Source organism: Methylobacterium sp. Leaf466 (assembly GCF_001425565.1).
Classification (GTDB): Bacteria; Pseudomonadota; Alphaproteobacteria; order Rhizobiales; family Beijerinckiaceae; genus Methylobacterium.
Map to the genome: position 1 here is coordinate 1 of NZ_LMRC01000016.1, position 44,539 is coordinate 44,539.

31 protein-coding genes are annotated in these 44,539 nt (G+C 71.6%); 17 read left to right on the plus strand and 14 right to left on the minus strand.

Annotation, left to right across the window (positions count from 1 at the left end):
- The 4 genes from ASG59_RS08655 to ASG59_RS08670 all read right to left on the minus strand — a co-directional run.
- Positions 1-1,194 (minus strand): calcium-binding protein (locus tag ASG59_RS08655; RefSeq protein WP_162245437.1); only part of this gene is annotated, 1,194 nt, incomplete at its 3' end.
- Positions 1,170-4,490 carry a M10 family metallopeptidase gene (locus ASG59_RS08660; protein ID WP_162245438.1) on the minus strand — a complete coding sequence of 1,107 codons (3,321 nt, stop codon included), beginning with the start codon at positions 4,488-4,490 and terminating at the stop codon, positions 1,170-1,172. The genes ASG59_RS08655 and ASG59_RS08660, both read right to left, overlap by 25 nt.
- A gap of 581 nt (positions 4,491-5,071) precedes the next feature.
- Positions 5,072-6,823 carry an HWE histidine kinase domain-containing protein gene (locus tag ASG59_RS08665; protein WP_056408270.1) on the minus strand — a complete coding sequence of 584 codons (1,752 nt, stop codon included), beginning with the start codon at positions 6,821-6,823 and terminating at the stop codon, positions 5,072-5,074.
- Positions 6,824-6,933: 110 nt separating this feature from the next.
- Complete coding sequence (locus ASG59_RS08670; protein WP_156399172.1) at positions 6,934-9,936, minus strand: PAS domain S-box protein; 3,003 nt, start codon at positions 9,934-9,936, stop codon at positions 6,934-6,936.
- A gap of 408 nt (positions 9,937-10,344) precedes the next feature.
- Between ASG59_RS08670 and ASG59_RS08675 the strand changes: the two genes are divergently transcribed.
- Positions 10,345-16,320, plus strand: a complete 5,976-nt coding sequence (locus ASG59_RS08675) for a DUF3320 domain-containing protein (RefSeq protein ID WP_056408277.1) — start codon at positions 10,345-10,347, stop codon at positions 16,318-16,320.
- 181 nt (positions 16,321-16,501) lie between these two features.
- Positions 16,502-17,146, plus strand: coding sequence for a DUF2147 domain-containing protein (locus ASG59_RS08680; RefSeq protein ID WP_056287158.1), 645 nt, complete (start codon positions 16,502-16,504; stop codon positions 17,144-17,146).
- Positions 17,147-17,258: 112 nt separating this feature from the next.
- On the opposite strand, the gene ASG59_RS08685 is transcribed toward ASG59_RS08680, so the two are convergent.
- Together ASG59_RS08685 and ASG59_RS08690 are read right to left on the minus strand one after the other, a co-directional pair.
- The gene (locus ASG59_RS08685) at positions 17,259-18,485 is read right to left on the minus strand and encodes a serine hydrolase domain-containing protein (RefSeq protein WP_055882048.1); all 1,227 of its coding nucleotides are present in this window, start codon (positions 18,483-18,485) and stop codon (positions 17,259-17,261) included.
- A gap of 52 nt (positions 18,486-18,537) precedes the next feature.
- A complete protein-coding gene (locus tag ASG59_RS08690; RefSeq protein ID WP_056408279.1) occupies positions 18,538-19,032 on the minus strand; it encodes a DUF427 domain-containing protein in 495 nt (164 codons plus the stop codon).
- A gap of 152 nt (positions 19,033-19,184) precedes the next feature.
- Here ASG59_RS08690 and otsB point away from each other — a divergent pair, with 152 nt between their 5' ends.
- From otsB to ASG59_RS08705, 3 genes are all read left to right on the plus strand, one after another.
- Positions 19,185-19,931: a trehalose-phosphatase gene (otsB, locus tag ASG59_RS08695; RefSeq protein ID WP_055882040.1), complete on the plus strand. Its 747-nt coding sequence runs from the start codon at positions 19,185-19,187 to the stop codon at positions 19,929-19,931.
- Between the two features lie 65 nt (positions 19,932-19,996).
- On the plus strand, positions 19,997-20,995 hold the full coding sequence (locus ASG59_RS08700; RefSeq protein WP_055882108.1) for a glucokinase: 999 nt from the start codon (positions 19,997-19,999) through the stop codon (positions 20,993-20,995).
- Positions 20,996-21,108: 113 nt separating this feature from the next.
- Positions 21,109-23,148: an EAL domain-containing protein gene (locus ASG59_RS08705; RefSeq protein ID WP_056408281.1), complete on the plus strand. Its 2,040-nt coding sequence runs from the start codon at positions 21,109-21,111 to the stop codon at positions 23,146-23,148.
- A gap of 112 nt (positions 23,149-23,260) precedes the next feature.
- Here the strand turns inward: ASG59_RS08705 and purD are convergent, their stop codons facing one another.
- The gene (gene purD / locus ASG59_RS08710) at positions 23,261-24,544 is read right to left on the minus strand and encodes a phosphoribosylamine--glycine ligase (RefSeq protein ID WP_056408286.1); all 1,284 of its coding nucleotides are present in this window, start codon (positions 24,542-24,544) and stop codon (positions 23,261-23,263) included.
- 261 nt (positions 24,545-24,805) lie between these two features.
- Here purD and ASG59_RS20425 point away from each other — a divergent pair, with 261 nt between their 5' ends.
- Positions 24,806-24,943, plus strand: a complete 138-nt coding sequence (locus ASG59_RS20425) for a hypothetical protein (protein WP_156387570.1) — start codon at positions 24,806-24,808, stop codon at positions 24,941-24,943.
- 164 nt (positions 24,944-25,107) lie between these two features.
- Here the strand turns inward: ASG59_RS20425 and ASG59_RS08715 are convergent, their stop codons facing one another.
- Positions 25,108-25,452, minus strand: a complete 345-nt coding sequence (locus tag ASG59_RS08715; RefSeq protein ID WP_055882030.1) for a hypothetical protein — start codon at positions 25,450-25,452, stop codon at positions 25,108-25,110.
- 290 nt (positions 25,453-25,742) lie between these two features.
- A complete protein-coding gene (locus ASG59_RS08720) occupies positions 25,743-27,128 on the minus strand; it encodes a class I adenylate-forming enzyme family protein (RefSeq protein ID WP_244475677.1) in 1,386 nt (461 codons plus the stop codon).
- A 350-nt stretch (positions 27,129-27,478) separates the two neighbouring features.
- Here ASG59_RS08720 and ASG59_RS08725 point away from each other — a divergent pair, with 350 nt between their 5' ends.
- Positions 27,479-28,261 (plus strand): invasion associated locus B family protein, encoded by a 783-nt coding sequence (locus ASG59_RS08725; RefSeq protein WP_056287142.1) that lies wholly within the window; start codon positions 27,479-27,481, stop codon positions 28,259-28,261.
- 183 nt (positions 28,262-28,444) lie between these two features.
- Here the strand turns inward: ASG59_RS08725 and hspQ are convergent, their stop codons facing one another.
- Both hspQ and ASG59_RS08735 read right to left on the minus strand, forming a co-directional pair.
- Positions 28,445-28,783 carry a heat shock protein HspQ gene (gene hspQ, locus ASG59_RS08730; protein WP_055882102.1) on the minus strand — a complete coding sequence of 113 codons (339 nt, stop codon included), beginning with the start codon at positions 28,781-28,783 and terminating at the stop codon, positions 28,445-28,447.
- An 82-nt stretch (positions 28,784-28,865) separates the two neighbouring features.
- Positions 28,866-29,918, minus strand: coding sequence for a CoA ester lyase (locus ASG59_RS08735; protein WP_055882025.1), 1,053 nt, complete (start codon positions 29,916-29,918; stop codon positions 28,866-28,868).
- Between the two features lie 213 nt (positions 29,919-30,131).
- Here ASG59_RS08735 and ASG59_RS08740 point away from each other — a divergent pair, with 213 nt between their 5' ends.
- Complete coding sequence (locus tag ASG59_RS08740; protein ID WP_082528695.1) at positions 30,132-31,403, plus strand: patatin-like phospholipase family protein; 1,272 nt, start codon at positions 30,132-30,134, stop codon at positions 31,401-31,403.
- Here ASG59_RS08740 and ASG59_RS08745 read toward each other — a convergent pair whose 3' ends face one another.
- Entirely contained in the window at positions 31,404-32,615 is a 1,212-nt protein-coding gene (locus tag ASG59_RS08745; protein WP_056408288.1) for an FAD-dependent monooxygenase, read from the minus strand.
- Positions 32,616-32,894: 279 nt separating this feature from the next.
- Here ASG59_RS08745 and ASG59_RS08750 point away from each other — a divergent pair, with 279 nt between their 5' ends.
- The 4 genes from ASG59_RS08750 to ASG59_RS19830 all read left to right on the plus strand — a co-directional run bounded on the left by ASG59_RS08750 (position 32,895) and on the right by ASG59_RS19830 (position 36,295).
- Entirely contained in the window at positions 32,895-34,286 is a 1,392-nt protein-coding gene (locus tag ASG59_RS08750; protein WP_056408290.1) for a GntP family permease, read from the plus strand.
- Between the two features lie 103 nt (positions 34,287-34,389).
- Positions 34,390-35,364, plus strand: a complete 975-nt coding sequence (locus ASG59_RS08755; protein WP_056408293.1) for a quinone oxidoreductase — start codon at positions 34,390-34,392, stop codon at positions 35,362-35,364.
- A 32-nt stretch (positions 35,365-35,396) separates the two neighbouring features.
- Complete coding sequence (gene pncA, locus ASG59_RS08760; protein ID WP_056408295.1) at positions 35,397-36,029, plus strand: bifunctional nicotinamidase/pyrazinamidase; 633 nt, start codon at positions 35,397-35,399, stop codon at positions 36,027-36,029.
- Between the two features lie 80 nt (positions 36,030-36,109).
- Complete coding sequence (locus ASG59_RS19830) at positions 36,110-36,295, plus strand: DUF3606 domain-containing protein (RefSeq protein WP_082494710.1); 186 nt, start codon at positions 36,110-36,112, stop codon at positions 36,293-36,295.
- Between the two features lie 77 nt (positions 36,296-36,372).
- On the opposite strand, the gene rimO is transcribed toward ASG59_RS19830, so the two are convergent.
- On the minus strand, positions 36,373-37,713 hold the full coding sequence (gene rimO, locus ASG59_RS08765; RefSeq protein ID WP_056408298.1) for a 30S ribosomal protein S12 methylthiotransferase RimO: 1,341 nt from the start codon (positions 37,711-37,713) through the stop codon (positions 36,373-36,375).
- 312 nt (positions 37,714-38,025) lie between these two features.
- On the opposite strand from rimO, the gene pabB reads away from it, so the two are divergent.
- Genes pabB through ASG59_RS08785 form a run of 4 tightly spaced genes read left to right on the plus strand, consistent with a single transcriptional unit; the run spans position 38,026 to position 41,347 of the window.
- The gene (pabB, locus tag ASG59_RS08770; RefSeq protein ID WP_200945951.1) at positions 38,026-39,429 is read left to right on the plus strand and encodes an aminodeoxychorismate synthase component I; all 1,404 of its coding nucleotides are present in this window, start codon (positions 38,026-38,028) and stop codon (positions 39,427-39,429) included.
- On the plus strand, positions 39,426-40,025 hold the full coding sequence (locus tag ASG59_RS08775) for an aminodeoxychorismate/anthranilate synthase component II (RefSeq protein WP_055882006.1): 600 nt from the start codon (positions 39,426-39,428) through the stop codon (positions 40,023-40,025). The genes pabB and ASG59_RS08775 overlap by 4 nt, the downstream gene beginning before the upstream one ends.
- A gap of 3 nt (positions 40,026-40,028) precedes the next feature.
- Complete coding sequence (locus ASG59_RS08780; protein ID WP_056408301.1) at positions 40,029-40,874, plus strand: aminotransferase class IV; 846 nt, start codon at positions 40,029-40,031, stop codon at positions 40,872-40,874.
- Between the two features lie 29 nt (positions 40,875-40,903).
- The gene (locus tag ASG59_RS08785; RefSeq protein WP_244475678.1) at positions 40,904-41,347 is read left to right on the plus strand and encodes a DoxX family protein; all 444 of its coding nucleotides are present in this window, start codon (positions 40,904-40,906) and stop codon (positions 41,345-41,347) included.
- 192 nt (positions 41,348-41,539) lie between these two features.
- Here the strand turns inward: ASG59_RS08785 and mazG are convergent, their stop codons facing one another.
- Positions 41,540-42,418, minus strand: a complete 879-nt coding sequence (mazG, locus tag ASG59_RS08790) for a nucleoside triphosphate pyrophosphohydrolase (protein ID WP_056408303.1) — start codon at positions 42,416-42,418, stop codon at positions 41,540-41,542.
- An 810-nt stretch (positions 42,419-43,228) separates the two neighbouring features.
- On the opposite strand from mazG, the gene ASG59_RS08795 reads away from it, so the two are divergent.
- Positions 43,229-44,326 carry a replication protein RepA gene (locus ASG59_RS08795; protein WP_056408306.1) on the plus strand — a complete coding sequence of 366 codons (1,098 nt, stop codon included), beginning with the start codon at positions 43,229-43,231 and terminating at the stop codon, positions 44,324-44,326.
- Positions 44,327-44,539 lie beyond the last annotated feature (213 nt).

A 44,539-nucleotide genomic window follows, 5' to 3' on the forward strand; every position in this document is an offset into this window, starting at 1 on the left:
ATGGCCAAAGGCGCATAGACGATGGGAGTCGCCACGTGCGGTGAGGGTGAGACCGAAGTGCTCGACGCCCGCGAAGGCGGCGCCGTAGTTGGAGTTGTAGATGTTGAAAGCCCCGCCGTAGCCCGCCGCGAGCGAACCGCCGCTCGCCACGCCGCCGCCGACGCCGTAGCCGTTGTCGAAGGCCGACCAGTCCAGGATCAGCGTGTCGACGCCCGCCCCCATCCCGATGGTGTCGTTGCCRCCCGCGACCGTCACCCAATCGCTGCCGTCGCCGGTGGCGAGCGTGTCGTTGAGATCGAAGGCCAGCGTCGTGATCCGGTCMGCCSCCGCCCCGGTGGTCAGGTCGAGGGCCTCGATGCCCGCCACCGTGCCGGTGCCCAGGTAGCTCGCCTGCGTGCCCGCCCGGGTCAGGTCCAGCACCATCGCCTGTGCCGYCGTCATCGCCGACTTGTCGGACCGCCACCGGTCGGACGTCCCGGCACCGCCGTCGACGAYGTCGATGCCCTTGCCGGTGTCGAGGATGTCGTTGCCCGCGTTGCCCCGGGCGGTGTCGTTGCCGTCGCCCGTGACGATGGCGTCGCCCCGCGCCGTCAGCGTCAGGTCGAAGCGCTCGACGCCCGCGAAGGTGGCGCCGTAGTTCGAGTTGTAGACGCYGAAAGCGCCGCCGTAGCCGGCCACCAGCGAGCCGCCGACGGCCACGCCGCCGCCGACGCCGTAGCCGTTGTCGAAGGCCGACCAGTCCAGGATCAGCGTGTCGACCGTGCCCGCCGCGTTGCCGCCCAGGTCGATCCAGTCGTTGCCGCCCGCGATCCTGACGCTGTCGGCGCCGCCGTTGGTGGCGATCTGGTCGTTGTCGTCGCTGGCACGGGTGGTGATCACGTCGTTGCCGGCCCCCGACCTGAAGGGGTCGGCGCTGCCGTTGCCGAGGGTCTCGATGTCGCGCACCGTGGCCGTCTTGCCGTCGAYGACGTAGGTGCCCTGCAGGCCGACGAGCCTCAGGTCGAGGACGAGGGCCGCGGTCATGCCSGACTTGTCGGCCGACCAGGTATCGATCCCGGCCCCGCCGTCGACGGTGTCGGCGCCCTTGCCGGTGAACAGGTCGTCGGCGCCGCCGTTGCCGCGCACGATGTCGTCGCCGTCCCCGGTGGTGACCGCGTCCGCCACCGCCGTCAGCGCCAGGTCGAACCGCTCCACGCCGGTGAAGGTGGCGGCGTAGTTCGAGTTGTAGACGCTGAARGCCCCGCCGTAGCCCGCCGCCAGCGTCCCGCCCGTGATCCCGCCCCCGACCCCGTAGCCGTTGGCGTACGACGACCAGTCCAGGACCAGCGTGTCGAGGCCGGTCCGCCGTAGCCCGCCGCCAGCGTCCCGCCCGTGATCCCGCCCCCGACCCCGTAGCCGTTGGCGTACGACGACCAGTCCAGGACCAGCGTGTCGAGGCCGGCATCGGCGGTCAGCGTGTCCGAGCCGGTGCCGCCGTTGAGCCGGTCGTTGCCGGCGCCGCCGATGAGCGTATCGTTGGCGCTGCCGCCGGTGAGGTCGAAGCGCTCCACGCCGGTGAAGGAGGCCGAATAGAAGTACTCGGTCGAGCCGTGGTTCACCACGGTGACGGTGTGGGAATAGCTTTTGTAGGCCCCGTCGCCGCTGTCCCGGAAAATGGCGCTGGACGCCCGCGACCAGTCCATGACCAGCAGGTCGCCCGTGCCGGCACCGCCGTCGAAAGAGGCGCCGTAGGAGGTCGCGAGGTCGACCATCAGGGTGTCGTCGCCGCCCTTGCCCGCGAAATGCGTCGCGGTGCGCGCGAACGCCGGATCGGTGGAGGCCACGCCCGCGGCGTTGACCACCGTTCCGCGCACGTCGAGCAGGTCGTTGCCGTCGCCGGCCAGGAGGTCGATCGCCTCGATCGACGTCAGCCTGGTGCCGTTCGAGAGGGTGAGGGTGCCCCCGCCCTGAAGCTGCTGGAGGACGACGGTGTTGTTGCCGCTGCCCGAGAGGGCGACCAGCGCGCGATCGAAGCCCTCGCCGCCGTCGATGTCGTCGACCCCGCCGCCGCCGTTCAGGGTGTCGTCGCCGCGGTTGCCGATCAGGATGTCGTTCAGCCCGCCGCCGTTCAGGGCATCGTTGCCGGTGCCGCCGCTGAGGTGGAAGCGTTCGATCTCCTTGAAATACAGGGTCTGCCCGAAGGAGCCGAGGACATACCGCTCGGCCTGGCCGAAGGCGGTGGAATCGCTGGTGCCGAGCCCGACGTAGGTGATCGCGCTCGTGGCGGCCGACCAGTTCATCATCAGGAGGTCGGTGCCCGAGCCCCCGTCGACATGGTCCGCGTTGCCGTCGAGGTCGCTGATGGTGACGGTGTCGTCGCCGCCGTGGCCGAAGACGGTGTCGGCCCCGGTCCCCGGCGTGAGCACGTCGTTGCCGTCGGCGAAGGGATCGTCGTCGGAGGCCTTGGCCGTGCCGGCCTCGACCCGGTACAGGCGGACGTTGTCGATCAGGGTGCCGTGGGCGTCGCCGGTGCCGACCTCCTTGAAGGTGAGCCGGTTCTTGTCGGTCCCGGTCCCGGCGCCGCCGGTGAGGTCGATGTAGTAGACCAGGGTGGCCGTCCCCGGGTCGATGTAGTCCGTGGTGGCTGCGCCGATGGTCCAGTTGAGCTTCTGCGCCCCCCAGTAGACCTCGAGGCGCGCGTTCGCCGCCGTGCCGATCTTGCGGGCGTCGAAGGCGAGACGATAGAGCGCGCCGTCCTCGGCGCCCGCGATCGTCTGGGTGATCATGGCGTTCGTGTTGGCCTGGTTGCCCTCGAGGTCGACACCGTAGCGTCCCTCGGACGGCGTCCCGGCCGCGCCGCCGGTGAAGAGCTCGATCCCCGGTCCGGCCAGGCGCTGCCAGCCGTCGAGCGGAGCGTAATAGCCGTAGCCGTTGGCATCCATGGTCGGATCGGCGACCACCTCGAAGCCGCCGTTGACCACGAGGTTGCTGTCGCCGCCGTAGAGGACGTCGTCGCCGCCCGAGTCGGTGATGGTGTCGTTCCCGAGGCCGCCGCGCGCCACGTCGGTCCCGGCACCGAGGAAGACGGTGTCGTTGCCCTTGCCGGCGTCGATCGCGCTGCCCGACAGGGCGCCATAGCCCACGAGCCGGTCGTCGAGGCCGCTGCCGATCAGGTTCTCGATGGAGATCAGCCTGTCGCCGGCCGCATGACCGCCCGTGGGCGCGCGGTATTGCGCATCGCCCGGGAGCAGGGTGGCGCGGCTGAGGTCGACGTCGACGCCGACGTCCGAGGAGCGGTAGCTCGCGGTGTCCGCGCCTTCGCCGCCGTCGAGGGTATCGCCGCCGGCGCCGCCCTCGAGGACGTTGTCGGCGGCGTTGCCGGTGAGCGCGTCGGCACCGGCGCCGCCGACGGCATTCTCGATCAGGGATCGGACATCGCCGTCGTAGAGCAGCGCATTGGCGATGTTGCCGCGGGCGAAGTTGAGGGGGGCTCCGTCGTCGGCGATCCCGAGGTAGGCGCGCTGGGTGTTGCGGGCGGCCTCGCTGAGGGTCGTCCAGGCGCCGGGCCGCAGGTCGACGACGAGGGCCTGCGCGTAGTTCGAGAAGTCGTAGGTGTCGGTGCCGCCGCCGTCCCAGATCGTCTGGAAGATCATGTTCCGGGCCGGATCGGCGTCGTCGATCGGCACCCCGTCGATCGACATCCGGCCCGAGGTGAGGCTCCAGGTGTAGCGCGAGTCGCCTGCGTTGGTCGTGAAATCGGCGCCGTAGAGATACTGGAGCGCGGCGATGTCGTCCTGCATCAGGCCGATCGGATAGTCGGCGTCGTTGTACTTCGATCTCCCCTCCGGCCAGGTGTTGTAGGTCATGATCGAGTATTCTTGGCTGTCGTGATCGGTCGGCAGCTCGGGGAAGACTTCTGCGTGGGTGGTCTGGGCGGCGTGGCCGTGCTTCAGCCCGAGCGCATGCCCGATCTCGTGCGCGATGCCGGCGGCGTAGCCGAAGCTGCCGGGCGTGGGCGCGTTGTAGCTCGTCTTGTTGAACCAGGTGTCGCCGAAGGCGTAGGCCGGAAACCTGTCCGGATCGGGCGGGGTCGCCTCGGCCGAATTGTTCGATCCGCCCGGAACGTGGAGGGCGTCGCCCGTCCCGCTGTCGAGCGTATCCACCATCGCGAAGCGCAGGTTGGCGTTGGTGTCGGTCGTGAGGGTGAAGCCGAGGCCGGTGACCGCCGCGACGGTGTTCAGCAGCCGCGTCACCGCCGTCTGTTGGGCCGTATTGAACGCCTGGAAGCCGTTGACCGCCTCGTAGCCGTTGCTGATGTACTCCGCCGAACTCGTCGGGAACGAGTAGGTCAGCGTCGTGGGGGTCCATTTGTAGCCCCACAGCAACCCGTTGATGTCGCCGCTGTCGCCGGCCTTCTTGCTCACCGAGGCCGAGTTCGATGCGCCCGAACCGCCCGTCGCGCCGTCGATGTCGTGATCGAACGCCGTGTAGGACGGAGTTCCTTCGGTCAACGCACACACGTAGCACATGTCGGTTTTCCGATGATCTGGAGCGCGTCGTGCCGGGAGGCCCCGACCGGCGCATCGCCGGGGCGGCGTTCAAGTCTTGAAACGGTTCGGCGGATTGGGCGGCAAGCCGCTGAGTGAAATCCGTAAAAACGATAATCCTTTTTTAGCAATGACAATTGTGCAACGCAGTTCTCGGCAGCAATGCCGGCACACGAATGTTGCGCGATGACAATGGTACCGCCATCGTCCGTTTCAAAACCCGGCCTCGGGCGATCCGCAACGCGCAACCGTCCGGCCCGGCGCTCTTCGACACTGCATTCGGCTCGATGGTCCGGTGTCCGCCCCTCGCCTCGTGTTGCGACTCAGCGCAGGATCGCGACGTCGGGCGCCATCATGGGCCGGGGGACGGTCGGATCCTCTCGATCGGGGCGGCGACCACGCGGATCGGGGTGGGAAGACGGTGCGGCACGCCGCGATACGGACCCGGAAACGATGGTCGTGTCCGCAGTTACCGTCCAACCCTGGCCGCCCAACCTTGGCGCATCCTGTCCGGCGGATTGCGCCATCGGATGCAGAGGTACCGGTCAATGCGGGTTGTGATGCGCCGCCGGCCGGGGCGAGGCCGTCTCGGCTTCCCTGAACGAGGTGAAGCGGTCCAGCGCATCGAGGGGGACGTCGAGCGTGCAGCGAAGACCCTCCGGCTCGAACGCCAGGCGGACCGCCCCCCCGAGCTCCTGTGTGATGGCACCGGTGATCAGGCGGGTTCCGTAACCGCGCCGTCGCGGCTCCACGACCGAGGGGCCGCCGCTCTCGTGCCACCCCATCGCCAGCCGGCTGGCGCCGCTCTCGCCGGCGACGACGCGCCAGGCGATGTCCACCCGGCCCCCGGGGACGGAGAGCGCACCGTACTTGGCCGCGTTGGTCGTGAGTTCGTGCACCGTCATGCCGAGCGCCAGGACGTAGCGCGGGGGCAGGTCGAGGTCGGCCCCGTCCAGCCGGAAGCGGTCGGCCTGCCCCACCCGGAACGGCGCCAACTCGTTCTCGAGGACCGTGCCGAGCGAAGCCCCGGTCCAATCGTCCCGCGAGAGCAGGTCGTGCGTCTTGGACAAGGCGAGGATGCGCCCTTCGAGCTGTTCGTCCGACGGGTCGCCCCGGCGCGATTGACGGGCAAGGGACTGCACCGTGGCCAGGGTGTTGCGGACACGATGGTTGAGTTCGTGCAGCATCATCCTCTGTCGCTCCTGCAGCAGGTGGCTGCGGGAGATCTCGGAGCGCAGTTCGCTCTCGTGACGCTGGAGGGCGCTCGCCATGGCGTCGAATGCTTCGCCGAGCTGGCCGAACTCGGTCGGACCGGAGATGCCGGTCCGCGTGCCGAGATCCCCCGTCCGCCAGGCCGTCGCGGCCCCCAGCAGGCGGCGCACGGGGTCCTTGATGAAGGCACGCCCCGCCAGCAGGGCGGCCACCACGGCCAGGAGAGCACCGAGACCGATCAGGATCACGCCGCGCCGCGTCGCCGCGTCGATGTCGGCGAAAGCCGCCTGTGGCGAGAACCCGACGGCGACCGTCACCGAATCGAGGTCGTCCGGCGTCGCGGCCGCGATGCCGGTGATGCGCATGGTCCCGCGCAGGCCGGGCAGGTCGATGACCCTGCCGCGGTTCGCCGTGAGCGCCGACCAGAGATCGGACGGCAGGGTCTTGCCGACCCATTGCTCGTGGTCGGGCAATCGGATCACGATGGAGCCCTTCCGGTCGGCGACGGTCAGCGTCGCATCCGGCGGGAAGCCGGCCCGGGCCTGATGCGCGGCGAGATGGGTCAGGTCGATGCTGGCCAGGACGACACCCGCCGGGCGGTCGCCCGTCCCCGGAATGGCCTGTGCGAACTGCAACGTCGGCTTGGTGGTGATGCGACCGGTCACGAACTCGCCGATGGCAAAGCCGCCCGTGCGCATCGCATCCTGGAAGTAGCCCCGATCGGCCAGCCCGTAGGAACCACGGGCGGAACCGAGGGTATTGCAGACGATGCCGCCGTCGGCGTCGGCGACGCCGAAGAAGAACACGCCCGGCACCTTGCCGAGCAGGGTCTTCAGGTACGCCGTGCAGCTGGCCGGCTCCATGCCCCGGATCTCCGGCACCTCGGACAGCACGTCGAGGACCTGCCGGGTGCCGCGCCCGAACTGGCCGAGGTCGGCCGCGATGCTGCGGGCGACGCGCATCGCCTCGCCGCGGACGGCCTCGCCGCGCGCCGTGCGCAGCGCGTACTCGTTGTAACCCTGGATGGCCAACGCCGGCACGAGCGCCAGGGCCACGAGGCCCACGATCCGTTTGGTGAGCGACATCGAGAAACCGGTCCTATGTCACGGTTTCATCGGCGAGGATCGCGACCGGGCCGTCGCGACCGGGCCCGGCGCCCGGACCGGGAGCCGGCGACCACTGTCCCGAGGCCCGCTCAGGCGGCCACATCGTGCTGCTCCTGCATGGAGGCGAGGGCCACCTCCAGCCTGCAAACCAGGCCGGTGGGCAGGTAGGTGAGCCTGACCGCGCCGCCGGCCTCCGCGGCGAAGCTGCGTTCGATCAGGCGCGAGCCGAAACCGCGACGGGTCGGCTGCGCGAGGATGGGCGGACCGCCGTGCTCGGACCAGGTCAGGCAGAACCGCGGTGTCTCATCCTCGTGCGCGATGTGCCAGCGCAGGTCGACACCGCCGAGGTCGTTCGAGAGCGCCCCGTACTTGGCCGCATTGGTGGCGAGTTCGTGCAGGGCGAGCGCCAGGGACAAGGCCGGCTTGGCGGCGAGGTGGACGTTCGGGCCGCCGGTGCGGATGCGATGCGCCGCGCCGCCGCGATGCACCGCCAGCGCCCCGTCGACCACGTCGACGATGGGGGCCTGCGTCCAGCTCGACGCCGTGAGGATGTCGTGCGCGCGTCCCAGCGAGATCAGGCGGGCGGAGAAGGCGTCGCGCGAGGCCTCCATGTCGGTGGCGTCGCGGAAGGTCTGGCTGGCGATGGCCTGGACGAGGGCGAGGGTGTTCTTCACGCGGTGCTGCAACTCGCCGGTGAGCAGGCGCTGGTGCTCCTCGGCCCGCTTGCGTTCGGAGATGTCGAGCATCGCGCCGATCATCCGCACGGCGCGGCCCGCCCCGTCCCGGAGGACGTAGCCGCGGTCGAAGATGTCGGCGTAGGTCCCGTCCGCGCGCCGGAAGCGGTACTCCTCCGTCCAACCGGAGCCGGCCCCCTCGATCACGGTGTAGATGCCCTCCTTCACCCGCTCCACGTCCTCCGGATGGATGTGACCCTTCCACCAGGCGCCGCTCGGGCCGACCGCCTCGGGAGCGTAACCAAACAACGTCTGCACCGCCTCGTTCCAGAGAATGTGGTCGGTGCCGAGGTCCCAGTCCCAGATGGCGTCGTTGGTGGCACGGGCCGCGAGGCGGTAGCGCTCCTCGGTCTCGCGCAAGGTCCGTTCGGCCCGCCGGCTCTCGGTGACGTCGCGGGCCGTGCCGATGAGGCGTAGCGGCAGGCCGTCCTCGAACAGGGTCTGCCCCTTGGCGTAGACCCAGCGCTCGACCCCGTCCTCCGGGGCCACGGTGCGATAGGTGATGTCGTAGGTGCCGTCGCCGGCCGGATCGAGGGCGGCACGCACCGCCTCGTCGGCCCGGTCGCGATCGTCCGGGTGCAGGCGCGCCAGGTAGACGTCGAGGTCGACGGTTGCGTCCGGCCCGAGGCCGAAGAAGCTGCGGGTGCGGGTATCCCAGTTCAGCACGTTCGCGACGAGGTCGTAGTCGAACACGCCGGTCCCGGTCGCCTCGACGGCGAGGCGCAGCTGCTCGCGGGCCTTGCGAAGCTCGTCTTCGGCCTGCCGGCGGTCGTGGATGTCGCTGTTGCTGCCGAGCCAGCCGACGACGGCGCCGCTGCCGTCCCGCATCGGCTCGGCGCGGATCAGGAACCACCGGTAGGCCCCGTCGGCCCGTCGCAGGCGGGCCTCGGTGTCGTAGAGCCCCCCGCGTGCGCGGGCATCCTCCCAGCTCAGGAGCATGCCCGGCAGGTCGTCGGGATGGACCGCCTCGCCCCAGCCCATGGGCAGCGCCCGCTCCGGCGTCTGGCCGGTGTAGGCGTACCAGCGGTCGTTGAGGTAGCTCAGGCCGCCATCGGGATCGCCGAACCAGATGACGGTCGGCGCGAGTTCCGTCAGGGTCTGGAAGCGCGCCTCGGCGACCTTGCGCTCGTGGATGTCGAGCGAGGTGCCGATCCAGCTGCGCATGGTCCCGTCCGCCTCCCGCGCCGGACGGGCCCGGGACAGGAACCACCGGTACTGCCCGTCGCGACCCAGCAGCGGAAACTCGACCTCGTAGGGTCGTCCCGACGCCGCCGCCGCGAGCCAGGCACGCCGCGTGGCGTCGCGGTGGTCGGGGTGGATGACGGACATCCAGCTGGCCTCGCCGACCTCGCCCGCGGGCAGGCCGGTGTAATCGTACCAATAGGCGTTGCAGTAGGTGATGTTGCCCTGCGCGTCGCCGAACCAGACGACCTGCGGGCTGACCTCGACCAGCGAGCGGTAGCGCATCTCGCTCGCCTCGAGGGCGGCGCCCGCCTCGCGTTCGTCGGTCCGGTCGCGAAGGATCTTCAGGAAGCCCACGACACGGCCGTCGTCCGACCGCAGCGGCATGATCTCGCCGCTCGCCCAGAACCGGCTGCCGTCCTTGCGCAGGTGCCAGCGCTCGTCCGGGGCGCTTCCGTTCTCCAGCGCCAGCGCCATCTCGGTCTCGGGCCGCCGGACGGCGCGGTCCTCCGGCGTGAAGAACGTCGCGGCCGGGCGGCCGAGCATTTCGGTCTCGCTCCAGCCGAGCACGTTCTCGGCCCCTGTGTTCCAGCGTGTGACCCGCCCCTCGGGGTCGGTCGCGACGATGGCGTAGTCGATCGCGCTGTCGAGGATGCGTTCGTGAAGCAGGCGCTGCTCGGCCTGATCCCGCAACGAGCGGCGCAGCTCCATCTGCGCCATGGCCTGACGGGCGAGCCGAAGCAGGCCCTTGCGTTGCCGGTCGGTCAGTTCGCGGGGCGTGGTGTCGAGGACGCAGACCGTACCGATGGAGTGCCCCTCGGCGGTCTTCAGCAGGGCGCCCGCGTAGAAGCGTAGGCCGGGGGCGCCGGTGATCAGGGGGTTGCCCGCGAACCGCGGGTCGCGCGAGGCATCGGGCACGTAGAGGACGTCCTCCTGCAGCAGCGCGTGGCGGCAGAAGGCGTGTTCGAGGGGGGTCTCGCGCACGCCCAGGCCGACCTCGGCCTTGAAGAACTGGCGTCCGTCGCCGATCAGGTTGACCACGCCGATGGGGACGTCGCAGAGTTCGGCAGCCGCTTCCGCGATCTCGTCGAAATCGCTTTCCCGCGGGGTGTCGAGCATGCGGTAGCCGTCCAGGGCCCGGAGCCGTGCCGCCTCTTTGTCTCGGGTCGCGCTCATCCTGGCGTCACGCTCGCGGGCGGCCGATCGTTCCATTGCCGGGTCGCAGCATCGATGGCCTGGACGGCCTTGTGGCACAAGGGGAACGGCCCGTCGCAGGATGATTCGGTCCTGCGGGTGGATGCCCGCCGCCGGACCCGCGCGCGCCTGCCGGATGCAATCGGCCCGAGCTCTGCCGTCAGGTGTCATGCATCCGGTGGCTGTGGCATGCACAACCTTGAAGAACGCCCGCGAACCGGCGAAACAGGTCGCACCATTGAAGATGGATGCGACCATGGGCGGGAGGGGCGGTTTTCAGCCGATCGGGGCGATGTCCCTCGCCGTCGATCCGGCCCCGGACGTCGGCTCCGGTACCGCGTCCGGCCTCGTGGGTGATCCGCGCGGGGAGGCCGGCCCTCGGATCGCGCCGTGAGCGGCGGGACCTTCGAACCGGGGGAGGGCGTCCGGATCGCCTGTTCGGCGACGGAGCACGTCAGCCTCGCCTACTACGAGAACGCGGTTCCGGTGATCCGGGAGATCGTGGTCGCCAACGCCTCCGACCGGGATCTCGTCGACATCGAGGTGCGGATCGAGAGCCGGCCGGCGGTGGTGCGGCCGCTGACGCTGCGCATCGACCGGGTTCCGGCGGGCTCCAGCCATCACATCGAGACGCCGGACCTGCGCCTCGACGCGACGCTGCTCGCCGGCTTCACCGAGGCGAGCCGCCTCGAGCTGACGGCGGTGCTGGTGGAGGCGGGCACCGAGGGCGCCCGGACCGTGGCGGAGCTGCGCCTGCTGCCGCCCTCGCACTGGGGCGGCGGCGCCAGCGCGCCCGAACTGCTCGCCGCCTTCGTCCGGCCGAACGATCCGGCCGTCGACGTGGTCCTGCGCGATGCCGCGACCAAGCTCGCCGAGGCCGGCCGCGAGACCGGATTGAACGGCTACGCCGCCGCCCGCAAGGCCCGCGCCTGGGAACTCGCCGAGGCGATCTGGGCGGCGCTCGCCGACCGGGCCATCGCCTACGTGCTGCCGCCCGCGAGCTTCGAGCGGGCGGGGCAGAAGGTGAGGGGGCCCGGCGACGTGATCGAGCGCCGGGTCGGCACCTGCCTCGACCTTTCGCTGCTCTATGCCGCCTGCCTCGAGCAGGCGGGCCTCAACCCGGTGCTCGTGCTGACCGCCGGCCACGCCTTCGTCGGGGTGTGGCTGCGCGACGAGGATTTCGCGGGTGCCGCGATCGACGACATGCAGCTCCTGCGCAAGCGCCGCGACCTGCAGGACCTGATCCTCGTCGAGACGACGCTCCTGACCCGCCATCCGCCCGCGGCGTTCACGGCCGCGGTCGATCGGGGCGCCGCCCAGGTCGAGGACACGGCGCCCGCCGCCCTCGAGGTCGCCATCGACGTCCGGCGCTGCCGCCGCCGCGGCATCCGCCCGATGGACCTCGGCGAGGGCAGGGCCGCCCCCGTCGATCCCGCACCGGCGGCAAGGCTCCACCAGGCCCTGTCGGCCCCTCCGCCCTTCGACGAGGAGGGGCGCGCCCCCGCCGACGAGGCCCCGGAGACCCCGGTCGGGCGCATGGAGCGCTGGAAGCGCAAGCTGCTCGACCTGAGCGTGCGCAACAAGCTCCTGAACTTCAAGCCCGGCAAGGGCTCCGTCGTCCTCGAATGCGCCGCCCCCGGCGCCCTGGAGGACGGCCTGGCGGCCGGGCACGAGTACCGCCTCAGGCCCGTCTCCGACGTGCCGGCCGGGGCCGACGGGCGCGACGCCGGCCTCGACGCTCACCGCCATCTCGACGACGGCCGGCGCAGCGACATCGCCGCCGCCCTCGCACGGCGCGAGATCCACACGACCTCCACCGAGGCCGAGCTCGACCGGCGCCTGCTCGACCTCTACCGGCTGGCCCGCAACGGCTTCGAGGAGGGCGGGGCCAACATCCTGTTCCTGGCGATCGGTTTCCTGTCGTGGACCCGCAAGGAGGGCGAGGCCGTCTACCGCGCGCCGCTGCTGCTGGTGCCGGTCTCGCTCAAGCGCTCCAGCGTGCGCGCCGGCTTCCGGCTGGCGCTCCACGACGACGAGGTGCGGATCAACCCGACCCTGCTGGAGATGCTGCGCGAGGATTTTCGCCTGCGGATGCCGGACCTCGAGGGCGAGCTGCCGCGGGACGCCGCCGGCATCGACGTCGACGCCATCATCCGCAGCGTGCGCCGGCACGTGCAGGAGCTGCGCGGGTGGGAGGTGGTGCCGGAGGTGGTGCTCGCGGCCTTCTCCTTCACCAAGTACCTGATGTGGAAGGACCTGGTCGACCGGGCCGACCTCCTGCGACGCAACCCGGTGGTGCGCCACCTCATCGACACGCCCAAGCACGCCTACGGCGACGGCGCGCCCTTCCCCGATCCGACCCGCCTCGACCGGGACCACCCGCCCGAAACCGTGTTCGCGCCGCTGTCGGCGGATTCCTCGCAGCTCTCGGCGGTCCTGGCCGCCGCCCAGGGCCGGGACTTCGTGCTGTTCGGGCCGCCCGGCACCGGCAAGAGCCAGACCATCGGCAACATGATCGCGCAGTGCCTGGCGCAGGGGCGCACGGTGCTGTTCGTCTCGCAGAAGACGGCGGCGCTCGACGTGGTGCAGCGGCGCCTGCGGGAGATCGGGCTGGGCGACTACTGCCTGGAGGTCCATTCCACCAAGGCGCAGAAATCGGCGGTGCTCGGCCAGTTGCGCCGGGCCTGGCACGAGCGCGCGACGCCCTCGCAGGGTGCGTGGAACACCGCCGCGGGCGACCTCGCGCGCCTGCGGGAAGAGCTGAACGGCCTCGTGTCCGCCCTGCACCGGCGGCGGGAGAACGGGCTCTCGGCCTACGAGGGGTTCGGGCGGGTGATCGCGGCGGGTCCGGACGACGGGGGGCTGGCGCTCGCCTGGGACGACCATCGCGCGCACGACGGCGCGACGCTGGCGGACCTGCGCGCGGGCTGCCGCGACCTGCGCCCCGTCCTGGCCTCCGTCGGCTCCCTCGTCGACCATCCGCTGCAGGGGGTCGAGGCCACGCAATGGTCGCCGGTCTGGCGCGACGGCATGGCCGGCGCGATCAGGGCCGTCGAGGAGGCGCTGGCGGCGCTCTCGACGAGCGGGCGGGCGTTTGCCGAGGCGATCGGCCTTCCCTCCCTCCTGTCGACCCATGCCGGCACCCGCGGCCTCGTGGTGCTGGGCAATGTCCTGACCCGGCCGGAGGCGCGCTGCGGCGCCGCCTTCCTGGCCGACGGCACGGGCGACCTGCGCCGGGCCGTCGCCGCGCGCGAGCGCTTCCAGGACACCCGGGCCGAGTTGCGCGGCCGGCTCGCCGGACGCTACCGCCCCGGCATCCTCGACACGGACCTGCCGGGCCTGCTCGCCGAGTGGATCGCGGCTCAGGGGGCGAACTTCCTGGTCCGGGGCGGCCGGCTGAGGCGGGTGGTCCTGCAGGTGCAGCCCTATGCGGAGGGCGCCTTGCCCGACGACCTCGGGCCCGACCTCACCGGCCTGATCGACCTCGCGCGGCACGTCCGGGCCGGCTGCGCGCAGGACCCGGTTCTCGCCCGGCTCGGGGCGCCGTGGAGCGACGCCGAGCTGCCGGCGGCCGAGTTCCGGGCGGCGATGGCCTGGGCCGACAGGGTCGAACAGCTTCTCGACATCCTCGGGCCGCTGTCCCTCGGCGCCGAGGGCCTGCGCGGCCACCTCGCGCAGCTCGCCGAGCATCGGGCCAGGGCCCTGGCCGACGGGGGCCCCATCGCGCAGGCCTATGTCGCCTTCGGACAGGACCGCGCGCGGGCGGGCGAGGCGACGCGGGCGCTCAACCGGTTGGCAGGGCGCGCCGACCCCGAGGCGCCCCTGGCGGCGGAGACCGGCTGGATCGACGCCAGCATCGCCCTGGCCCGACGCTGGGCCTCCGGGCTGGGGCGGGCCCAGGGCTGGTGCGCCTGGCAGGCCGCCGCGCAGAACGCCCGCCGGATCGGCCTCGCACCCCTGGTCGAGGCGCTCGAGGAAGGCCGCGTCGCCCCCGACCGGGCCGAGGCGGCGTTCGAGACCGCCTATGCCCGCTGGTGGACCGACCGCGTCGTCAGCGACGACCCCATCCTGCGCAGCTTCCTGCCCGAGCGCCACGAGGACGCCATCGCCCGCTTCCGGGCGGCCGACGCGCGCCTCGGCGAACTCGCCAAGCAGGTCGTCCGCTCGCGTCTGGGCGGCGGCATTCCGGGGCCGACCGCCTTCGGGACCGACCCCGAATGGGGCACGCTCTCGCACGAACTGACGAAGAAGACCGCGCACATGCCCCTGCGCAAGCTGTTCGGGAGGATGCCGGGTGCGCTCACGAGGCTCACCCCCTGCGTGATGATGAGCCCGCTCTCGATCGCGCAGTACCTGCCGCCCGACAAGGAGCCCTTCGATATCGTCATCTTCGACGAGGCTTCGCAGATCTCGCCCTGGGACGCCGTGGGCGCCATCGCGCGGGGCCGGCAGGTCGTCATCGTCGGCGACCCCGAGCAGTTGCCGCCCACCAGCGTCGGCGACCGCGGCGTCGACGACATCGAGGACGGCAGCGACGTCATCGACCAGGAATCGATCCTCGACGAATGCCTGGCGGCCAACATCCCGCGGCGCACCCTCGACTGGCACTACCGCAGCCGCCACGAGAGCCTGATCGCCTTCTCGAACGCCCGCTACTACGGCGGGCGCCTCGTCACCTTCCCCTCGCCGGTGACCGACGACCGGGCGGTGCGCCTGACGCATGTGCCCGACGGCGTCTACGAGCGCGGCGCCGGCCGCGTGAACCGGCCGGAAGCCCGCGCCGTCGTCGCCGAGGTCGTGCGGCGCCTGCGCGAGCCCGACTTCGCGGGGCAGCGGCGCTCGCTCGGCATCGTCACCTTCAACGGCGAGCAGCAGCGGCTGATCGAGAACCTGCTCGACGAGCGGCGCCGCGCCGACCCGGAGCTGGAGCCGTATTTCGACCGTGACCGCTGGCACGAGCCGGTCTTCGTCAAGAACCTCGAGAACGTGCAGGGCGACGAGCGCGACGCCATCCTGTTCTCGGTGGCGGTGGGGCCGGACCAGGCCGGGCGGCCGGTGAGCACCGTGTCCTCGCTCAACAAGGACGGAGGGCACCGGCGCCTGAACGTCGCCATCACCCGCGCCCGGCGCGAACTCGTGGTGTTCGCCTCGCTGCGGCCCGAGCAGATCGACCTCGGCCGCACGCGGGCGCGGGGCGTGCGCGACTTCAAGCACTTCCTCGAGTTCGCCGACCGCGGCGTGCGGGCGCTCGCCGAGGCCTTCGCGCCCACGGGGGGCGACGTCGAATCGCCCTTCGAGGCCGCCGTCATGGCCGCCCTCCAGGCGAGGGGCTGGACCGTGCACACCCAGATCGGCGTGTCGGGCTTCCGGATCGACCTCGGCATCGTCCATCCCGACGCACCGGGCCGCTACCTCGCCGGCGTCGAATGCGACGGCGCGACCTATCACGGCTCGGCCACCGCGCGGGACCGCGACCGCCTGCGCGAGCATGTGCTGACCGACCTCGGCTGGCGCATCCGCCGGGTCTGGAGCACCGAATGGTGGACGGATGCGGCGGGCGCGCTGTCCAAGCTCGACCGGCGCCTGCGCGAGGACCTGGAGGCCGACCGCGCCCAGGCCGCCGCCTCGGCCCAGGTCGCCGCCTCGGCCCAGGTCGCCCCGCCAGCGCAGGAGGAGGCGGGCTTGGCCGACGCCGACGCGGTCCTCCCCTTGCCGGAGTCGGAGGCGGGTCCGGATGTCCCCGCCGACGATCCCCGGTCCGTGGAGGACCCCGTCGCCCACCGCCTCTACGCCGACCGGGACGGGGCGCCGGGCCCGACGCCGGAGCCGACCTACCGCCTGGCCGATCCGGCCGGCCTCGGCCTGCCGATCGCGCCGGCGCGGTTCTACGAGGCGTCCTACCGCGCCGTCCTGGCCGCGATCGTCGAGCACGTGGCGCGCGTCGAGGGACCGATCTACGAGGACGTCCTCCTGCGGCGCGTGGCGCGGGCGCACGACCTGCAGCGCGTCGGCCCCCTCATCCGCGAGGCCGTCCTCGACCGGATCGCCCCCTCCATCGCCCGCACCGAGGACGACGGCCGCCCCGTGCTGTGGCCCCCGCACGCGGAGCCGCGCGCGAGCCACCCCTACAGACCGTCGCCGGCTGGCCAGCGCAGCCATGGCGACACGCCGATGCCGGAACTGGTCGGGCTGGCGGGCACGCTCCCGGCCGGAGTCCCGGAGGCCGACCGCATCCGCCTGATGGCCCAGGCGATCGGCCTGTCGCGGGTCGAGGCGTCGACACGGGAGCGGTTCTCCCGTGCCTGCGCGCTCGCCGGGCAGCTCGCGTCGTCCCCGGAGACCGGGAACCCAGGCCGCGGCACCTGACGGGCGCCGTGGCGCGCCGCAGTCGCGCCGAATCTCCCTCTCCCGGCCATGATCCGGTCACCTTCGCGTCGGAAGGCGACGTGATTGTACGGGCAGGTGTCCTCGGGGTTGGCGCGACATCGGCGAGCCGAGCCCCCGAGGCCGTGCATGAACGCGCGTCGGGCGCGTGAGGATTGAGCGTATGACGAAGCGATCGACGATCGACCGGGCCGTCCGGTCCACCGGGCCCCTCGCGGCCCTGGCCCTGGCGATGCTGCCGGGAGCCGCCCTGGCCGTTCCGGCCGATCCGAGCGGAACTTGGCTCACCAAGGACGGGCGCGCCCGCATCCGCGTCGAGAAGTGCGGCCCGCAGGAAAAGAACATCTGCGGCTACGTGGTGTGGCTGAAGGTGCCCCTCAACGACAAGGGCCAGCCGCGGGTCGACTTCAAGAACCCGGACCCGAAGAAGCAGGCGCGACCCTCGCTCGGCCACCAGCTCATCATGGGTTTGAAGCCCAACGCAGATTCCCGCTTCGAGGGCAAGATCTACAATTCCGAAGAGGGCAAGTCCTACGACGTCACCATCTGGACCGAGGAGCGCAACGAGCTGTCGATCCGCGGCTGCATGCTGGCGATCCTGTGCGGCTCGGAGACCTGGATGCGGGTGAACGACGTGCTTCCGGGCCAGCTCACCGGACCCACCAACGGTCCGGGCGGCCCGCGGGCCGATGCCGAGTGGGCGCCCAAGGCCGGCCCGGCGACGGCCTCGGCGCCGGGCGTCACCACCGGCACCGCCAAGCCGGCGCCCAAGCCTGCACCCAAGCCGGCCGCCGCGCCGGCGGAGTGATCGGATCTCGTCCCATGTCCGGTCGATCACGTCGTGATCCGGACATGGGCTTCGCTCAGGCCCCGCGCGGGCTTCGTGATCCGGTTCCCGCTCGACTCAACCGGAAACCGGATCAGTCCACCAGGGCGGCGTAGGTCAGCACCCGCAACTCCCGTCTGATCGGCAGGGCCGAGGACGGGATGAGCTGGGCGAGGAGGACCACCGCGAGGTCCTCCCGCGGATCGACCCAGAAGGCGGTGCTGGCGAGCCCGCCCCAGGCCACCTCGCCGGGGGTGCCGACGATCTGGGCGCGGGCCGGATCGAGCATCACCGAGAACCCGAGCCCGAAACCGATGCCGGTGTAGGACGATTCGGAGAACCGCGGCTGACCCATCGCGGCAAGATCGCCGTCCAAGTGGTTGCTCAGCATGAGCTCCACGGTCTTGCGGCCCAGGAGCCGGACCCCGTCGAGTTCGCCGCCGCGCAGCAGGAACCGGCAGAACCGCATGTAGTCCGCCGCCGTCGAGACGAGGCCGCCGCCCCCCGAGGCGAGGGCGGGCGGTCTCGTGAACCGGCTCTCGACGCTGTCGTCGTAGAGCTTCAGCTTGCGGTCGCGGAACAGGCTGTAGTTGGACGCGAACCGCGCCAGCTTGCCCGCGGGCACGTGGAAATCGGTATCGACCATCCCGAGGGGGGCGATCACCCGCTCGCGCAGGACGTCGCCGAACTCCCGCCCCGCGATCACCGCGACGAGGTGGCCGAGCACGTCGGTGGCCACCGAGTAGTTCCATTCCGCACCGGGCTGGGCCAGCAGCGGCTGGCTCGCCGCCCGGCGCACCACCTCGGCCAGGCTCGCCTCCTGGTTCTCGCCGAAATCGACCCCGTTCTGGCGGTAGAGGGCGTCCACCAGCGTCGCCTCCATGAAGCCGTAGGTCAGGCCCGAGGTATGGGTGAGGAGGTCGCGGATGGTGATCGGGCGGGCGGCGGGCTCGGTGTCCCATTTCGCGCGGCTACCGCCGGTGAGCACCCGCATGTCGGAAAACTCCGGCAGGAAGCGGGTGACGGGATCGTCGAGCTGGAACCGACCCTCCTCGTAGAGCATCATCACCGCCACCGAGGTCAGCGGCTTGGTCATCGAGTAGATGCGCACGATGGTGTCGGCATCGAACGGCTTGTCCCGCGCCAGGTCGGCCTTGCCGTGGGCGCGGAAGAAGGCAGTGCGCCCGCGCCGGGCCACGCTCACCGAGAGGCCGGCGAGGCGCCCGTCGTCGACGAGGCGGCGCATCCAGCCGTCGATCCGCTCCAGGCGCTCGGGGCACAGGCCGACCGCGGTCGGGTCGGTCACGCTCACGTCCTGCATCCCATCGCCCCGTCGCCCTGCCTGCCGCGTGGAGAGGGCCGGGAACGCGGCCTCACCACCCCATCGTTCCCGGGCCGCCCTTGAACGGTCCGCGGATCGCGCGCGTGATCCAGCCGCCATAGAACCCGCCGGGCTGGGGCACCACCCGTTCGTCGTCGACGTAGCAGGCGTCCATCGCGCCGGCATAGACCGCGACGTAGTTCGCGATCGGCCGGAAGCCGGGCGTCGGGTCGGGATAGGCCCAGGCCGCCCCTTGCGCGACGCGCCCGCCGGCGGTGAGATCGAACAGCACCGCGCGGCCCTTCCATTCGCAGATCCCGGCCCGCCGCGGCGGCCCGAGGAGGCCGGGCACCAGGGCGGAGGGCGGACAGTAATAGGTCGGCGGGTGGCTCGTCTCGAGGACGCGGAACCCCTCGCGGGTGTCGGCCACGGTCAGGCCGGCGAAGACCACGCGCAGGCGCTGGCGCACCGGCTCCAGGCGCGGCGGGCGGGGATAGTCCCAGACGCTCTCCTCCTCGGGACCGGCGGGATCGGGGCTCGGGTGCATGGCGTCGTCCTCGTGGCGCGAGATGGGGAATCCGGGGCCGGACGCAGGGCGTCCGGGAAGGGGAGATAGCGCGCGCCGGCGCCCGCAAAAGCGTTTGCCGGCACTCCCCGCCATGGTAGCGCAGGGCCGCGACAGACCGGAGGCCGCCCCCCGTGACCGAGCCCGCCCTCTTCCTCGACTTCGACGGCACCCTCGTGGAGATCGCGCCCACGCCCGATCAGGTCCGGGTCGATCCGCCCCTGCCCGCCGCTCTGGCGCGGCTGCGCGAGCGGCTCGGGGGGGCGCTCGCCATCGTCACCGGCCGGTCGATCGGGGTGATCGACGGGTTCCTGGCGCCCGAGCGCTTCGACGTCGCCGGGCTCCACGGGGTCGAGACGCGCTTTCGCGGCGAGGTCGGCGGCGGCCGGCGGGAGGACCATCCGGCCCTGCGCGCCCGGATCGACGACCTTCACGCGGCCCTCGACCCGCTGCCGGCGGTCCTGATCGAGGACAAGGGCGCCTCGGTGGCGGTGCACTGGCGCCTGGCGAGCCCCGCCGACGCCGAACGCGCGCGCGGGGTCGTCGAGGCGGCCGCCGCCGCCCTCGGCGAGGCCTACAGGCTGCAGCTCGGCAAGGCGGTGGGCGAGATCGTGCCGGCCTCGGCCACCAAGGGGGCGGCGATCAGGGGCCTGTCGGCCCATGTCCCCTACGCCGGGCGCCGGGCGATCTTCCTCGGCGACGACCTCACCGACGAGCGCGCCTTCGCCACCGTCAACGCCGACGGCGGCGTCAGCGTGCGCATCGGCCCGGCCGAGACCATCGCCACCCGCCGGCTCGCCGACCCGGCGGCGGTGCGGGCCTTGCTCTACGCCTGGGCGGACGGGGCGCCGATCGACCCGGACGCCCTGCCGCCGGCCTGAGGCCCGATCCGCTCCGCGAAACCAGAGACATGTCCATGGAAGACGGTCCTATGGAAGACACGCCCATGTTCGAGTTCCCGGTCCTCGTCGGCGACATCGGCGGCACCAATGCGCGGTTCGGGGTGGTGCCCGAGGCGGGGGCGCCGCCGCGCCTCCTCGCCCATCTCGAGACAGCCGCCTTCCCGGACCCCAGCGCCGCCATCCGCGCCGCCCTCGGCCGCCACGACGGCGCGCCGCCGCGCTCGGCCATCCTGGCGGTGGCCGCCCGGGTCGACGGGCCGGAGGTGCGCCTCACCAATGCCGCCTGGGTCATCGCCGGCGCCCGGATCGGGGCCGATTTCGGCCTGTCGCGGGCGGTGGTGGTCAACGACTACGTGCCGGTGGCCGCCGGGGCCGCGAGCATTCCCCCGGACGCGCTCACGGTCATCGGGCCGCACGGCCTGTCGGATTCGGGCGCCCGCCTGGTGCTCGGCCCGGGGACGGGCTTCGGGGCGGCCGCACTGATCCCCTATGCGGACCGCCTCGCCATCGTCTCGACGGAGGCCGGCCATACCGAGCTCGGCCCCGCCGACGACGAGGAGATGGCGATCTGGCCGGCGCTGGAGCGGGTCGGCGGGCGCGTCACCGTCGAGACCCTGCTGTCGGGCCCGGGCCTCGTGCGCCTGGACCGGGCACTGCGTCAGGTACGGACGGGGCAGGCGGGCCCGCCCGGCGACCCCGCCCTGATCACCGAGCGGGGCCTGACGGGGGCGGACCCGGATTCCGCGGCGGCGCTGCGTCTCTTCGCCAAGCTGCTTGGCCGGGTCTGCGGCGACCTCGCCCTGACCTTCCTGGCCACCGGCGGCGTCTATATCGGCGGCGGCATCGCCCCACGGATCGTCGCCGTGCTGCGGCAGGGCGGCTTTCGCGACGCCTTCGAGGCCAAGAGCCCCTACGTGGCGCAGATGCGGGCCATCCCCACCAGCGTCATCGCCGTCCAGGACCCCGCCCTGACGGGTCTCGCCGCCCTGGCGAGCCGGCCGGAGGTGTTCGTCTACCACGGCCAGGTCTGGCGGCGGGGGTGAACGGGCACCGCGAACCGTCTGGACTTTCGCCGCAAAACGCCGCCCGGGCCCGGCGCCGGTAGCACTTCTTAAGGAGGTTGCGTCGAAGCTCCGCGCAACCTTCGGGATGGGCGATGTTCACCAACGTGTCGATGGAAAGAGCCCGGGTGGCGGCCGACTGGTTCTGGGAAACCGATGCGGACGGCCGCCTGACCTACGTCTCGCCCGAGGCCGAGGCCGCCTTCGGCCTGACGGCGGCGGCGCTGCTGGGGCGGACGCACGCCTCGCTGGCCACCGAGGCCCCCGCCTGGGCAGCCGACGGACGGATCAGGACCCTCTCCTATCCCTACGCGCATCCCGACGGGCGGCTGCGCCGGGTCAGGATCGCCTGCGAACCGCGCCTCGATACGGACGGGCGCCGGCTCGGCCATCGCGGCGTCGGCACGGCCTGCGATGAGGCGGCCGCCGACCCGCTGGAGGCCCACGCCGGGCTGTTCGAACAGAACCGGCGCTTCGACGCCGCCCTGGAGAACATGAGCCAGGGCCTGTGCATGTTCGACCGCGAGCAGCGCCTGGTCGTGTTCAACGGACGCTATTGCGAGATCTTCGGCCTGCGGCCCGGCGACCTGCGCCTGGGCATGACGCAGCGGGAGATCATCGCGCTCTTGTTCTCGCGCAACTGCTACCACCCCGACACCACCATCGACGGGCTCCAGGCCAGCGTGCAGGCCGCGGTCCAGGCCGGGGGCGGCCACGACGTCCATCGCACCCTGGCCGACGGCCGCATCGTCGCCGTCTCGCACCGGCCGATGGCCGGCGGCGGCTGGGTGGCGACCTTCGAGGACGTGACGCACCGCCAGGAGAGCGAGGCGCGCATCGCCCACCTGGCCCGGCACGACGCCCTGACCGACCTCGCCAATCGCTCGGCCATCCAGGAGACCGCCTACAGCCTGGCCGACACGGTCCGGGGCAGGGAGCGCAGGCTGGCGGTGTTCGCCCTGAGCCTGCGCCGGTTCAAGTTCGTCAACGAAGGCCTCGGGATCCCGATCGGCGACCTGCTCCTGTGCGAGGTCGCCGATCGGTTGCGCGCGCTGTCCCCGGGGGTCGACACCGTGGCCAGGGTCACGGGCGACGAGTTCATGGTCGTCGGGACCGTCGGCGACGAGGCCGAGGCCTTCGCCATGGGCGAAGACCTCGTCGCGGGCGTGCAGGCCCCGGCCTCCATCGCCGGGCAGACGGTCAGCGTGGGGGTGAGCCTCGGCATCGCCCTGTGGGACGGGCAGGAGCCGAACATCGGGCTCGTCATCAAGAGCGCCGACCTCGCCCTCGACCATGCCAAGGCCGAGGGGGCCGGCACGGTGCGCCTGTTCGTTCCGGAGATGGACGAAGCCGCGCGCCGGCGCCGGACCCTGGAGCGGGACATCGCGGCGGCGTTCGCGCTCGGACACTTCGAGGTGCACCACCAGCCGATCCTCTCCGTCGCGAGCCGCGGCATCGTCGGCCTGGAGGCACTGGTGCGTTGGCGCCATCCCACCCGGGGCCTGATCAGCCCGGGCGTCTTCATCCCCGTCGTCGAGGAGACGGGACTGATCGTGCCGCTGGGCGAATGGGTGCTGCGCCAGGCCTGCCGCGACGCGGCGAACTGGCCGGAGGAGACGAGCGTCGCCGTCAACGTCTCGGCGGTGCAACTGCGCCAGGGCGACTTCTGCCGGGTCGTGAAGGCGGTGCTCGCCGAGACCGGACTGTCCCCGCACCGGCTCGAACTCGAGATCACCGAGAGCGTCCTCCTCGACGACAGCGGCGCCAACCTCGCGACCCTGCACCGCCTGCGCGCGGCCGGCATCAAGATCTCGATGGACGATTTCGGCACGGGCTATTCGAGCATCAGCTACCTGCGCCGGTTCCCGTTCGACAAGATCAAGATCGACCAGTCCTTCGTGCGCGACGCCTCGCGCAACGCCGACGCGCTGGCCATCGTCCAGGCGATCATCGGGCTCGGCGCCAGCCTCGGCATCCGCACGCTGGCGGAAGGCATCGAGACCGAGGAGCAACTCGCCATCGTCAAGGCGGAGGGCTGCGACGAGATGCAGGGCTTCCTGTTCAGCGCGGCCCGGCCGGCCGCCGAGATCGACGCCCTGTTCGCGTCTGGCGGCCGCGCGACGCGGGCGGCCTGAGGCCGGCCTCATACATTTCCGGTTGATCACTTCGTGATGCGGAAATGGGCTTCGCTCAGGCGCCGCGCGGGCTTGCTGATAAGGTCACCGCTTTCATCAAGCGGAGACCTTATCAGATCCCGTCCCCGGCGAGCTCGCGGGCCACGGCGCGCCGGCCGATGTCGCGGCGGCAGAACCCCTCCGGCCAATCGATCCGGCCGATGGCGGCATAGGCCCTGGCCTGCGCCTCCAGCATGGTGGCGCCCAGCGCCGTCACCGCCAGGACGCGGCCGCCTTCGGCCAGGAGCCGGCCGTTCTCCAGGCGGGTTCCGGCATGGAAGACGACGACGTCGGGATCGTCCCGCAGCGCCTCGACGCCACGGATCTGCGAGCCCCGCACCACCGTGCCGGGATAGCCGGCCGCCGCCATCACCACCGTGAGGGCGGCCCGGTGGCGGTCGAAGGCGATCTCGACGCCTGAGACGTCGCCGTCGCAGGCGGCCACCAGGGCCGGCACGAGGTCGCTCGTGAGGCGCGGCATCAGCACCTGCGCCTCGGGATCGCCGAAGCGGGTGTTGTACTCGATGAGCTTGGGGCCCTCGGCCGTGAGCATCAGCCCGGCGTAGAGGATGCCGACGAAGGGGGTGCCGCGGTCGCGCATGCCGTCCAGCGTCGGGGCGACGATCGTCTCCATCACCTCCCGCTCCACGGCGGGCGTGAGGACGGTGGCGGGAGAATAGGCGCCCATGCCGCCGGTGTTGGGGCCGCGGTCGCCGTCGAACGCACGCTTGTGGTCTTGGGCGGTGCCGATCGCCACCGCCCGGGTGCCGTCGCACAGGGCGAAGACGCTCGCCTCCTCCCCGAACAGGCATTCCTCGATGACGATCTCGGCGCCTTCGTCGGCGAGCATGGCCAGGACCGCGGCGCGGGCCTGCTCCATCGTCTCGGCGACCACCACGCCCTTGCCCGCGGCGAGCCCATCTGCCTTGACCACGATCGGAGCGCCGCGCGCGGCGAGATAGGCGAGGGCGGGGTCGATTTGCGTGAACCGGGCGAAGGCGGCCGTGGGGATGCCGCGCTCGGCGCACAGGTCCTTCGTGAACCCCTTCGAGCCTTCGAGGCGCGCCGCCGCCCGGCTCGGCCCGAAGGCGCGGATGCCAGCGGCCTTCAGGTCGTCGACGAGACCGGCCACGAGGGGCACCTCCGGCCCGATCACCACGAGGCCGATGGCCTCGGCTTGGCAGAAGCCGAGGATGGCGGCATGATCGGACACGGTCAGGCCGGGCCGATTCTCGCCCACGGTGGCGGTACCGGGATTGCCCGGCGCCGTGAACAGGCGCTCGCACAGCGGGCTCTTGGCCAGGGCCAGGGCCAGGGCGTGCTCGCGCCCGCCCGAACCGATCAATAGGATGTTCATGAGCTCGAATGGTCTCCCGATCGGTTCGGAGGTCCCGGCACCACCGGCGCGGCCTCGTCCCGCCCCGACATCGCATCTATCATCGAAACGCCGGCGGGGAACCGTCGCGGCGGCGATGGCAGGGAGGCCCGATCGGCGGCCTGCGGGCGACGGAACGCTTCCCGCGAGCGCGCGTTGATTTCGGCTATGCCAGGATGTCGCCGTCCCCTCCCGAATTCGACGGTGCCCCGCAAGGGCAATGGTTTCCGGTTGTCCCACTGCGTGACCGACTGGACCGGCCCACCACGCGCCGCCAACGACAATCGCTGGATGACGGGCGGTTCCCTATGGCCATGGGCCGTCGTGATCGGCCTCGCGCCGATCATATCGGCCGCCGTACTGCTGGCGATGTCGTTCTGATTGCCGCCATCGTCACGCTCCTGAGGTCGGTGACGATCCGACTCGGATAGACGCATCGACCGGCGTGCTCGGCTCGGCATCGAGCGCTCTCTTACGTTTTCCCCCGCCTCGCCATCGAGCCTCCGGTCCGACAGCCGGACGAGACGCGCATCCGTTCGCGTCGGTTACAGATCCGGCTCGTTGAGGACGTAGGGTCCGATGCGGCTTTGCAGATCAATGGTGCCGCCCGCCTGGCCGGCGAAGGTCTCGTCGACGACGATGACGGGGATGCCGGCGTGGCGCATCTGGTCGCGCAGGCGGTCGGCGAGGATGGCATGCGCGGGATCGCGGCGGGACGAGGTCTGGAGAAGGACCGCAGCGGGACGTGCGATCACCGCCAGGACATCCTGCGCCGCCTCGAGTGACGCCGTCACACTGGCGTAACCGAGTTCGGCCAGATCCCCGGCCAGGGAGTGGTCGATGGCACGGTGACCATCATCGACGACCAGCACTTGCTGCAGCGCACTCATGAGGATCAGGGATATTCCATCGCCGGTCCCTTGGAAAGGGATACGTGTGACAACACACATGGCCGCATTCGGTTCGCCGGCCACGCTCCGAAATTCACATTGCTGCCGTGATGATGACCGGGGCCTGAACCGCGCGCCGTCTTTCGCCCGACGCACGATGGCCCGGACGCAATACCCTGGCGACGCAGGTTTTCTCATCGGCGCCGCAGGCGACAGCCGCCGATGGCCGGCCACCACGGAGGCCGGGCGCCATTCTCGCGGATGCGGCGGACCGGACGATCGGGCGAGGGTCAGCCGAGGGTCAGCGCAGTGGCGCGGCCCGCCCGCACGGTGGCGCGGAACCGGGTTTCCGACCAGGCCTCGGCGGTTTTCTCGGGACTGTTGCCGCGCTGCAGCAGTGCGGTGCGGCAGGCCTCGCCGCGGAAGGCGAGGCGCCCGTCCTCCTCAGCCCGGATCGCGATCAGCGCATCGGGCAGGGGCGACCTCTCGGGGTCGGCCAGGGTCCGCAGGACGTCGTCGCGGCCGCGGGTGCCCGACAGGAGGGCGACCTCGTCGAAGGCGACCACGTCGATCACCGGGTGGGCGCCGTCCGCGGCCAGGGCGCGGGCCGGGAAGGCGGACGGCGCCCGGTGGACGAGGCTGCACGACCGCAGGGTGTCGGGCAGCCGGCTGGCGGCGAGGTTCCGCTCCAAGCCGGCCGGGGCGACGAGGTGGGTCGGCAACGGCCGCGCCAGCGTCTCGGCGAAGGGCAGGGCGGAGAAGACCGGGAGGGTTTCGAGGCCGGCTCCGCCCGTGAGCGCCGTCCCGAGGCCGGTGACCACGGCGCGCAGGTCGCTGAACGGCAGCAGGCTGAGGATGCGCTCGCCCGGGGCGATCCCGATCCGGGTGCGGTGAAGGGCGATGGCGGCGAGAAGGGCGTTGCCCGAGCGGTGGACGGGCCTCGCCGGATCGCCGCCGGCGAAGCTGACGAGGCCGCCGGCGGCCTGCGCGGCGAAGGGGCCGCCGGTGCCGTCGAGGGCCATCCCGTCGAGGCTGATGACGCCGTCGGGCACGTCGGGTCCGAAGGCGGCGAGGTAGCGCAGGCCGAAGTAGCGCAAGGCGACCCGGCGCATGGTCTCGGCCGGCGCCGCGTTCCCGGCCCGGGCCTGGCAGAGGACGGCGGCGATCCCGGCGACCTGGACGCCGGCGACGAGGTCGTCCTCGCTCCAGCCGGGCGGCAGCAGGCAGGGGCAATGCCCCGCCGCCTCGATGGCGAGATAGGCGAGCGCGCTCTCGGCCCCGCCGGCCAGGGACAGGCCGATGCGGCTCCCCTTCGGCAGGCGCCAGGTCCGCAATCCGTTGGCCAGCCGCGAGACGATCTCGGCGGCGGCGGCATAGGTCCAGGTGATGGGCGCGCGCCCGCTCCAGGCCCGCTTGTCGGCCGGGTCGACGAAGGCGACCCGGTGGGGATGGACGTGGGCCGTCTCGGCCAGGAGGGCGCAGAGGCCCAGGCGGCCGGCGGGCGCCGGATCGGGAGCGGGCGGCGGTGCCGCGACGGCCTCCGCCGCGGGGTCGCGGGTGGCGGGGGCGGGGCGGGGTCGCGGCGGCGACTCGCCGGCCATCGGCGTCCGCCGGGCCGGAGCCGGCGAACCGGGACGGTCGCGGGGCGTCGTGATGATCACGGGCTGCGCCGACACCGGTCCCTCGCTCGCGGAAGTCTCCCCCCGTGATGGCGCGTCAGGGTTAAGCCGGGCTTAACGGACTCGCCTCGCGAGGGAGGCGTCCCGGAGGGCCGTGGGTGATTGCCATGAGGCGGCGCCTGGGCCAGGAACGGCGCCGGTGTCATGTCTTCGCCGCATTCGGAGGGAAAGCAGGCCGCCCGTTCAGTCGCGCGATCTGTCCACAGATTCGCGCGGAGCCATCGCTGCGCATCCGTCGGCGCAAGGGTGGTCCGGTTCCGCATCGGCCGCGACAGGCGGCCGGCCGGCCAGCCGGTATCGTGCGCTCCGGCGCGCCGCTTCACTATCTCCTCGAGGGGTCAGAGCTGATGTTCTTCGCCAACCAGTCCGCGCGCCCGCTGCGCATCGCCGCCGTCCTCGCCCTCGCGGGCCTGGCCGGGCCGGCCCTCGCCCAGGCGCCGGCGCCCAAGGGCAAGGCGGCGCCGACCGCGCCCGCCCCCACCGCGCCCCCGCCGGGCCAGGGCGCCGCCCAGACGCCCGCCGCCCAGACCGGGCCCCAGACCATCAACGTGAAGTCCGAGCCCTCCCAGACCGAGTGGACCAAGGTCTGCGGCAAGGACCAGGGCAGCGGCACCGACGTCTGCTACACCACCCGCGACTTCGTCTCGGACCAGGGCCAGCCGGTGCTGGCGGTGGCGGTCTACGACATGAAGAACCCGCAGACGAAGCAGGAGGTGCGCGTGGTGCGCTACCTGATGCCGCTCGGCCTGCTGCTGCAGCCGGGCATCCGCTTCACCGTCGACGGCCAGCAGGGCACCGCCGGCAAGTTCGCGGTCTGCTTCCCCAACGGCTGCTTCGCGGAGGCCGGCGGCGTCGGCAACGAGCTGATCGCGGCCATGAAGAAGGGCACGCTCCTCAACGTCAGCGTCCAGAACCAGACCCAGCGCGAGGTCACCTTCGCCGTGCCGCTCACCGGCTTCGGCAAGGCCTTCGACGGCCCGGCGATGGACCCGAAGGTGCTCGAGGAGCAGCAGAAGAAGCTTCAGAGCGAGCTCGAGAAGCGCAGCGACGACATGCGCAAGAAGCTCGAGCAGCAGAACGCCGCCGGCGGCACGGCCGCCCCGGCACCCGCAGCGGCTCCCAAGCCCTGATCTGCGTGACGTTTGAACGTGAACGAAAGAGAGGCCGGGCGGATCGCCCGGCCTCTCTTGTGTCGGCATGCCCGATAGCGGAGGCCCGCCTCGATCGAGGGGCGCCCCTCACACAAGATCCGTACTCAGGCGCCGCGTGGGCTCGGTGATACGGCTCCCGCTTTGTCCAAGCGGCGAACCGTATCAATTCGCCTGCCGTTCCCGCATCCGGTAGCCGCCGTTCGCGTCCCGCTCGAACACCTCGGCGATGCCGGTGTGGCGCAGGGCCTCGCCGGAGGTGTCGTGCACGAGGTTCTGTTCGGAGACGTAGGCGACGTACTCGCTCTCCGCGTTCTCGGCGAAGAGGTGGTAGAACGGCTGGTCCTTGCGCGGGCGCATCTCCTCGGGGATCGCCAGCCACCATTCCTCGGTGTTGTCGAACACCGGGTCGACGTCGAAGACGACGCCGCGGAACGGATAGATGCGGTGGCGGACCACGGCGCCGAGGCCGAATTTGGCGGTTCTCATCGCGGGGGCTGTCATCGTCGTGTCGATCATGAAGGTCAGATAAGGCGCCGGACGCGTCCTGTCATCGTGCGACCAGGTCGTCGTCCGGCGCCGCGCGTCAGCCCAGGTTGTAGGTCTTGGCCAGGTCCGGGTCCTTCTCGGCGACCAGCTTGGCGAGATCGACGATGACCTTGGCCTGCTTCCAGGTGGCGTCGTCCTGCATCTTGCCGTCGAGCATCACCGCGCCGGTGCCGTCGGGCATCGCCTCGACGATGCGCACGGCGAAGGCGACCTCGGCCGGATCGGGCGCGAACACGCGCTTGGCGATGGCGACCTGGTTGGGGTGAAGCGTCCAGGCGCCGGCGCAGCCCATCAGGAAGGCGTTGCGGAACTGGGCCTCGCAGGCATCGCCGTCGGAGAAGTCGCCGAACGGGCCGTAGAACGCCTTGAGGCCGTTGGCCATGCAGGCGTCGACCATCTTCGCGATGGTGTAGTGCCACAGGTCCTGCTGGGCGCTGGCCCGGGCGGCGCCGTCCGTGGTCGGGTCGGCGATGACCCGGTAGTCGGGATGCCCGCCGCCGACGCGGGTGGTCTTCATGCCGCGCGAGGCCGCGAGATCGGCCGGCCCCAGGCTCATGCCGTGCATGCGCGGCGACGCGCTCGCGATGGCGTCGACGTTGGCCACGCCCTCGGCCGTCTCCAGGATGGCGTGGACGAGGATGGGCTTGGTGACGCCGTGCTTGGCCTCGAGCTGGGCCAGCAGCTGGTCGATGTAGTGGATGTCCCACGGCCCCTCGACCTTGGGCACCATCACCACGTCGAGCTTGTCGCCCACCTGGGACACGATCTCGAACAGGTCGTCGAGAATCCAAGGGCTGTTCAGGGCGTTGATGCGCGTCCACAGGCCGGTGCCGGAAGCCGCGAAATCCGTGGCCTGCGCCATGGCGACGAAGCCCTTGCGGGCGGCCTCCTTCTGGTCGACCGGCACCGCGTCCTCGAGGTTGCCGAGCACCACGTCGACGGTGGCCGCGAGTTCGGGCACCCGGGCACGGACCTTGTCGTTGTGGGGCGGCACGAAGTGGATCATCCGCTCGAGCTTGACGGGCAGGTCGCGAAACGGTGCCGGCGCACCGGTGGCGAGGGGCTGGAAGAAGCGGCGCGGCAGTTTCATCGGGGCTCTGGCTCCGTGGGGCGGGATCGGAACGGCGGGCACCCCCGCCTCCTCCGTCAGCGGTTAGTTCATGCTCGCCCCCCAGGTCAAAGAACGGATGCGTTTTCGCACACCGGGAACCACGCGGGGGCGGCCGGCCGCCTCGCCCCGGAACCGCCGTTGCGACCTCGCGTTTTGCCAATCAGGGCGGGTGGCGTGAACGAGGATCAGGCGATGTCCGGATCGACCAATCGACCCGCCCCGGCGCGGCGCGCTCGCAGGACGGCGTGGCTCACGGCCGGGGTCATCGCGGGCTCCCTCTCGCTCGCGGCGAGCGTATCGGTCGAGGCCGGGCCCGCCGAGCGGCAGAAACCGGCCGAGAGGGTCGCCTTCACCGCCGGCGAGGCAGCCGCCGCGCAGCCCGACGGCCTGACCGGCGTGCGGATCGCCGGCGACGATCCCGCCGCTTTCCAGGCCCTGATCGACGGGGCCTCGCGGGCGAGCGACCCCTGGCTGGTGATGTCGGGCGGCGGCGAGAACGGCGCCTTCGCGGCCGGCCTCCTCAACGGCTGGAGCGCTTCGGGTGAGCGGCCCTCCTTCGGCGTGATCACCGGGGTGAGTACCGGCGCGATGATCGCGCCCTTCGCCTTCGTGGGCGCCAGCGAGGACGCGACGCTGGCCAAGGCCTACACGGAGGTCTCGGCCGCGGACGTGTTCGAGTTCGGGGCGACCCCGATGTCGCTCACCGACACCTGGCCGCTCAAGCGGCGGATCGACCGGTCGGTGACGGCCGACCTCCTCAAGGCCGTGGCGGCCGAGCACGCGAGGGGCAGGCGCCTGCTGGTGGCGACCACGGCGGTGGACGCCGAGCGCCCGGTGCTGTGGGACATGGGCGCCATCGCCACCGCCGGGGGGCCCAAGGCGCTCGCCCTGTTCCGCTCGGTCATCCTGGCCTCGGCGGCGGTGCCCGGCGTTTTTCCGCCGGTGCTGATCGAGGAGCGGGGGCAGGACGGCAAGGCGTTCCAGGACATGCACGCCGACGGCGGCACCATGGCCCCGTTCTACCTCGCGCCGGAGGCGGCCCTGCTGGGCGACACCCTGCGGCTGCCGACGCAGATGGTCTACCTCGTGATCAACAACCGGCTGAGCCCGGACTTCCAGATGGCGAGCCGCAGCACCCTGAGCGTGCTCGGGCGCGCGATGTCGGCCGCTATCAAGGCCCAGACCCGCATGGCGCTGGCCGTGGCGCGCACCTTCGCTGTCCGCGAAGGCATCGCCCTCAAGGTGGCCCAGATCGACGGCCGCTTCACGAAGACGAGCACGGTGCCCTTCGACGGGGCCTACATGCGGGCGCTGTTCGCCCACGGCGCCGCCCTGGGGCGGGCCGGCACCGCCTTCACGCAGGAGGAGGCACACGGCGCCACGAGTTCGCTGCGGCCGCTGCCGCGCCCGGACCTCTCCCCGCGTCCGGAGACGGCCCCGCGCCGGGACATCGCCGTTCGCTGATCAGCCCGCGCCGGCCCGCATCAGGGCCGGCGCGCCCATGCGCGGCAGCACGCCCTCGCGCATCACGATGCGCCGCAGGGGCGCGATCGAGGTCATGGCGATCAGGCCGATGCCCCGCAGGGCGTCCACCGGCACGAGACCGGTGAGCAGGCTGCGGTTGAGGAGGTCCACCGCCGCGGTCCGCAGCCGCGCATCGCGGGAGCGCGAGCGGGCAAAGCCCGCGAGCGCCTGGCGCGAGCCGGGATCGCGTCCCTCGGAGCGGGCGCCGAGCACCGCATCGCGCAGCGCCGCCGCATCGCGGAGGCCGAGGTTGAGCCCCTGTGCCCCGATCGGCGGGAAGACGTGGGCGGCCTCGCCCACCAGCGCCAGCCGGTCGGCCACCGGGCTCGCCACGGAGAGGCCGCGCATCGGCACGAGGCCGCGCGGCCCGTCGATGCGCATGGCCCCGAGCATCGCCTGCGCCTGGGTCTCGACCGCCTGGGCCAGGGCGTCGTCGTCGAGTTCCGACAGGCGCCTGGCCGCCATCTCGGCGGTCACCCAGACGAGGCTGGAGCGATGGCCGCCGGGCAGGGGCACCAGGGTGAACGGCCCCTGGCGGGTGTGGAACTCGGTGGAGACGTCCCGGTGCGGCCGGTCGTGGGCCAGCAGCGTGGTGATCGCCGCCTGGGGATAGGACCAGGTCCGTTCCCGGATGCCGGCGCTCCTGCGCATGACGGAGCGTCCGCCGTCGGCGGCGACCACGAGCCGGGCGGCGATACCGCTGCCGTCGGCCAGGCGCACGGTGGCGGCATCCACCCCCGTCTCGAGGCCGGCCGCATCGGCCTCGACCAGGGTGAGGTTGGCCGCGGTCCGCGCCACGTCGCGCAGGGAGGCGACCAGCCGGGCACTCTCGACGTTCCAGCCGAAGGCCTCGAGACCGATCTCGGTGGCGACGAAACGCGCCGGCGGAGGCCGGAACAGGCTGCCGGTGTCGTCGACGATGTGGAGTTCGGCCAGCGGCGCGGCGTGAGGGGCGATCGCCGCCCAGGCGCCGAGCGCGTCGAGGAAACGCACCGATCCGTCGAGGAGGGCGACGGTCCGGCCGTCGGCCACCGCGCCGTGCCGCCCGATCAGGGCGGTGGCGACGCCGTCGCGCGCCAGCGCCAGGGCGGCGCACAGGCCGACCGCACCGGCACCGACCACGGCGGCCTCGAAGCGGGGAGGGGATGTCATGGGCTTCTAGCCTCCAACCTGAACGCGCGTCCCCCCTCGCGGGGCGGGATCGAGGGCGGGGGTGGTTCCGGTGGCCTCCGGAGGAGGGTCACCCGGCCACCCCCGCCTCCGACGTCTCCCCGCAAGGATGAGGAGAGCCACGCCTTATCCGAAGAGATGGCCATCGCCCGCCCGCTTCAAGCCCCACGATTGCGCGACATCCTGGCCTTCCGCGACGCAACCCTGGGCGGAAGGCGCCGTTACGCTTCGGCACGACGAAGACGCCGCAGGAGGGAACCCGTGAACCTCGCCATCGCGCTCCTGGCCCTCGGGTTCCTGATGCTGGTGGCCTATCGCGGCTTTTCCGTCATCCTGTTCGCGCCGGTCGCGGCGTTGGCCGCGGTGCTCCTCACCGATCCGTCCGCGGTGCTGCCCGTGTTCAGCGGGCTGTTCATGGACAAGCTCGTCGGCTTCGTGAAACTCTACCTGCCGGTGTTCCTGCTCGGCGCGGTGTTCGGCAAGGTCATCGAGCTGTCGGGGTTTTCGCGCGCCATTGTCACCGCGGTGATCGACCTCGTCGGCCCGCGCCGGGCGGTGCTCTCGATCGTGCTGGTGTGCAACCTGCTCACCTACGGCGGCGTCTCGCTGTTCGTGGTGGTGTTCGCGGTCTATCCGTTCGCGGCCGAGGCGTTTCGGCTCAGCGACATCCCAAAACGCCTCATTCCCGGCACCATCGCCCTGGGCGCCTTTTCCTACACCATGGACGCGCTGCCGGGCACGCCGCAGATCCAGAACATCATCCCCACCACCTTCTTCAACACCACCACCTGGGCCGCGCCCTGGCTCGGGCTGATCGGCGCCGCCTTCATCCTGACGCTGGGCGTCCTCTATCTCGATCGGCGCATCGCCTCCGCCCGGCGCGCGGGCGAAGGCTACGGCAGCGGCCACGCCAACGAGCCGGCCGCCCTCGCCGACGAGTCCCTGGCGCATCCGGCCGTCGCGCTCCTGCCGCTCGTCGTCGTGGGCCTGTCCAACCTCGCCTTCACCGCGCTGATCCCGCGCCTCTACGGCCCCACGGTCGAGACCACGCTGGCGGGCCTCGACAAGCCGATCGTGACGACCACCACCCAGGTCACCGCGATCTGGGCGGTGGAACTGGCGCTGCTCCTCGGGATCGCCACGGTGTTCGCCTTCGCCTGGAAGCCGGTGGCCTCAGGCTTCGCGCAGGGCAGCAAGGCGGCGGTGGCGGGCTCTCTGCTGGCCGCCCTCAACACCGCCTCCGAATACGGGTTCGGGGCCGTCATCGCGGCCCTGCCGGGCTTCCTCGCCATCCGCGAGGCGCTCTCCGCCATCCCCGACCCGCTGATCAACGAGGCGGTGACGGTGACCGCACTTGCCGGCATCACCGGCTCGGCCTCGGGGGGCCTGAGCATCGCGCTGGCCGCCATGTCCGCCACCTTCGTCACGGCGGCGCAGACCGCGCAGATCCCGATGGAGGTGCTCCATCGGGTAGCCGCCATGGCCAGCGGCGGCATGGACACCCTGCCCCACAACGGCGCCGTCATCACCCTGCTCGCGGTGACCGGCCTCACCCACCGCCAGGCCTATGCCGACATTTTCGCGATCACGATGCTGAAAACCGTAGCGGTGTTCGTGGTGATCGGAGTGTTTTATGCGACGGGGATCGTGTGAGGCGAGGGGAGCGTCGGTTGCGAACCCACGGACCACACCGTCCGCCTTGTCCCCGCGCCCACGCCCTATATGAGCGCTCACCAGCACCGAGGAGCAAGCGACCATGACCAAGGCGATCCGGGTTCACGAATACGGCGGCCCCGAGGTGATGCGGCTGGAGGAGGTGACGCTGCCCGAGCCCGGTCCCGGCCAGATCCGGGTCCGGCAGACCGCCATCGGCGTCAACTTCATCGACATCTACTTCCGCTCGGGCGCCTACAAGGCCGCCGCCCTGCCCTTCACCCCCGGCAAGGAGGGCGCGGGCGTCATCGTCTCGCTCGGGGAGGGCGTCACCGGCTTCCGGGTCGGCGAGCGCGTCGCCTACGGCTCGGCCGCCAACACCTACGCCGAGGAGGTGGTGATCGAGGCGAGCGCGGCCGTGCATCTCTCCGAGCGGGTCGACGACGTCACCGCCGCCGCGATGATGCTGAAAGGCCTCACCGCCGAGTACCTGCTGCACCGGACCTACAAGGTGAAGGCCGGCGACACGATCCTGTTCCACGCCGCCGCCGGCGGCGTCGGTCTCATCGCCTGCCAGTGGGCCAAGCATCTCGGCGCCACCGTCATCGGCACCGTCGGCTCGACCGAGAAGGCGGAGCTCGCCCGCGCCAACGGCTGCGACCACGTCATCCTCTACCGGGACGAGGATTTCGCCGCCAAGGTGAAGGAGATCACCAAGGGCAAGGGCGTGCCGGTGGTCTACGACGGCGTCGGCAAGGACACCTTCCCGGCCTCGCTGGACTGCATCAGCCCGCTCGGCCTGTTCGCGAGCTTCGGCTCGGCCTCGGGGCCGATCCCGCCCTTCGACATCGCGCTCCTCAACACCAAGGGCTGCCTCTACGCCACCCGGCCCTCGCTGTTCGCCTATTCGAGCCACCGCGACGTGCTCGATTCCATGGCCGCCAACCTGTTCTCGGTGGTGGGCAACGGCGCCGTGAAGATTCCGGTCCATTCCCAGGCGCCGCTGGCCGAAGCCCAGCAGGTCCACCGGGATCTGGCCGGCCGCAAGACCACCGGGGCCACGGTGATGATCCCCTGACCGAAAGCCCGCACGCCGAAAGCCCGCAAACCATGGCCTGGACCGGCGCAGACCTCCTCCTCGTCATCGACGTGCAGGTGGATTTCCTGCCCGGCGGGACTCTCGCCGTGCCGGACGGCGACGCGGTGATCGCCCCGATCAACCGGCTGATCGGGGCGGCCCCCCACGTGGTCCTGACACAGGACTGGCACCCGGCCGGCCACGTCTCCTTCGCTTCGAGCCATCCTGGCCGGGCGGCCTTCGAGGCGGTGGCGCTCCCCTACGGCACCCAGGTGCTGTGGCCGGACCATTGCGTGCGGGGATCGGCCGGGGCGGCGTTCCACCCGGATCTCAGGACCGACCGGGCCGAACTGGTGATCCGCAAGGGCCATCACCCCGATGTCGACAGTTACTCGGCCTTCCTCGAGGCCGACCGGCGCACCCCCACGGGGCTCGCCGGCGCCCTGCGCGAGCGCGGGTTTTCGCGATTGGTGCTGTGCGGGCTCGCCACCGACTACTGCGTCGCCTGGAGCGCGCTCGACGCGCGGGCGGCGGGGTTCGCGGTAGCGGTGGTGGAGGACGCCGTGCGCGGGATCGACCGCGACGGCTCGGTGGCGCGGGCGTGGGGTGAGATGACGGCGGCGGGGGTTGAGCGGATCGAGAGCGGGAAGATCGCAAGCGGATAAGGAAATTCCGCTCGATCCCGACGCCCTTGAAATACACCTCAGGTTTACGATATCAATAAAGTCAACTTGAGGTATGAAACATGGCTGATGATCTCGATCAGCGCGGCCCTCCCGATCGGCAGCGCATCAACGTCAACGAATCCTGGGAAGTAACCTGGTGGTGCAAGGAATTCGGCGTCACCGAAGCGCAACTACGGGCGGCCGTAAAGGCGGTCGGTCCTATGGTGAAGGACGTTGCTCGCCATCTGGGCAAACCGGTTCCGTAGCGGCCGCACGAGCGACCGACAGCCTTTCAAGTCTGGGGCCACGGCATGGCCGGTTCCGGACTTGAGGCGTCCAAACGCTACACCGCACTCCCATACAGATCGTAGGCATCCGCCCGCTCGATCTTCACGGTGACGATGTCGCCGACCCGTAGCGGTCGGCGGCTCGTGACGTGGACGGCGCCGTCGATCTCGGGGGCGTCGTATTTCGAGCGGCCCTTGGCGAGGCCGGGGCCGGCCTCGTCGATGATGACGGGCAGGCGCTTGCCGATGCGGGCCTTCTGCAGGCGCAGCGACACCACCTGCTGCGCCTCCATGAACCGGCGCTTGCGCTCGGCCTTCAGTTCCGGCGGGACCGGATCGCCGAGCCCGTTGGCCACCGCGCCGCCCACCGGCTCGAACTCGAAGCAGCCGACGCGCTCGAGCTTGGCTTCGCGGATCCAGGCCAGAAGCTCCTCGAACTCAGCGTCGGTCTCGCCGGGAAAGCCGACGATGAAGGTCGAGCGGATGGCGAGATCCGGGCAGACCTCGCGCCAGCGCCGGATGCGCTCCAACTGGCGCTCCTGGTTGCCGGGCCGGCGCATGCGCTTGAGCACGCTGGGAGACGCGTGCTGGAGCGGCATGTCGAGGTAGGGGAGCACACGCCCCTCGGCCATGAGCGGGATGACCTCGTCCACATGCGGGTAGGGGTAGACGTAGTGGAGCCGGACCCAGGCGCCGAGTTGCCCGAGTTCGCCGGCCAGGTCCGCGAATTTGGCCCGCACCTCGCGGTCCTGCCATGGGCTCGCGGCGTAGCGGATGTCGACGCCGTAGGCGGAGGTGTCCTGCGAGACCACCAGCAGTTCCTTGACGCCGGCCTTGACCAGCTTCTCGGCCTCGCGCAGCACGTCGCCGGCCGGACGGCTGACGAGGTCGCCGCGCAAGCTCGGGATGATGCAGAAGGTGCAGCGGTTGTTGCAGCCCTCGGAAATCTTCAGGTAGGCGTAGTGGCGCGGGGTCAGCTTCACCCCTTGCGGCGGCACCAGGTCGAAGAACGGGTCGTGGGCCGGGGGCACCGCCTCGTGGACGGCCGCCACCACCGATTCGTAGGCCTGCGGGCCGGTGACGGCGAGAAGGTTCGGATACTTCGCCCGGATCTCCTCGGGTTGCGCGCCCATGCAGCCGGTGACGATGACCCGGCCGTTCTCGGCCATGGCCTCCCCGATCGCGGCGAGCGACTCGGCCTTGGCCGAATCGAGGAAGCCGCAGGTGTTGACGATGACGACGTCGGCGCCGTCGTGGCGGCGGGCGAGCTCGTAGCCCTCGGCGCGCAGGTGCGTGAGGATACGCTCGGAATCCACCAGCGCCTTCGGGCAACCGAGGGAGACGAAGGAGATCTTCGGGGCCGCGCCTTTGAGCGTGGGCAGGACGGATGCGGTCATGATGGCTCGTCGGGCACGGCGCGATCGGCGCCAAGGGCTTGGCCGGGGCGATCGCACGGGTGCGGGATTTGGATGCAGGGTCTATAGCGCCATCCGTCCGATCTTGCGAGCCTGGCCCGCTTTGTCATGACCGGACAGGAGCTTGGCCGCGGCCGTGGCGGCGGGGGGGGGCTCCCCCCGGTCGTCCGTCCGCGCCGGCCCGGACGATTTCGCAGCGGCGCCCCCAGCACAAAGGGTGCATAAGGGCTCCCACGGCCATCGGCCCGGCCGAAGGCCGCTCGTCAGACAGCAAGAGTCCAGCCCGACCCGCCCATGTGGACCCAAGACATCTGGATTCGAGACCTCCCGTCCCTCGATCCCGTCGCGGCGGCCCTGGCGCTGTCGCAGCTGCCGGGGCTCGCCTTCCTCGACAGCGCGATGACGCACGAGACCCTCGGGCGCCGCTCGATCGTCGCCGCCGATCCGTTCGGGCGGTTCCGCTGCAGCGGGGGCAGGGCGAGCCTCGACGGCCGGCCCCTCGAGGGCCCGCCGCTCTCGGCCCTGCGCGCCTGCCTCGCCCCCTACCGCGTCGCGCCGCAGCCCGGGCTGCCCGCCTTCCCGGGGGGCGCCATCGGCTACATCGCCTACGACTTCGGGCGCACCCTCGAACCCGCCGCCGTCCCGGCCCGCCGGGCCGGCCTGTGCGACGACATCGCCCTCAACCTCTACGACACGCTGCTGTCGATCGACCACGAGAGCGGGCGCTGCCGGCTCGTGGCCACGGGCTTTCCCGAGACGACGCCGGCCGGGCGGAAGGCGCGCGCCGCGGCGCGGCTCGACGCCTTTGCGGCCCTTTTGGAGAAGGCCGGGCCGCCGCCGGCCGCCGGCCCCGCCGTCCCGCTCGCCTGGACCTCGAATTTTTCGCGCTCCGCCTACGAGGCGGCGGTGGAGCGGGTGCGCGACTACATCCGGGCCGGCGACATCTACCAGGCCAACCTCGCCCAGCGCTTCGAGGCGGCGCTGCCGCCGGGCTTCGACGGCTTCGCCCTGTACCGGCGCCTGCGCGCCACCAACCCGGCGACATTCGGCGCCTACCTGGCCTTCGACGGCCTGACGGTGGCCTCCAGCAGCCCCGAGCGCTTCCTCAAGCTCGACGGCCGCAGCGTCGAGACCCGCCCCATCAAGGGCACGGTCCGGCGCGTCGCCGACCCGGACGAGGACCGCCGGCTCGGCGAGGCCCTGCAGGCCGACCCCAAGGAGCGGGCCGAGAACATCATGATCGTCGACCTCCTGCGCAACGACCTCTCGCGCATCTGCGAGCCGCACAGCGTGACGGTGCCGACCCTGTGCGGCCTCGAATCCTACGCCTCGGTGCACCACCTCGTCTCGGTGGTCACCGGCACACTCAGGGCCGGCGCCGACGCCCTCGATCTCCTCGGCGCCACCTTCCCCGGCGGCTCGATCACCGGCGCGCCCAAGCTCAGGGCGATGGACATCATCACCGAGATCGAGGGCGATGCCCGCGAACTCTACTGCGGCGCCATCGGCGCCATCGGCTTCGACGGCTCGCTCGACACCGCCATCGCCATCCGCACCGTCTTCATGGACGGGGGAAGGGCGGTGCTGCAGTCGGGGGGCGGCGTCACCCTGCTCTCGGACCCGGCGGCCGAATACGAGGAGACCCTGACCAAGGCCGCCCGCGTGTTCGAGGCCTTCGACGACCCGGAGGCGGCATGATCCTCGTCGTCGACAACTACGATTCCTTCGTCTTCAACGTGGTGCGCTACCTCGAGGAACTCGGGGAGACGGTGCGGGTGGTGCGCAACGACGCCCTCGACGTGTCCGGCATCCGGGCGCTCGGCCCCGACGCCCTGGTGATCTCGCCGGGGCCGTGCACCCCGGCGCAGGCCGGCATCTCGGTGCCCGCGATCCGCGACCTCTCGGGGGAGATCCCGATCCTCGGCGTCTGCCTCGGCCACCAGGCGATCGGCGCCGTCTTCGGCGGCCGCGTGGAGCGGGCGGGGCGGCCGCTGCACGGGCAGGGCACGCCGATCCGCCACGACGGGCGGGGCCTGTTCGCCGGCCTGCCCGACCCGATGACGGTGGGGCGCTACCATTCGCTGATCGTGGCGCCCTCGGACGCCATGGCGCAGGTTCTCGCCGTCGACGCCGTCTCCACGGACGGGGAGGTGATGGCGCTCAGCCACCGCAGCCATCCGACCTGGGGGGTGCAGTTCCATCCGGAATCCGTGCTCACCGAGCACGGCCACGACCTGTTCTCCAACTTCCTCGGCCTCGCCCGCGACTGGCGCGCGGGCCGCGCGAAAGGCTGAGCCGTGCTCTGGTTCGAGGGCCGCCTCGTCGAGGGCGCCACCGTCCCCTTCGACCTGTCCGACCGCGGCCTGACGCTGGGCGACGGGGTGTTCGACACCGCGCTCTGCCTCGGCGGGCGGATCGCCTTCGAGGCCGAGCACGTCACCCGCCTCGTGGCGGCGGCCGCACACCTCGGCTTTGCCGTCCCGCGCCCGACCGTCGAGACGGCGATGCGCGCGCTGGCGGGCGCCTGTCCGCAGGCGGCGATCCGCACCACGCTCACCCGCGGCACCGGCCCGCGCGGGCTTGCCCCCCCGCCCGACCCGCGTCCCTCGCTCTGGGCCAGCGCCGCCCCCTTGCGCCCCGGAACGGCCTTCGCGCCGTTAAGCCTGCTGCCGGTGGAGACCCGCCGCAACGAGACCTCGGTCTGTTCCCGCCTCAAGACCCTCGGCTACCTCGACGCGGTGCTCGCCGCCCGCGACGCCGCGCAGGCCGGGTTCGACGAGGCCCTGTTCCTCAACACCCGCGGCGCCGTCGCCTGCGCGGGCACCGGCAACCTCTTCGCCCTGAAGGGCGAGTGCCTCGTCACGCCGCCCCTGCGCGACGGCGCGCTCGACGGCATCATGCGCAGCCGCATCCTTCTCCACGCGGCGGAGTGCGGCCTGAGGGTAGAGGAGACCGCGCAGCCGCTGAGCGCCTATGCCGACGCCGATGCGGTCGTCCTCACCAATTCCCTGCGCCTGATCGCCCCCGTCTCCGCCATCGGAATTTGGAATATTCCGTCGGTCGATCACCCCGTCGTGGCGCGGTTGACGCAGGCGGTGCGCCGCGACGTCACGGGCGCCTGCGGTGTGTCGGGGATTCCGTGACCGGCATGGCCCCGATCATGGACCCGGTCATGACCCCAATCTCGGCCCCGCCCCCCTCCGGACCCGCCTGGATGCGGGCGGCGCTGATCATCGTCTTCGGCGGCATCGGCCTGGTCCACCTCACGGCCCCCGACGCCTTCCTGCCGATCATGCCGGAGTGGGTGCCGCGGCCCCGCCTCGTCGTCGTCCTGACCGGGTGGTACGAGCTCGCCGGCTGCATCGGCCTGCTGGTGCCGCGCCTGCGCCGGACCGCCGGCCTGATGCTGGCGCTCTATGCCGTCGCGGTGTTCCCGGCCAACATCAAGCACGCCCTGGAAGGCATCGCGGTGCCGGGCCTGCCGCAGAGCTGGTGGTACCACGGGCCGCGCCTGGCCATGCAGCCGGTCATCGTCTGGTGGGCCCTCTACGCCACCGGCTGGACTCGCTGGCCGTGGCGGGTGCGGACGGACGGGGAAAGGAAGAGGCAGGGGTGATCGCTCCCCTTCGTCCCGCCGATCTCCCCTCATCCTGAAGCGCTCCTTGCAGCGGCAACGAGCCTCGAAGGAAGGTTCCGCACGGCCCCGAGATCCCTGGACCCCTCCTTCGAGGCGGCAGGCGAGGCGCCTCAGGACGACGTCGACGGCGGAAGACGACGATCGACATTCTTGGAATAAAAAGGAATATTCCTATTCCTTCCGTTCGTCTCGCTTCACCGCCTGCCAGGCCGCCTCCATCGCGGCGAGATCGCTTTTCGCGAGGGGGGTTCCGTCCCGGTCGAGGTGGGTGGCCATCGCCGTGAAGCGGCGCTCGAACTTGGCGTTGCCGCGCCGCAGCGCTTCCTCCGGATCGATCGACAGGTGCCGGGCGAGGTTGGCGACGGAGAACAGGAGGTCGCCGATCTCCTCCGCGATCGCCCCGGGGGCACCCTCGGCCATGGCCTGCGAGACCTCGTCGATCTCCTCGCGGACCTTGGCGACGACCTCGGCCGGGTCGGGCCAGTCGAACCCGACGCTCGCCGCCCGTCGCGAGATCTTCTCCGCCCGCGACAACGCGGGGAGGGCGCGGGCGATATCCGCGAACGGCCCCGGGTCGGGTCGAGGGTCATCCTCGGGGCCAGGGGCGTCCTCGAGTCCAGGGGTGTCCCGCCCGGCGGCGCGTTCGCGCGCCTTGACCGCGTTCCACAGCACCGCGACCGCATCCGGATCGGTCGGCCGGCCCCCATCCTCGAGCACGCGGCCGTCGGGCTCGAACACGTGCGGATGCCGGCGGATCAGCTTGGCGGTGATGGCAGCGACGACATCGCCGAAATCGAAGGCGCCGGTCTCCTGGGCCAGGCGCGCCTGGAACACGACCTGGAGCAGCAGGTCGCCGAGCTCGTCGCGCAGGTCTGACGGACGCCCCCGCTCCACCGCGTCGGCGACCTCGTAGGCCTCCTCGATGGTGAAGGGGACGATGCTGGCGGGGGTCTGGGCGAGGTCCCAGGCACAGCCGAAATCCGGATCGCGCAGGGTCGCCATCAACCCGATCAGGCGATCGATCGCCGCCTGTGTCGCCTGTGCGCTCATGAACGATCCCGGGATTGGAGAGAGACGATCCTGCCGGACTGGCGCCTGCGTCGGCCGTCGGAGCGACAGGTGACCATGGGGTTAAGAAATCCCGGTCGTTCTGTCACCGGTCTCAGCCTCTGGAGACGGACAGTGGACGGCGCTCTGACAACGTCCAAGACATCGTCTTTGGGAGGCTGTTCGTTTCGACGAACGATCCCGTCCGGTACTAGGAAAGTTATCAGGAAGGATTCTCAGAGAGTCTTTTCGGCAAGTTATAGGAGGGCGGAAAAAATCTCGTCACGACAGAGGGTTGAGCGGTGTTTCGGTATCGAACTCTGCGCGGCTCCGCATCCGACTCTGCGGTGGTCCGTATCCAGATCTGCGTGGCGTCGTGGGGCTCGCGTATCGAGATCTGCGTAGCTGCGTATGGGATTCGGCGGGGATGGCGGGCTCGGCCGGTGAACTATGGGGACAGATCCCGCATCCGCCCCCGTATCGAACTCTGCGTCGGCCGATCGCGGCGCGGGGTGGTGTCCTGTCCGCCTCGGGACGCCGTCGCACGGATACCCCGGTGCGACCGCGGATCGCTGGCCCGTGCGGCGCATGCCGTCATGCCGTGCCAAGACGCCGGCCGAGCCGGCGTGCGTGCCGTGCCAAGACGCCGGCCAAGCCGGCGTGCGTGCCATGCCAAGACGCCGGCCGAGCCGGCGTGAATCCGTGGGTAACGGGGATTTCGCGAGGAAACCGCAGGCCGGTGCGACTCTCCTGCGCCCAATCGTGCCATGCACGACGATCGGCGCTGCGGCGGGACGAAGTCGGGGAGGGGGCGTGTCGGGGATCGAGGAGAAGCTGGCCCGGATCCGCGATCCCGATCTCCTGGCCGAGATCGAGGGCGCGCGCGGCGGCTTCCTGTTCGCCACCATCGTCGAGCACGTGCTGCACCGCCAGCTCGCCAGGGACGCCGAGGCCGCCTCGCGCCAGGCCCTCACCGGGCGGCGCCTCGACATGGCCCGCGACCAGCGCCGGCGCGACGCCGTGCGCGAGGTGATCGAGAACGAGCCGACGGCGCCCGAAAACCTGCAGCACATTCACAGCGTGCTCGCCCTGTGCGGCCTGCCCTACCGCGATCCGGGCTCGGCACGCGAGTTCTTCCGGGACTACGGCCGCAACTCCCTCAGCCTGCTCGCCGGGCGGCTCAAGAACCCGGCCAACGGCGAGATGGAGCCGCAGGGCCTGCCCTACGGCCCCAAGGCCCGCCTCGTCCTCCTGCATCTGTGCACCGAGGCGGTGCGCCAGCGCAGCCCCACCATCGCCGTGGCCGACAGCCTGTCGGGCTTCATGAAGGAGATGGGGTTCGCCGTCACCGGGGGCGAGCGCGGCACCATCCGCCAGTTCAAGGAACAGCTCAACCGGCTCGCCGCCTGCACCATGCAGATCGGCCTGTGGGACGGCGGCGACACCGCCCGCACCCTCAACGTGCCGCCGTTCCGGCAACTGGCCCTGTGGCTGCCCCAGGGCGGGGAGGGGCACGTCTGGTCCAAGACCGTGCAGTTCCACCAGGACTTCTACGACAACCTGATCCAGCACGCCCTGCCCGTCGACATCCGGGCGGCGCGGGCGTTCTCGGGCTCGGCGCGCAAGCTCGACCTGCTGTTCTGGGTCGGCTACCGCCTGCGGGCCCTGCAGCGCCCCTTGCGCCTCACCTGGACGAACCTGCACGGGCAGTTCGGGGCCGACAACGCCAGCATCCGCAGCTTCCGCCAGGCCTTCAAGGCCGATTTCGCGCACCTGTGCGAGGTGTTCCCCAAGCTCCCCATCACCCTCGACGACACCGGCATGCTGCTCAAGCCCGCGGACGCCTCCACCCTCCTGATCCCACCGCGCAGCGGCCGGCCAGCCAGGGCCAGCCGCGCGACCGCCGCCTGATACGGCGGCCGCTCGATGAAAGCGGGAACCCCATCGGCAAGCCCGCGCGGTGCCCGTGCGAAGCCCAGGCCCGCATCGCGTCGTGATCGACCGGCGACTGTATTGTCGGTCAAGCCATGAGGTCGCTTTCGGCGAAGGTTTTGTCGTCCTTGACCAGGGCGTTGGCGAGGACGACGAGGCGTCGGCCGGTGGCGACGATGGCGACCTTGGCGG

Coding starts and splice junctions, on each gene's coding strand:
- ASG59_RS08665 (WP_056408270.1), bottom strand. CDS start 6,823: ATGTCGCTCACCAAACGGATCGTGGGCCTCGTGGCCCTGGCGCTCGTG.
- ASG59_RS08670 (WP_156399172.1), bottom strand. CDS start 9,936: ATGAGCGCGACCCGAGACAAAGAGGCGGCACGGCTCCGGGCCCTGGAC.
- ASG59_RS08680 (WP_056287158.1), top strand. CDS start 16,502: ATGACGAAGCGATCGACGATCGACCGGGCCGTCCGGTCCACCGGGCCC.
- ASG59_RS08685 (WP_055882048.1), bottom strand. CDS start 18,485: ATGCAGGACGTGAGCGTGACCGACCCGACCGCGGTCGGCCTGTGCCCC.
- ASG59_RS08690 (WP_056408279.1), bottom strand. CDS start 19,032: ATGCACCCGAGCCCCGATCCCGCCGGTCCCGAGGAGGAGAGCGTCTGG.
- ASG59_RS08700 (WP_055882108.1), top strand. CDS start 19,997: ATGTTCGAGTTCCCGGTCCTCGTCGGCGACATCGGCGGCACCAATGCG.
- ASG59_RS08705 (WP_056408281.1), top strand. CDS start 21,109: ATGTTCACCAACGTGTCGATGGAAAGAGCCCGGGTGGCGGCCGACTGG.
- purD (WP_056408286.1), bottom strand. CDS start 24,544: ATGAACATCCTATTGATCGGTTCGGGCGGGCGCGAGCACGCCCTGGCC.
- ASG59_RS08715 (WP_055882030.1), bottom strand. CDS start 25,452: ATGAGTGCGCTGCAGCAAGTGCTGGTCGTCGATGATGGTCACCGTGCC.
- ASG59_RS08725 (WP_056287142.1), top strand. CDS start 27,479: ATGTTCTTCGCCAACCAGTCCGCGCGCCCGCTGCGCATCGCCGCCGTC.
- hspQ (WP_055882102.1), bottom strand. CDS start 28,783: ATGACAGCCCCCGCGATGAGAACCGCCAAATTCGGCCTCGGCGCCGTG.
- ASG59_RS08735 (WP_055882025.1), bottom strand. CDS start 29,918: ATGAAACTGCCGCGCCGCTTCTTCCAGCCCCTCGCCACCGGTGCGCCG.
- ASG59_RS08740 (WP_082528695.1), top strand. CDS start 30,132: ATGTCCGGATCGACCAATCGACCCGCCCCGGCGCGGCGCGCTCGCAGG.
- ASG59_RS08745 (WP_056408288.1), bottom strand. CDS start 32,615: ATGACATCCCCTCCCCGCTTCGAGGCCGCCGTGGTCGGTGCCGGTGCG.
- ASG59_RS08755 (WP_056408293.1), top strand. CDS start 34,390: ATGACCAAGGCGATCCGGGTTCACGAATACGGCGGCCCCGAGGTGATG.
- pncA (WP_056408295.1), top strand. CDS start 35,397: ATGGCCTGGACCGGCGCAGACCTCCTCCTCGTCATCGACGTGCAGGTG.
- ASG59_RS19830 (WP_082494710.1), top strand. CDS start 36,110: ATGGCTGATGATCTCGATCAGCGCGGCCCTCCCGATCGGCAGCGCATC.
- rimO (WP_056408298.1), bottom strand. CDS start 37,713: ATGACCGCATCCGTCCTGCCCACGCTCAAAGGCGCGGCCCCGAAGATC.
- pabB (WP_200945951.1), top strand. CDS start 38,026: ATGTGGACCCAAGACATCTGGATTCGAGACCTCCCGTCCCTCGATCCC.
- ASG59_RS08775 (WP_055882006.1), top strand. CDS start 39,426: ATGATCCTCGTCGTCGACAACTACGATTCCTTCGTCTTCAACGTGGTG.
- ASG59_RS08785 (WP_244475678.1), top strand. CDS start 40,904: ATGACCCCAATCTCGGCCCCGCCCCCCTCCGGACCCGCCTGGATGCGG.
- mazG (WP_056408303.1), bottom strand. CDS start 42,418: ATGAGCGCACAGGCGACACAGGCGGCGATCGATCGCCTGATCGGGTTG.